At 63.5% G+C, this 55313-nt stretch carries 53 protein-coding genes and 1 pseudogene (1 of these 54 running past the window's edge); 28 read left to right on the top strand and 26 right to left on the bottom strand.

Translation table 11 applies throughout. The features are described from left to right. The 3 genes in view from mltA to NKI69_RS29280 are tightly spaced (at most 25 nt apart) and all read left to right on the top strand, a layout consistent with a single transcriptional unit that may run on beyond the window. On the top strand, positions 1–636 hold the 3' portion of the coding sequence (gene mltA, locus NKI69_RS29290; protein WP_352723038.1) for a murein transglycosylase A. 483 nt of this gene lie to the left of the window's left edge; only the last 636 of its 1119 coding nucleotides appear in the window; its start codon lies beyond the left edge, outside the window; its stop codon occupies positions 634–636. Then, on the top strand, positions 633–1160 hold the full coding sequence (locus tag NKI69_RS29285) for a Smr/MutS family protein (RefSeq protein ID WP_023813424.1): 528 nt from the start codon (positions 633–635) through the stop codon (positions 1158–1160). Before mltA ends, NKI69_RS29285 begins: the two co-directional genes overlap by 4 nt. Before the next feature lie 25 nt (positions 1161–1185). Continuing rightward, positions 1186–1554 carry a helix-turn-helix domain-containing protein gene (locus NKI69_RS29280; protein WP_352612580.1) on the top strand — a complete coding sequence of 123 codons (369 nt, stop codon included), beginning with the start codon at positions 1186–1188 and terminating at the stop codon, positions 1552–1554. An 85-nt stretch (positions 1555–1639) separates the two neighbouring features. Here NKI69_RS29280 and NKI69_RS29275 read toward each other — a convergent pair whose 3' ends face one another. The 4 genes from NKI69_RS29275 to NKI69_RS29260 all read right to left on the bottom strand — a co-directional run bounded on the left by NKI69_RS29275 (position 1640) and on the right by NKI69_RS29260 (position 4969). Continuing rightward, the gene (locus tag NKI69_RS29275) at positions 1640–1879 is read right to left on the bottom strand and encodes a hypothetical protein (RefSeq protein ID WP_352723036.1); all 240 of its coding nucleotides are present in this window, start codon (positions 1877–1879) and stop codon (positions 1640–1642) included. Positions 1880–2246: 367 nt separating this feature from the next. Next, positions 2247–2864, bottom strand: a complete 618-nt coding sequence (locus tag NKI69_RS29270; protein WP_352723034.1) for a transglutaminase-like cysteine peptidase — start codon at positions 2862–2864, stop codon at positions 2247–2249. Between the two features lie 233 nt (positions 2865–3097). After that, positions 3098–4375: a polyhydroxyalkanoate depolymerase gene (locus NKI69_RS29265; protein WP_352723033.1), complete on the bottom strand. Its 1278-nt coding sequence runs from the start codon at positions 4373–4375 to the stop codon at positions 3098–3100. 234 nt (positions 4376–4609) lie between these two features. After that, entirely contained in the window at positions 4610–4969 is a 360-nt protein-coding gene (locus NKI69_RS29260) for a septal ring lytic transglycosylase RlpA family protein (RefSeq protein ID WP_023813428.1), read from the bottom strand. Positions 4970–5278: 309 nt separating this feature from the next. Here NKI69_RS29260 and NKI69_RS29255 point away from each other — a divergent pair, with 309 nt between their 5' ends. Then, positions 5279–5455 carry a hypothetical protein gene (locus NKI69_RS29255; RefSeq protein WP_023813429.1) on the top strand — a complete coding sequence of 59 codons (177 nt, stop codon included), beginning with the start codon at positions 5279–5281 and terminating at the stop codon, positions 5453–5455. Between the two features lie 203 nt (positions 5456–5658). Here the strand turns inward: NKI69_RS29255 and NKI69_RS29250 are convergent, their stop codons facing one another. From NKI69_RS29250 to tauA, 9 genes and pseudogenes are all read right to left on the bottom strand, one after another. After that, positions 5659–6450, bottom strand: a complete 792-nt coding sequence (locus NKI69_RS29250; RefSeq protein ID WP_127268050.1) for an ATP-binding cassette domain-containing protein — start codon at positions 6448–6450, stop codon at positions 5659–5661. 10 nt (positions 6451–6460) lie between these two features. Then, the gene (locus tag NKI69_RS29245) at positions 6461–7237 is read right to left on the bottom strand and encodes an ABC transporter permease subunit (protein ID WP_352723032.1); all 777 of its coding nucleotides are present in this window, start codon (positions 7235–7237) and stop codon (positions 6461–6463) included. Further along, positions 7234–8397 carry an FMNH2-dependent alkanesulfonate monooxygenase gene (gene ssuD / locus NKI69_RS29240; RefSeq protein ID WP_352723058.1) on the bottom strand — a complete coding sequence of 388 codons (1164 nt, stop codon included), beginning with the start codon at positions 8395–8397 and terminating at the stop codon, positions 7234–7236. Before ssuD ends, NKI69_RS29245 begins: the two co-directional genes overlap by 4 nt. Positions 8398–8488: 91 nt before the next feature. Further along, positions 8489–9460, bottom strand: coding sequence for a sulfonate ABC transporter substrate-binding protein (locus NKI69_RS29235; RefSeq protein WP_352723031.1), 972 nt, complete (start codon positions 9458–9460; stop codon positions 8489–8491). 257 nt (positions 9461–9717) lie between these two features. Beyond that, positions 9718–10004, bottom strand: a pseudogene (locus NKI69_RS29230) (GIY-YIG nuclease family protein). Positions 10005–10182: 178 nt separating this feature from the next. Further along, positions 10183–10368: a hypothetical protein gene (locus NKI69_RS29225; RefSeq protein ID WP_352723030.1), complete on the bottom strand. Its 186-nt coding sequence runs from the start codon at positions 10366–10368 to the stop codon at positions 10183–10185. Between the two features lie 29 nt (positions 10369–10397). Next, positions 10398–11258 (bottom strand): ABC transporter permease subunit, encoded by an 861-nt coding sequence (locus tag NKI69_RS29220; protein ID WP_352723029.1) that lies wholly within the window; start codon positions 11256–11258, stop codon positions 10398–10400. Further along, on the bottom strand, positions 11255–12046 hold the full coding sequence (locus NKI69_RS29215; protein ID WP_352723028.1) for a taurine ABC transporter ATP-binding protein: 792 nt from the start codon (positions 12044–12046) through the stop codon (positions 11255–11257). Before NKI69_RS29215 ends, NKI69_RS29220 begins: the two co-directional genes overlap by 4 nt. A 124-nt stretch (positions 12047–12170) precedes the next feature. Further along, positions 12171–13184: a taurine ABC transporter substrate-binding protein gene (gene tauA, locus NKI69_RS29210; RefSeq protein ID WP_352723027.1), complete on the bottom strand. Its 1014-nt coding sequence runs from the start codon at positions 13182–13184 to the stop codon at positions 12171–12173. 910 nt (positions 13185–14094) lie between these two features. On the opposite strand from tauA, the gene NKI69_RS29205 reads away from it, so the two are divergent. The 9 genes from NKI69_RS29205 to NKI69_RS29165 all read left to right on the top strand — a co-directional run bounded on the left by NKI69_RS29205 (position 14095) and on the right by NKI69_RS29165 (position 25852). After that, on the top strand, positions 14095–14598 hold the full coding sequence (locus NKI69_RS29205; protein ID WP_023813440.1) for an RrF2 family transcriptional regulator: 504 nt from the start codon (positions 14095–14097) through the stop codon (positions 14596–14598). 31 nt (positions 14599–14629) lie between these two features. Beyond that, positions 14630–15964: an FAD/NAD(P)-binding protein gene (locus tag NKI69_RS29200; RefSeq protein WP_023813441.1), complete on the top strand. Its 1335-nt coding sequence runs from the start codon at positions 14630–14632 to the stop codon at positions 15962–15964. 360 nt (positions 15965–16324) lie between these two features. Continuing rightward, positions 16325–17746, top strand: coding sequence for a pyridoxal-phosphate dependent enzyme (locus NKI69_RS29195; RefSeq protein ID WP_352723026.1), 1422 nt, complete (start codon positions 16325–16327; stop codon positions 17744–17746). Then, positions 17743–18939 carry a trans-sulfuration enzyme family protein gene (locus tag NKI69_RS29190; RefSeq protein ID WP_352723025.1) on the top strand — a complete coding sequence of 399 codons (1197 nt, stop codon included), beginning with the start codon at positions 17743–17745 and terminating at the stop codon, positions 18937–18939. The genes NKI69_RS29195 and NKI69_RS29190 overlap by 4 nt, the downstream gene beginning before the upstream one ends. Before the next feature lie 296 nt (positions 18940–19235). Further along, complete coding sequence (locus tag NKI69_RS29185) at positions 19236–20207, top strand: GlxA family transcriptional regulator (RefSeq protein WP_128305626.1); 972 nt, start codon at positions 19236–19238, stop codon at positions 20205–20207. A gap of 318 nt (positions 20208–20525) precedes the next feature. Next, positions 20526–21830, top strand: coding sequence for a M24 family metallopeptidase (locus NKI69_RS29180; protein ID WP_352723024.1), 1305 nt, complete (start codon positions 20526–20528; stop codon positions 21828–21830). A gap of 259 nt (positions 21831–22089) precedes the next feature. Continuing rightward, positions 22090–22770 (top strand): isochorismatase family protein, encoded by a 681-nt coding sequence (locus NKI69_RS29175; protein ID WP_352723022.1) that lies wholly within the window; start codon positions 22090–22092, stop codon positions 22768–22770. An 11-nt stretch (positions 22771–22781) separates the two neighbouring features. Beyond that, on the top strand, positions 22782–23729 hold the full coding sequence (locus NKI69_RS29170; RefSeq protein ID WP_352723021.1) for an alpha/beta hydrolase: 948 nt from the start codon (positions 22782–22784) through the stop codon (positions 23727–23729). Between the two features lie 482 nt (positions 23730–24211). Beyond that, positions 24212–25852: an ABC transporter substrate-binding protein gene (locus NKI69_RS29165; protein WP_352723020.1), complete on the top strand. Its 1641-nt coding sequence runs from the start codon at positions 24212–24214 to the stop codon at positions 25850–25852. A gap of 663 nt (positions 25853–26515) precedes the next feature. On the opposite strand, the gene NKI69_RS29160 is transcribed toward NKI69_RS29165, so the two are convergent. The 3 genes from NKI69_RS29160 to lepA all read right to left on the bottom strand — a co-directional run bounded on the left by NKI69_RS29160 (position 26516) and on the right by lepA (position 30191). Then, positions 26516–27082 carry a hypothetical protein gene (locus NKI69_RS29160; RefSeq protein WP_352723019.1) on the bottom strand — a complete coding sequence of 189 codons (567 nt, stop codon included), beginning with the start codon at positions 27080–27082 and terminating at the stop codon, positions 26516–26518. Next, positions 27048–28076 (bottom strand): P-loop NTPase fold protein, encoded by a 1029-nt coding sequence (locus NKI69_RS29155; protein ID WP_352723018.1) that lies wholly within the window; start codon positions 28074–28076, stop codon positions 27048–27050. Before NKI69_RS29155 ends, NKI69_RS29160 begins: the two co-directional genes overlap by 35 nt. Before the next feature lie 309 nt (positions 28077–28385). Next, positions 28386–30191: a translation elongation factor 4 gene (lepA, locus tag NKI69_RS29150; RefSeq protein WP_352723017.1), complete on the bottom strand. Its 1806-nt coding sequence runs from the start codon at positions 30189–30191 to the stop codon at positions 28386–28388. A gap of 259 nt (positions 30192–30450) precedes the next feature. On the opposite strand from lepA, the gene NKI69_RS29145 reads away from it, so the two are divergent. The 5 genes from NKI69_RS29145 to NKI69_RS29125 all read left to right on the top strand — a co-directional run bounded on the left by NKI69_RS29145 (position 30451) and on the right by NKI69_RS29125 (position 34371). Continuing rightward, entirely contained in the window at positions 30451–31620 is a 1170-nt protein-coding gene (locus NKI69_RS29145) for a TadE/TadG family type IV pilus assembly protein (RefSeq protein ID WP_352723015.1), read from the top strand. 345 nt (positions 31621–31965) lie between these two features. Next, the gene (locus NKI69_RS29140) at positions 31966–32658 is read left to right on the top strand and encodes a DUF1223 domain-containing protein (protein WP_128305635.1); all 693 of its coding nucleotides are present in this window, start codon (positions 31966–31968) and stop codon (positions 32656–32658) included. A gap of 102 nt (positions 32659–32760) precedes the next feature. Beyond that, positions 32761–33018 carry a hypothetical protein gene (locus NKI69_RS29135; protein ID WP_352723013.1) on the top strand — a complete coding sequence of 86 codons (258 nt, stop codon included), beginning with the start codon at positions 32761–32763 and terminating at the stop codon, positions 33016–33018. A 142-nt stretch (positions 33019–33160) separates the two neighbouring features. Then, a complete protein-coding gene (gene msrA / locus NKI69_RS29130; RefSeq protein WP_023813457.1) occupies positions 33161–33898 on the top strand; it encodes a peptide-methionine (S)-S-oxide reductase MsrA in 738 nt (245 codons plus the stop codon). Between the two features lie 185 nt (positions 33899–34083). Further along, positions 34084–34371 (top strand): GIY-YIG nuclease family protein, encoded by a 288-nt coding sequence (locus NKI69_RS29125; RefSeq protein WP_031213667.1) that lies wholly within the window; start codon positions 34084–34086, stop codon positions 34369–34371. 146 nt (positions 34372–34517) lie between these two features. Here NKI69_RS29125 and NKI69_RS29120 read toward each other — a convergent pair whose 3' ends face one another. After that, complete coding sequence (locus tag NKI69_RS29120) at positions 34518–35522, bottom strand: cytochrome d ubiquinol oxidase subunit II (RefSeq protein ID WP_023813459.1); 1005 nt, start codon at positions 35520–35522, stop codon at positions 34518–34520. Positions 35523–35531: 9 nt separating this feature from the next. Next, a complete protein-coding gene (locus NKI69_RS29115; protein ID WP_023813460.1) occupies positions 35532–36893 on the bottom strand; it encodes a cytochrome ubiquinol oxidase subunit I in 1362 nt (453 codons plus the stop codon). 260 nt (positions 36894–37153) lie between these two features. Here NKI69_RS29115 and NKI69_RS29110 point away from each other — a divergent pair, with 260 nt between their 5' ends. Both NKI69_RS29110 and NKI69_RS29105 read left to right on the top strand, forming a co-directional pair. After that, on the top strand, positions 37154–38080 hold the full coding sequence (locus NKI69_RS29110) for an ABC transporter ATP-binding protein (protein WP_023813461.1): 927 nt from the start codon (positions 37154–37156) through the stop codon (positions 38078–38080). A gap of 14 nt (positions 38081–38094) precedes the next feature. Continuing rightward, entirely contained in the window at positions 38095–38856 is a 762-nt protein-coding gene (locus NKI69_RS29105; RefSeq protein ID WP_128305642.1) for an ABC transporter permease, read from the top strand. A gap of 153 nt (positions 38857–39009) precedes the next feature. On the opposite strand, the gene NKI69_RS29100 is transcribed toward NKI69_RS29105, so the two are convergent. Next, positions 39010–40047 carry a phosphatidylglycerol lysyltransferase domain-containing protein gene (locus NKI69_RS29100; RefSeq protein WP_023813464.1) on the bottom strand — a complete coding sequence of 346 codons (1038 nt, stop codon included), beginning with the start codon at positions 40045–40047 and terminating at the stop codon, positions 39010–39012. A 351-nt stretch (positions 40048–40398) separates the two neighbouring features. Here NKI69_RS29100 and NKI69_RS29095 point away from each other — a divergent pair, with 351 nt between their 5' ends. Continuing rightward, complete coding sequence (locus NKI69_RS29095; RefSeq protein ID WP_023813465.1) at positions 40399–41589, top strand: flavin-containing monooxygenase; 1191 nt, start codon at positions 40399–40401, stop codon at positions 41587–41589. Here NKI69_RS29095 and NKI69_RS29090 read toward each other — a convergent pair. Together NKI69_RS29090 and NKI69_RS29085 are read right to left on the bottom strand one after the other, a co-directional pair. Next, positions 41581–41805, bottom strand: coding sequence for a hypothetical protein (locus NKI69_RS29090; RefSeq protein ID WP_013528677.1), 225 nt, complete (start codon positions 41803–41805; stop codon positions 41581–41583). The genes NKI69_RS29095 and NKI69_RS29090 overlap by 9 nt on opposite strands. Positions 41806–42030: 225 nt before the next feature. Beyond that, positions 42031–44034, bottom strand: a complete 2004-nt coding sequence (locus tag NKI69_RS29085; protein ID WP_023813466.1) for a PhoX family protein — start codon at positions 44032–44034, stop codon at positions 42031–42033. A 556-nt stretch (positions 44035–44590) separates the two neighbouring features. Here NKI69_RS29085 and NKI69_RS29080 point away from each other — a divergent pair. Beyond that, positions 44591–45076, top strand: coding sequence for a hypothetical protein (locus NKI69_RS29080; RefSeq protein ID WP_023813467.1), 486 nt, complete (start codon positions 44591–44593; stop codon positions 45074–45076). 279 nt (positions 45077–45355) lie between these two features. Here NKI69_RS29080 and NKI69_RS29075 read toward each other — a convergent pair whose 3' ends face one another. Together NKI69_RS29075 and NKI69_RS29070 are read right to left on the bottom strand one after the other, a co-directional pair. Next, on the bottom strand, positions 45356–46015 hold the full coding sequence (locus NKI69_RS29075; RefSeq protein WP_023813468.1) for a response regulator: 660 nt from the start codon (positions 46013–46015) through the stop codon (positions 45356–45358). Then, positions 46012–47406: a sensor histidine kinase gene (locus NKI69_RS29070; RefSeq protein ID WP_023813469.1), complete on the bottom strand. Its 1395-nt coding sequence runs from the start codon at positions 47404–47406 to the stop codon at positions 46012–46014. Before NKI69_RS29070 ends, NKI69_RS29075 begins: the two co-directional genes overlap by 4 nt. Positions 47407–47578: 172 nt before the next feature. Between NKI69_RS29070 and NKI69_RS29065 the strand changes: the two genes are divergently transcribed. The 4 genes from NKI69_RS29065 to NKI69_RS29050 all read left to right on the top strand — a co-directional run bounded on the left by NKI69_RS29065 (position 47579) and on the right by NKI69_RS29050 (position 50869). Then, complete coding sequence (locus NKI69_RS29065) at positions 47579–47920, top strand: hypothetical protein (RefSeq protein WP_013528672.1); 342 nt, start codon at positions 47579–47581, stop codon at positions 47918–47920. A gap of 14 nt (positions 47921–47934) precedes the next feature. Further along, positions 47935–48648 carry a phosphatase PAP2 family protein gene (locus NKI69_RS29060; protein WP_023813471.1) on the top strand — a complete coding sequence of 238 codons (714 nt, stop codon included), beginning with the start codon at positions 47935–47937 and terminating at the stop codon, positions 48646–48648. A gap of 151 nt (positions 48649–48799) precedes the next feature. After that, positions 48800–49078 carry a helix-turn-helix domain-containing protein gene (locus tag NKI69_RS29055; RefSeq protein ID WP_023813472.1) on the top strand — a complete coding sequence of 93 codons (279 nt, stop codon included), beginning with the start codon at positions 48800–48802 and terminating at the stop codon, positions 49076–49078. 69 nt (positions 49079–49147) lie between these two features. After that, a complete protein-coding gene (locus NKI69_RS29050) occupies positions 49148–50869 on the top strand; it encodes a SulP family inorganic anion transporter (RefSeq protein ID WP_023813473.1) in 1722 nt (573 codons plus the stop codon). Positions 50870–51139: 270 nt separating this feature from the next. On the opposite strand, the gene NKI69_RS29045 is transcribed toward NKI69_RS29050, so the two are convergent. Beyond that, positions 51140–51811 carry a TetR/AcrR family transcriptional regulator gene (locus tag NKI69_RS29045; RefSeq protein ID WP_502895366.1) on the bottom strand — a complete coding sequence of 224 codons (672 nt, stop codon included), beginning with the start codon at positions 51809–51811 and terminating at the stop codon, positions 51140–51142. A 106-nt stretch (positions 51812–51917) separates the two neighbouring features. On the opposite strand from NKI69_RS29045, the gene NKI69_RS29040 reads away from it, so the two are divergent. Beyond that, the gene (locus NKI69_RS29040; RefSeq protein ID WP_023813475.1) at positions 51918–52811 is read left to right on the top strand and encodes an NAD(P)/FAD-dependent oxidoreductase; all 894 of its coding nucleotides are present in this window, start codon (positions 51918–51920) and stop codon (positions 52809–52811) included. A gap of 347 nt (positions 52812–53158) precedes the next feature. Here the strand turns inward: NKI69_RS29040 and NKI69_RS29035 are convergent, their stop codons facing one another. After that, positions 53159–54019 (bottom strand): SMP-30/gluconolactonase/LRE family protein, encoded by an 861-nt coding sequence (locus tag NKI69_RS29035; protein ID WP_023813476.1) that lies wholly within the window; start codon positions 54017–54019, stop codon positions 53159–53161. Between the two features lie 113 nt (positions 54020–54132). On the opposite strand from NKI69_RS29035, the gene NKI69_RS29030 reads away from it, so the two are divergent. Further along, positions 54133–54930: a helix-turn-helix domain-containing protein gene (locus tag NKI69_RS29030; protein WP_023813477.1), complete on the top strand. Its 798-nt coding sequence runs from the start codon at positions 54133–54135 to the stop codon at positions 54928–54930. A 13-nt stretch (positions 54931–54943) separates the two neighbouring features. On the opposite strand, the gene NKI69_RS29025 is transcribed toward NKI69_RS29030, so the two are convergent. Then, positions 54944–55111 (bottom strand): hypothetical protein, encoded by a 168-nt coding sequence (locus NKI69_RS29025; protein WP_352723010.1) that lies wholly within the window; start codon positions 55109–55111, stop codon positions 54944–54946. Positions 55112–55313: the final 202 nt, after the last annotated feature.

Genomic DNA, 55313 nt, shown 5'->3' with positions numbered 1-55313 from the left:
GAGATCGAGCGTGGCGCGCTCGACGGCAAGGGTCTGGAAATCGCCTGGCTGGCCGACAAGGTCGATGCCTTCTTCATTCACGTGCAAGGTGCCGCACGCCTCGCCATGACCGACGGCCGGCTTGTCCGCGTCACCTATGCCGCCAAATCCGGCCAGCGCTTCACCGGGCCCGGCAAGATCCTAAGCGAGCTGGGCGAGATCCCGCTGGCGGAGGTGACGATGCAGTCGATCCGCGTCTGGTTCAAGGCGCATCCGGACCGCGTCGACGAGATCCTGCGGCAGAACCGCTCTTACATCTTCTTCCGCGAGGCCGATGTCGAGGACGCGGCCCTTGGCCCGATCGCCGCCGCCAAGGTGCCGCTGACGCCGGGCCGCTCGATCGCCGTCGACCGCCTGCTGCATACATTCGGCACGCCTTTTTACATCGACGCACCGACGCTGACTGCTTTCGACGCAGAACCGTTCCGCCGGCTGATGATCGCGCAGGACACCGGCTCGGCCATCACCGGGTCCGCGCGGGGCGACCTGTTCGCCGGTTCGGGCGATGCCGCGGGCGAGATCGCCGGCGTGGTCCGCAATGCCGCGGATTTTTATGCGCTGATCCCGCGCGCGCTCGTTGCGGGTGCGGTCCGATGACCCGGCGCCCGGACAAGCTCAGCGAGGACGACCGGGTTCTGTGGAACCTGGTGGCGCGCACGGCCAAGCCGCTGAAGGGCAAATTTGCCGTCGACATCCCTGAAATCCCTGCCGAGGTCAGGCCAAGTCAGCCGCAACCGGTTCAGCCCATGGCCAATCCCGGCGCAGCCAAACCGAAGACGCAGCATGTCGCGCATGCGCTCGACGAACCGACCTTGGACAAGCTTTCGAAGGGCCGGCTGCCGATCGAGGGCCGCGTCGATCTGCACGGCCTGACCCAGGACGAGGCCTATTCGCTGCTGTTTTCATTCCTGCACCGGGCGCATGCCGGCGGCGTCCGCTATGTCCTGGTCATCACCGGCAAGGGCTCGTCCTCCGGCGGCGATGGCGTGTTGCGGCGCGCGGTACCGGCCTGGCTGTCGACGCCCGCCTTCCGGCCGCTGGTCTCCAGCCACGACCATGCCGCCCGCAATCATGGCGGTTCGGGTGCGCTCTATATCCGCCTGCGGCGGGCGCGCCTGTGAGGAGCTCTATCATGAGGGTGGGGACATGACCCCGTTCGGAGAGAAGTTGCGCACGCTCAGAAGCGAACGCGGTGTCCGCCAGAAGGACATGGCGGCGGCGATCGGCGTCAGCGCCGCCTATCTGTCGGCGCTCGAACATGGCAGGCGCGGTGCCCCGACCTGGACGCTGATCCAGAAGATCATCGGCTATTTCAACATCATCTGGGACGACGCCGAGGAACTGGCGCGGCTGGCCGAGGCCTCGCACCCGCGTGTAAAACTCGACACGTCGGGTCTTTCCCCCGCCGCCACCGAGCTTGCCAATCTGCTGGCGGAAAACATCGAGAAACTCGACGAAGCCGAGCTTCGCCGCATTACCGCATCGATCCGCGCGGCGTTAAACCAGCGGCCGTAGTCCGACGATCCAAGCGTGATGCAAGTTCGCCTGCTTCAGAAGGAAACTGCCCGCCGGCGGACCGCCAGCGGGCACAGTGGTGAGATCATTTCTTGCCGGCCGTGCCGCCATTTCCGCCCCGGCCGTGATCGCCATTGCCGCCATGGCCATTGTTTCCGCCACCCAGGCAGTCCGACGCCCCGGCATCACCGCAACAGCGGCCGGCCCAGAGGTCGTTGAGGTTGGTTTTGGCACAGCTGGTGGTGGTCTGATCGGCCATGGCGGATCCGGCCATGCTCGACACCGCGATAGCGGCAAGAAGGGTGTTTCGCAGAAAAGCAGTCATCTGAAGTCTCCATGGTTGGTTTCGGTTCACGGCTGTGTGTCGCTGGCCGGAGCGAAATGGTTCACGGAGAAATGCGAAAATTCATTGGGGGGCGGTCGCGGTGGGAAATATTGGCAGACGTCGCGCTGCCCCTCATCCGCCTGCCGGCACCTTCTCCCCGTATAGTGACGGGGAGAAGGGTGTAGCCGCGCGGTTGGCGCTTACGACGTTGATGATTGGCGAAAGCGACGATGAGGGCGTCTTTCTCCCCGTCCCTATACGGAGAGAAATGTCCGGCAGGACAATGAGGGGCGGCGGCGACCTATGATGTGAAAGCAGCTAAAGCGCGCCACAAGAACGCGACGTGCCGGGATGGGCGTACCAAAACCTACTGAACCGCGCCGACCAGAACTTGCTGGCCACCGCGGATCGAGACCCAGCGGCCGGTGTTGTCGATCGCCTGCCGCTTGAGGAAGCGGTAACCGGTCGCGTCCCATGGTTTGACCTTGTCGGTCAGATTGTCGAGCACATAGTCGCCCTCGTCGGTGCGCACCGTCAGCACGGCGTGACCCTCGCCGTCGGGCTTGCGCACGACGGTGATCAGAAGATCGGCAAGCGAGATGCTCATGCGCGAAAGCTGGCGCCGCTTTTCCAGCACATAGTCCTCGCAATCGCCGACGCCCTTGTCGGGATAGGCCCAGACTTCGTCCTTGCCGTAGATATCCATGTCGCTCATCGGCTTGACGGCGGCGTTGACCCTGGCGGTGACATTGAGAAGCTTGCGCATCAGCCCGTCGCTCATCGTGGCCGGCGCCAGATTGGTCGGGCGGATCGAGCATTCGCCCGGATGCAGCTTGCAGAAATCATAGTGGCCGATCGGTTGCGAGGTGAGCCCCCCGGTCGCCATCGCTCCACCTGCCAAAGCCGGTGCCACCCAGCCCGCCGTCATTGCCAGCCCGGCCGCCACATACACGCGCAGCCGTCGCGCCATCGATGAGGAAATCATTGTCCCCGCTCACCCTTTGTTATTAACGAAAGGTTAAGGGGGATTTACAGTCCGTGTCAATTACGACGACGGTCGGATTGTCGGCATGGTTACCCGAGGGGCTGGACAGCGACACTTGTGCAACAGAATCGGCCAGCCAGCCGGCTTTTACGGGTTAATTTCACGGTTTGTCGCCGTTAAGCTTGGTTATGCAAAATCATCGTCCCAAAACCCGCAATTTTGGGCGACTTGCATTATTTCTTGGCGGCGCGGACCAGCTTCGGCTTCACCGCGACACGCTCCTGGCGGCCATAGCTGGTGATGAAGTCGACGATGCGCGGCACGATTTCGGAACGGAAGCGCGAACCGTTGAACACGCCGTAATGGCCAACCGCCGGCTGCATGTAGTGGGCATGCCTGTCTGCCGGGATGTTGGGGCACAGATCATGCGCCGCCTTGGTCTGGCCAAGGCCCGATATGTCGTCGTTTTCGCCTTCGACCGTGAACAGCGCGACGTTGCGGATCGCCGACGGATCGATCCTGGTGCCGCGATGCGTCATCTCGCCCTTGGGCAAGGCCTGGCGAACGAAGATCGTGTCGACGGTCTGTAGATAAAACTCCGCCGTCAGGTCCATGACGGCAAGATACTCGTCGTAGAAATCGCGGTGCTTCTCGGCATTGTCGCCATCATGCTTCACCAGATGCATGAAGAAGTCCTTGTGGGCGATGATGTGGCGGTCGAGGTTCATGCTCATGAAGCCGGACAGCTGCAGGAAGCCTGGATAGACCTCGCGGCCGAAGCCCGGTACCGGCCAGGGCGCCTGCATCACTACATTGTCGCGGAACCAGTCGATGCCCTTTTCCTGCGCCAGCAGATTGACCGCGGTCGGGTTGCTGCGGGTGTCGATCGGGCCGCCCATCAAGGTCATGGTCGAGGGCACGAAGGGATCGCCCTTCGTTTCCATCAGCGCCACGGCGGCCAGCACCGGCACGGAAGGCTGGCACACCGCCATCACATGCGTGTCCGGCCCCAGCGTGTGCAGCATGTCGATGACGTAGTCGATGTAGTCGTCGAGATCGAATTGGCCGTCGGCAAGCGGCACCATGCGGGCATCGACCCAGTCGGTTATGTGCACGTCGGCATAGGGTAGCATGGCTTCGACCGTGCCGCGCAGCAGCGTCGCATAGTGGCCCGACATCGGCGCCACGATCAGAAGCTTCGGATCGGGCTTGCGTCCGGCGGGGACAGTGCGCTCGAAGCGGACGAGATTGCAGAACGGCTTCGACCAGACGGTCTTTTCAGTGACCTCGACGCTCTTCCAGTCGACCACGGTCTTGGTCAGGCCGAAGGCCGGCTTGCCGTAGCGGCGCGTGGTGCGCTCGAACAGTTCGGCCGTCGCCGCGATCGAACGGCCCCATTGCGTGTGGGAAAACGGATTGAGTGGATTGGAGTAGAACATCCGCACCGCGTCGGCATAGAGGCGCGCCGGCTGCAGGGCCGCGTGGTTCATCTCATAGAGCTGGTAGAACATCGAGAACCCCGCTGCTGCCTGCGACCGAAGGGACGACGAGCCGCGCCGAGCCCTAGATGTCTCGCGGGGAAGTTAACAACTAATTGCTGCGATGCAATACGTCACGCGGCGTGACCAATGCTTCTTTGGTTCAAGACCGTGGAAATCGGGGCCGAACGGTGCCAGCCGGCTCAGTGTGCGACTGCGAAATGTGTAGGCAATGTGTCCGGCCTATGTTGCCGGACACAGAAAACTCTAGACGCGCGCCATGCACACGGAAGTATGGCCGGAGCCGATGAAGCCGAGCTGGCCGGCCGCACCCTTCGACAGGTCGAGCACGCGTCCCTTGATGAACGGACCGCGATCGTTGATGCGCACGACGACGCTGCGGCCGTTGTTCTTGTTGGTCACCCTGAGCTTGGTGCCGAAAGGCAAGGTGCGATGCGCGGCGGTCAGCGCTGACGGGTTCATGCGCTCGCCCGATGCGGTCTTGGAGTGCAGGGCGTACCATGAGGCGCGGCCGCACTGGGCGGCGGCGGTCGCCGAAGAAGCGCCGACCATCAGGCCAGCAGCGATCGTTACCGCGACAAGCGCGGTCTGTTTTGGGTTCTTCATATTTGGGGGATGGCTCCGTTTTTGACAGACCCCAGCCGTTAGGTGCCAAATAAGGCGCGAAATGCGGCAGTCATCTGGCGGTTCCGTGGCAATGGCACACGTTTGGAGTCGCTGAGTAACAGTCTGTCAGGGATTTTCCGCCGCGCGATGATCAATCAATGATGATCTTTGTCCTGCTGCCAGGCATCCGTTTGACAAGATCGAACATTAATATCCAAGTAGAGTCCGGCACGGACGGGCCACTTCCTTCGGCTCTTTTATCGCGGCCCCGATGCTGCAGCCAATCGACTTCAAAAGGGAGATCCTGCAATGAGGCTGACGAAAAATCTGCTGGCGTTGATTGTGCTTGCCGTCGGCGCGCTGTGGTCGCTGCAAGGCATCGGCGTGGTCGGCGGCAGCTTCATGACCGGCCAGTCGCAATGGCTCTATATCGGCGTCGTCACCATGCTGGTCGGGCTGGTGGGATTGGTGTGGGCGAACCGGTAGGGGGTGAGCTTCGAAGAAAGGTCGACCCCCACTCCGTCGAGCTTCGCTCGCCACCTCTCCCCCGATCGACGGGGGAGAGGAAAGGCGCGAGCTTGCCGACCCAGGCCCCTTTCCTCTCCCTCCGGAGGGGGGAGAGGTGGCGCTGCGGAGCAGCGACGGAGTGGGGGAAGCCGCTCACCAATTGCGCCGCCGCCCCCGACAGCCTACCCGAACAGCCGGTCCAGTATCTTGCCCTCAAGCCGCGCAAGCTCGACCGAACCACGCCGCCGTGGCCGTTCCACGGGCACATCCAGATCAAGCGCGATCCGGCCTTCGCTGATCACCACGACCCGATCGGCCAGCGCGACGGCTTCGGCGACATCATGCGTGACCAGCACAGCCGTGAACTTCTGCGCGATCCAGATGCGTTCCAGAAGCTGCTGCATCTCGATGCGGGTCAGCGCGTCGAGTGCGCCGAGCGGCTCGTCGAGAGCCAGGATCTGCGGGTGGCCGACCAGCGCGCGGGCCAGCGCCACGCGCTGCTTCTGACCTCCGGACAGCACCGAAGGCCATTCGTCGGCCCGGTCAGCAAGCCCGACCTCGCCGAGAATGTCGAGCGCGCGTTGCCTTGCCTCCGCGCCGGAAGCAATCCCGGTCAGCCCGACCTCGACGTTTTTCACCACGCTGGCCCAGGGCAGGAGCCGTGGCTCCTGGAACATGAAGCGCGTGCGGCTGTGTCCTTCCTCTTCGACGCCGAATGTCAGCGATCCCGATGTCGGCCGGTCGAGCCCGGCCAGAAGCCGCAAAAGCGTGCTCTTGCCGCAGCCGCTCTTGCCGATGACGGCAAGGAACTGCCCGGCCGGCACGTCCAGATCGATGCCGTCGAGCACGGTCTTGTCGCCGAAGCGCTTGCCGGCTTGCCTGAAGGCAAAGGCCCGCTGCCCTTCGACGGAGCCGATCGGCCGCACCGGCGTGGCGACGAAGGAACGGGCTGCGGTCAGGCTGGCGGCGGTCATGGGCAATCTCTCATCCGTTCTGGAAGGCCGGATGCCAGCCGAGCGACAGCCGCTCGAGCAGGCGGGCGAGGCTGTCGGCGAGCTTGCCGAGCAGCGCGTAGATCAGGATCGACAGCACGACGACGTCGATCAGCAGGAATTCTCGCGCCTGCATGGCCATGTAGCCGAGGCCGGAACTGGCCGAGATGGTTTCGGCGACGATCAGCGTCAGCCACATGATGCCCAGGGCATAGCGCAGGCCGACGAAGATCGCCGGCAGCGCACCGGGCAGGATGACGCGGAAGAACAGGGCGCGCCGGTCCATGCCGTAGACGCGGCCCATCTCGACCAGCTGCGGGTCGACGCTCTGGATGCCGAGCAGCGTGTTGACATAGATCGGAAAGAACACGCCGAGCGCCACCAGGAACAGTTTGGCTTCCTCGTCGATGCCGAACCACAGGATGACCAGCGGGATCAGCGCCAGGTGCGGGATGTTGCGGATCATCTGCAGCGTCGTGTCGGTCAGGCCGCGGCTGAGCGTCGACAGCCCGTTGGCAAGGCCAAGCGCAAAGCCGATCGAGCCGCCGATGGCGAAGCCGGCAAGGGCGCGCGCGGTCGAAACGCCGATGTTGCGGGTCAGTTCGCCTGACAGCGTCAGCCGCCAGAAGGCTTCGGCGACCGCGCTTGGCGCCGGCAGCACGTTGGCGGGCATGACGCCGGCGCGGCTGGCAACCTCCCAGCCGGCAATAACCAGCGCCGGGAGCAGCCAGCCTATGGCATTGTTATGCAGGCGTGTGGAAAAGCTCATGACGAAGCCTGCAGGCGGTTGGCGCCATGGAAGCCGACCGAGAATTCGTTGGCGATGTTCTCATGCGCCCGCTGCCGCCTGGTGCCGAGCCCGAGTTTCGGGAACAGAAGCTCGGCGACGCGATAGGCCTCCTCGAGATGCGGATAACCCGAGCCGATGATGGTATCGATGCCGATCGCCTGGTATTCCCGGATGCGCTCGGTGATCTGTTCCGGCGTGCCGACCAGCGCCGTGCCGGCGCCGCCGCGCACCAGCCCGACACCGGCCCACAGATTGGGCGAGACGACCAGCCTGTCACGGCGTCCGCCATGCAATTGCGCCATACGGCGCTGACCGACTGAATCCATCTGGTTGAGGAAGCGCGCCTGCGCATTTTCGATCTGGGCGTCGGTGACATGGCTGATCAGCCGGTCGGCGGCGCGCCAGGCTTCGTCCTCGGTCTCGCGGACGATGAAATGCAGCCTGATGCCGAAACGCAGTTTTCTGCCGCGCAGTGCCGCTTTTGCGCGCGCCGCGGCCAGCTTCTCGGCAACCTGCGCCGGCGGCTCGCCCCAGGTCAGATACATGTCGACGAGGTCGGCGGCGAGGTCCTGGCCCGCGTCCGACGACCCACCGAAATAGAGCGGCGGCCGCTCCTGGTGCGGCAGAAGGTCGAGGCGGCCACTCTCGACGCGGTAATATTTGCCGTCGAAATCGACCCGCTGGCCCGACACCAGGCCGCGCCAGATGGTCAGGAACTCATGCGCCTGGGCATAGCGCTCGTCATGCGGCAGGAAGACGCCGTCGCCGGCGAGCTCGGTCGGGTTGCCGCCGACCACGACATTGAGCAGCAGGCGGCCATTGCTCAAGCGATCGAGGGCGGCGGTCTGGCGCGCGGCGAAAGTCGGCAGCGTGACGCCCGGCCGCAGCGCAACGAGAAACTTCAGCTTTTCGGTCAGCGTCGCGAGACCTGTCGCGGTGATCCAGGAATCCTCGCAGTTCTGACCCGTGGGCAGCAGCACGCCGGGAAAGCCGAGCCGGTCGACCGCTTGCGCGATCTCCTTGAAGTAGCCGAATTCAGGCGGCCGCTGCTGCTCCTCGGAACCGAGATAAGAACCGTCGCCATGCGTCGGGATGAACCAGAAGAAATCGAGCGGTGCGGTGCTGGCAGGCGCGGTCATGTCTGGCACAGTCACGGGCGGATCTCCTGGAGATATGGGTGCAAACGCAAATGGCGCCGGGCGTTCTCACCCGGCGCCGTCAGGGGACAAGTTAGTTGCCGGGTGCTGTCCACACCGCGTCGGAGATGCGGACCGCTTTCGGGATCAGCCCGAGCTTATAGAAGCGGTCGGCGGTGGCCTGCTGGCCGGCGATGATCTCGTCGGTGATCGGAAAGATGCCGAACTTGGTGCGGTTGGCGGCGATGATCTGCGCGTCGAGCGGCACACCCGTCACCTCATGCAGCGCCGCGGCCACCTTGTCGCGGTTCTGGTCGGCCCATTTCGCCGCCTCGCCGAGGGCCGATATCGTCGTCGTGACGGTTTCGGGGTGCGCCTTGGCGAAATCCTTGTTGGCGAGGAAATAAGTGTTGACCTTGAGCACCTCGCTGGAGCGCGCCAGCACACGCGGCTGGTAGCGCGTTTCGGCGATGGCGAAGAACGGATCCCAGACGGTCCAGGCGTCGATCTGGTCGCTGGCGAAGGCGGCGGCCGCATCCGCCGGGCTGAGATAGACCGGCGTGATCTGGTCGAAGGGAATGCCGGCCTTTTCAAGCGCTGCAACGAGCAGATTGTGCGCGCTGGTGCCCTTGCCGACACCGACGCGCTTGCCCTTGAGATCGGCGACTGACTGGATCGGCGACGCCGGCTTGACGAAGATCGCTTCGCCCTCGCCATTCGACGGCAGTGCCGCCGCATAGACGATGTTGGCGCCGGCCGACTGGCCGAAGATCGGCGGTGCGTCGCCGGTCCAGCCGACATCGATGGCGCCGACATTGAGCGCCTCGACCAGCGGCGGCCCGGCGGTGAACTCGACCCATTTGACCGTCACGCCCTTGTCTTCAAGTGCCTTTTCGATCACCTGCTGCTGCCTGGCGATCACCGGCAGGCCGGTCTTCTGATAGCCGATGCTGAGCTGCTTCAGCTCCTGCGCTGTGGCGCCGGATGACAGGACAACCGTAGCCGCCAGCAGGCCGATGCCGAAAACACGTCTCGTCAGATTGAAAGGCTTGGTCAGATTGAACATTGATCCCTCTCCTTCGCTGCGGATCGGCGCCGGGAAATGGCCTCGCCGGTTGGAAGATGGATCAGGCTAGGTAGTTCTATAAATTTAGTAGAGGAATAATTTTGCGAGATGGACTTGAAGAGCGGATTTGTTTTCTGCAGGCAGCCCCAGCTTTCGTCATTCTAGGGCGAAGCAAGGAGCGAAGCGACGCGGCGCAGACCCTAGGATCCATGCCGTGACGGTGATGCTATGCTCCGGCGGTGCAAGGAACCGAGCGCCTACCAGCCGGTTCCACGAAAGAGCTCGAACCACTCCGGATTGCCCTCTCGATCAGTTCGATCTTCCATTGTCGGGGCCGGTGCTTCAGTGATTTCTCACGTTGGATGGCGTCGGTAATGTCGAAATACTCTTCGTACCAGACAAGGCGTTGCACGCCGTAGCGACTGGTAAAACCTGAGCCTTGGCCGGACTTGTGCTCGGGTACGCGGCGGCCGAGGTCGTTGGTGACGCCGATGTAGATCGTACCGCGCTTCTGACTCGCGGTCATGTAAGCATAGCCGGTCATGGTTGAAGGGTAGCCCGCGTGAGTTGGCGTGCAAAGCGACATTTCTGATCCGCCGCATTCTTACGACCACCGTCACGGCATGGATCCTAGGGTCTGCGCCGCGTCGCTTCGCTCCTTGCTTCGCCCTGACGAAGCTTAAGTTAAGCCGTCTTCGTGACACAAGTCGTGCCCACGCCCTTCACTGCGACCAATACTGCCAGGCCCAGTAAAAACTCTCGTCGCGTGGCGGCAGGCGGTCGCGCTCGGCGTCCCGGCGGACCGGCGTTGGCGATTTCGGTTGCTGTTCTAGCGGCTGGCTTTCCCTGGTCCAGGCGAGAAGCCAGCTACCGGCTTGGGCGAACAGCACGGCGGTGGAATGGGTCATCGTCATTCTCCTGCTCCTCTGGGCTTCGATCATTCGCGGCCCGCCCACGGGACGAGCACGCGCTCGATCCTGCGGATGGTGAATTCGAGCACGAAGGCGATGGCCGCGATCACCAATATGCCCATCACCACCACGTCGGTGACGAGGAACTGGGCGGCCGACTGGATCATGAAGCCAAGCCCGCGTGTCGCCGCCACCAGTTCGGCGGCGACCAGCGTCGACCAGCCGGCGCCGAGCGCGATGCGCAGTCCGGTCAGGATCGACGGCAGCGCGCTGGGCAGAATGACGTGGCGGACCACTTGTGCTGGCGTCGCACCCAGTGAGCGCGCCGCATTGATGCGCTCCTGCGAGACGCCGCGAACGCCGGACGCGGTCGACAGCGCCACCGGCGCCAGCATGGCAATGGCGATCACCAGGATCTTCGACGGCTCGCCGATGCCGAACCAGATGATGACCAGCGGCAGGTAGGCGAGCGGCGGGATCGGCCGCAGGAATTCCAGCAGCGGATCGAAGATGCCGCGCCCGATCGTGCTGATGCCGATGGCGAGCCCAACCGGCACGCCGATGAGGATGGCGGCGACCAGCGCGGCGAAAACCCGGCCCAGGCTGGCGACCGCATGCTGCAGCAGCGTCGCATCGACGAAGCCATCACGGGCGACGGTGATGAACTTGTTCCACACGGCGGCAGGCGATGGCAGAAACACTGGCGACACCAGTTGCAGGCGGGCCGACAGCGCCCACAGCGCCAGCACCACCAGGATGGTGACAGCGCTGACCGCGCGGGCCGAAACGCCTTTGCGCTTGGGGCTGGGACGCGACCATGGCACCGACAGGCCGTCGGCCTCGTCGATCTTGTGTCCCGGTCGCTCCGTGTAGGAAGTAACGGTCATGCCGCTTCTCCTTCGAAGATCGCATCGGTCAAGTCCGCGCGGGCTTCGGAAAAAATCGGATCGGCCTTGATCGTGCGAATGGCTTCGCCAGACGCGTAGCGTCGGGAAAAACCGGGCTCGAAGCTCCGCACCACGCGGCCCGGACCGGGCGCCAGCACGACGATGCGGGTGGCCAGCACCAGCGCCTCCTCGATGCCATGCGTCACCATCAGCACGCCGACCTCGCTTGCCGTCCACAGATCGAGCAGCGTCGTCTGCATGCGTTCGCGCGTCAGCGCATCGAGCGCGCCGAGCGGTTCGTCGAGCAGCAGGAATTCGGGTTCGGCGGCGAGCGCCCGGGCCAGGCCGACGCGCTGGCGCATGCCGCCGGAAAGCTCCCAGATGCGCTTGTCGCCGGCGTCGGTGAGCTTCACCAGCGCCAGCAACTCATCGGCGCGCTGGGCCCGCTCGGCTGGCCTGACACCGCGCAGCCTGAGCGCGAAGGCAACGTTTTCGCGCGCCGTCAGCCATGGGAACAAAGCATCGTTCTGGAACACCACCGCCCGGTCCGAGCCCGGCGCGGTGATCGGCTTGCCGTCGATGGAAGCCGTACCTCGCGCCGGCGCGACAAGGCCGGCGGCGACGTTGAGCAGCGAGGTCTTGCCGCAACCGGAACGGCCGACCAGCACGACGAAATCGCCCTTGGCAACATCGATCGACACCCGTTCGACGGCAGGCTCCGCCTGGCCGTCATAGTGGATCGAGACCTTGTCCAGCACGAGATGGGGGTCGAGCACGAGATGCGCCATGGATGCCTCGCAGATTTGAAGGAAAAACGCCTGTCCCGGAACCACTCCTCGTCAGCGGTTCCGGGGCAGGCAGCACGCGGCGTCAGGGAAGGAGATCCGCGCGCGTTCGTTTGGCGTCAGGCGTTCAGTTCGAGGCAAGCGCCTCGGTGACGTATTTCGACGACACGTATTTGGAATAATCGGGAAGCACGGCGTCGATCTTGCCTTGCTCCTTGAGGAAGGCGGATGTCGCTTCCACCGCCTTGACCGTGCCGCCGCCGAGGAACTTGTCCGAAGCCTGCTCTTCGAGCGTCGGGAAGACATAGCCCTTGAGCAGCTGCGGCACCTCTTCCAGCTTGGCGCCGGTGATCTTGGCGATCGCGGCCGCCTGTGGCGACGACACCGACCAGGCGTCGGGCTTGGCGAGGAACTCGGCATAGGCGGTGCCCGTCACCTTGACGAAGTCGCGCACTGCCTCAGGGTTCTTTTCGGCGAAGTCGGTGCGCACGATCCAGGCGTCGAAGGTCGGCGCGCCCCAGGCGGCGACCTGCGAGGAATCCAGCACCACCTTGCCGGTCGTCTTGATCTGGCCGAGCGCCGGATCCCAGACATAGGCCGCGTCGATATCGCCGCGGGAAAAGGCCGCCGCGATCTCGGGTGGCCTGAGATTGAGGATCTCGACCGACTTCGGATCGACGCCCTCATGCTTCAGTGCGGCGAGCAGGCTGTAATGCGTCGTCGAGACGAAGGGCACGGCGACCTTCTTGCCGGCGAGGTCGGCGACCCCAGCGATGCCGGCGCCGTTGCGGGCAACCAGCGCTTCGGATTCGCCGATCAGGCCGACGATGAAGATGGTCTGGATCGGCAGCTCGCGGCTCGCCGCCGCCGCCAGCGGGCTCGAGCCGACATAGCCGATATCGACCGAACCGGAAGCGACCGCGGCGATGACATCGGCGCCGGAATCGAATTTGCGCCAGTCGATGGTGGCCTTCGTCGCCTTTTCATAGGCGCCGTCGGCCTGCGGCACTTTCGAGGGTTCGACCACTGTCTGGTAGCCGATGGTGATCTTGAGGTCGTCGGCAAGGGCAGGGCCGAGGAAGGCGGCGCCGGCTAGTGCGGCGGACGAGAGAAGAACAATGCGTCGCGAAATCGTGGACATGAAGGGCTCCTGAAAAGAGAGAATTGGAATGCCCCATGATAGTCAGCTAATTCTATCACTCTTGTAGAGTTAAATCCTTCCAACCAAGGCGAGCTTGTTAGAAAAAAGCTGTCGATGGTGGGGTGGCGAGGCGGATAGGGCGGCTGCAAGCGATCTCCTGGCTTGATCCAAGCCGTGACGTTGGGGGCTCGGCTACTGTCCGAAGTCTTCCGATGTCGGCGGGACAGCACCGCCTCTGGCCTGCCGGCCATCTCCCCCGCAAGGAGGGAGATCGCTGTCATCCCGGCTTTCGCCAATCGCCATCGTTGCAGGTGTTGAACCTACGGTGGATCTGCCAATCTCCCCCCTTGCGGGGGAGATGCCCGGCAGGGCAGAGGGGGGTGCTGTCCTGCCAGCGTCCGGCAAGGTTCTGCACGCACCAACGCTGGAAGGAATGGCATGACCTCGATCGCGAACGAGAATTCCTAGTCTTGCCCCTGTCAGGCAAATCCATACCCAAAAAAGCCATGGATTCGAAAACACCTTCCACAGTGCTCCAGCATAAGTATAGTATTCTTATCGACATGAGAGAGTTGGAGTCGGCGATGAGCGGCCACCACATCACCATGATCGCTCGCGGCATGGATCGGCTTTCGCCGTCGCGTCAGTCGATGCCGACCACATCCGGCCCTGGAGGACCATTTTGCCATCCCACTGCTCTCAAAGGGCATTTTTGTGCTTTCGAGGGCACAAGGTCGGGCTAAAATGGCCACAGCGGGCTTGAAAACGAAGCAAAATCAACAGTTCTCGGCTTGTACATCATGTCACTAGAATTTATGTGTCATGCGGGCTTGGACGCGGCGGCAACGCACGCCAGGCGTTTTGCAACCGATGGTTCCACGCCGTCGCATGACAGAGAAATTTTGATCTCATGCTCACGAAAAAGGGCAAGTACGGCCTCAAGGCGCTCGTCCATCTCGCGCAATTGCCGGCCGGGCAGCTTGCCTTCGTCAACGACATCGCCACCGGCAACAACATCCCGAAGAAATTTCTCGACGCCATCCTGGGCGAGTTGCGCAATGCCGGCTTCGTCCAGAGCCGCAAGGGCAAGGATGGCGGCTATCGCCTGGCGCGCCCCGCCGACGAGATCAAGGTCGGCCATGTCGTGCGCGTCCTCGACGGTCCGCTGGCGCCGATCCCCTGCGCCAGCCGCACCCAGTACCAGCGCTGTGAAGATTGCAACGAGGCGACATGCCAAGTCCGACATCTGATGCTCGAGGTCCGGCAGGCGATCGCCGAGGTGCTCGATCAGCGCAGCCTCGCGGAAATGCGCGACATCGTCCTCGACGACCTATCGGTCGCGAAGGGCATCGACGATCTGCCGGTTGCGAGGGACATCGGCGATCTGCCGGTCGCGGTGAAGGTCCAGGCCTGACACTGGCGCTGCGCAGAGCGAAGGCATGCCTATGACCGGGCGTGCCAACTCCATGATCATTGTCGGCGGCGGCGCCAGCGGCGTCGTGCTGGCCGCGCATCTCCTGAAGTCGCCCAATCCCGACCTGCGCGTCACGCTGATCGAAAGGCGCCCGCATTTCGGCCAGGGCATCGCCTATTCGACGCTGCTCTCGGCGCATGTCTTGAATGTCAGCGCCGCCGGCATGAGCGCCTATGCCGACGATCCCGGCAATTTCTGGCGCTGGCTGCAGGAGCGCGGCCTGGCAACGGCCGAGCAGGCGCCCTTCTATGCGCCGCGCAGCATCTATGCCCGTTACCTCGGCGAATTGCTCGACGAGCTGCAGGCGCGCGAAAAGCAGACCGGGCGGCTTCGGCTGATCCGCGAGGAAAGCCTCTCGATCACGCCCACCGCATCCGGTGTCGAAGTGGCGCTGGCCAACGGCACCAGCGTCGTTGCGCATCTCGCCGTGCTGGCCACCGGCCACGACGAGGAGCCGGCGCAAGGCCATGCCGTCAGGATGGGGTCGGAAGCCGACACAGCACTTCCCCCCGACGCCGGCGTCATGGTGCTGGGCACCGGCCTCAGCATGGTCGATGCCTTCCTGGCGCTCGAGCAGCGCGGCCATCGCGGCGACATCATAGCTGTGTCGCGGCGCGGCCTGTTGCCCTCGCCGCATCGCAAGGGCAATCCGATCAAGCTCGACGTCGCCGACATTCCGCTCGGCACGCAGCTCTCCTATTTCGTCGGCTGGTTCCGCGACCTGATCAAGGAAAACCAGAAGGCCGGCATCGACTGGCGCGACGTCGTCGACGGCCTGCGGCCGTTCAACCAGAAGATCTGGCAGAACTGGCCGGCTTCCGCCAAGCGCCGCTTCGTCGAGCACACCAAGGCCTGGTGGGACATCCACCGCCATCGCATGGCGCCCGAGGTCTACGCCCGCGTCACCGAAGCCGTGCGGTCCGGCCGCATCCGCCTGGTCGCCGGCCGCGTCGTCGACATCGCGCGCAACGGCGAATTCACCGTCCAGGTCCAGTCGCGCCACACGCAGCGCCTCGAGACCTTCGAGGTCGCCCGCATCTATGATTGCTCTGGTATCGTCAGGGACATCTCGACCTCGTCGAACAGCGTCGTGCGCTCGCTGGTCGACCGCGGCCTGGCACGGCCGGATCCGCTGCGCATCGGCCTCGATGTATCGGCCAAATGCGAGATCATCGCCGGCGACGGAACCGTCTCGGCCAAGATCCTCGCCGTCGGCCCGCTGACGCGCGGCACCTTCTTCGAGATCGACGCCATTCCCGATATCCGCGTGCAGTGTGCGAGGCTGAGCAAGCAGTTGTTGGGGTGAAGCAGAACCTTTGATGCCGGCGGGACAGCACCCCCCTCTGTCCTGCCGGACATCTCCCCCGCAAGGGGGGAGATTGGCAGCTTCACTTTTGGCACGTTCTCTTCAGCGTTGAAGATTGGCGAAACCGGCGGCGACATCCGATCTCCCCCCTTGCGGGGGAGATGGCCGGCAGGCCAGAGGGGGGTGTGACGGAGTGCTGCGGTAGCGTTTTGTTTGAGACCACAGCCACAACCCGGAATTTCATTCCACATCTGGCCGGTTGATTGGCACGATCTATCTTCTTTCCAACTGCAAAGGGCTGGAAAAGAGGATACGCTGCCGCTCGGCCTCGAGGCGGTCGCTTGGTCATGGAGCATCGATATGAACGAGCACGAGATCGCCGCAGCCGACGAATTGTCCCGCCTGCGTCCGCCCTATGCGTCGGTTCTCGACCTGATCGGCCAGACGCCGGTGGTCGAGCTGACCAAATTCGACACCGGCAAGTGCCGGCTGTTCATCAAGCTCGAAAGCCAGAACCCCGGCGGCTCGATCAAGGACCGCATCGCGCTGTCGATGATCGCCGCGGCTGAAAAGCAGGGCAGGCTCAGGCGTGGCGGCACCATTGTCGAGGCGACCGCCGGCAACACCGGCCTCGGCCTCGCCCAGGTCGGCATCCCCAAGGGCTACCGCATCGTGCTGGTTGTGCCCGACAAGATGTCGCGCGAAAAGATCCAGCATCTGCGCGCGCTCGGCGCCGAGGTGCGCATGACACGCTCCGATGTCGGCAAGGGCCATGCCGAATATTACCAGGACATGGCCGAGAAGATCGCGGCGGAAACGCCCGGCGCCTTCTATGCCAACCAGTTCGCCAACCCGGCCAATCCGCTGGCGCATGAAACCACCACCGGCCCGGAGATTTTCTCGCAGCTCGACGGCGATGTCGACGCCGTGGTCGTCGGCGTCGGCTCGGGCGGCACGCTGACCGGGCTCGGCCGCTACTTCGCGAAAGTGTCGCCGAAGACCGAAATGGTGCTGGCCGATCCGGTCGGCTCGGTGCTGGCGCCGCTGATCAAGACCGGCAAGATGGAAGAGGCTGGCAGCTGGACGGTGGAAGGCATCGGCGAGGATTTCGTGCCGCCCAATGCCGATCTGTCGCTGGTCAAGAAGGCCTATTCCATCCCCGACAAGCAGAGCATGCTGGCGGTCCGCGACCTCTTGTCGAAGGAAGGTATCCTCGCCGGCTCGTCCTCAGGCACGCTTTTGTCCGCCGCGCTGCGCTATTGCCGCGAGCAGACGGTGCCGAAACGCGTCGTCACCTTCGTCTGCGACAGCGGCAACAAGTATCTGTCGAAAGTGTTCGACGATTTCTGGCTGGCCGAGCAGGGGCTGGCCGAGCACGAGCAGCATGGCGATCTGCGCGACCTGGTGATGCGCTCGCACCGCACCGGCGACACCGTCTATGTCGGCCCGGACGAAAGCCTGCTCAACGCCTATGGCCGCATGCGCCGTTCCGATGTCTCGCAGCTGCCGGTGCTCGACAATGGCAAGCTCGTCGGCATCGTCGACGAAAGCGATATTCTTGCTCATGTCGACGGCCCCTATGACGGCCGCTGGGAGCGCTTCAACGGCCCGGTGCGCACGGCCATGACCTCCAATCTGCACACGCTGCAGGCCAGCCAGACGCTGGATGCGCTGCTGCCGGTGTTCGACCGCAACGAGGTCGCCATCATCTTCGACGGCGACGAATTCGTCGGCCTGATAACCCGCATCGACCTGATCAACCATCTGAGGCGCGCACGATGACCAGCAATACTCCGCCAGCCAGCCCATCTTCAGCCGGCAAGAACCGTCTGGCCTTTTCGACGCGCACCATCCATGGCGGCCAGAGCCACGACCCGCTGACAGGCGCGGTGATGGTGCCGATCTACGCCACCTCGACCTTTGCCCAGCAGTCGCCCGGCGTTCACAAGGGCTTTGAATATGCCCGCAGCCAGAACCCGACGCGCTTTGCCTTCGAGCGCGCCGTGGCCGATCTCGAAAGCGGCTCGGCCGCCTTTGCCTTCGCCTCCGGCCTGGCGGCGATCGCCACCGTGCTGGAGCTGCTCGATTCCGGCGCCCACATCGTCGCCACCGACGACATCTATGGCGGCTCGTTCCGGCTGATGGAGCGGGTGCGCAAACGCTCGGCCAATCTGCAGGTCTCGTTCGTCGACTTCACCGACCTGGCCGCCGTGGAAGCCGCGATCCGGCCCGAGACGAAAATGCTCTGGGTCGAGACGCCGACCAACCCGCTGCTGCGCATCGTAGACCTCGAAGGCGTCGCCGCCCTAGCCAAGCGCAAGGGCATTTTGTCGGTCGCCGACAATACCTTCTGCAGCCCCTATATCCAGCGGCCGCTGGAGCTCGGCATCGACATCGTGGTGCATTCGACGACCAAATATCTCAACGGCCATTCCGACATGGTCGGCGGCGTCGCCGTGGTCGGCGACAACAAGGATCTGGCCACCCAGCTGAAATTCCTGCAGAACGCCATCGGCGCCATTTCGGGTCCGTTCGACAGCTTTCTGGCGCTGCGCGGGCTGAAGACGCTGGCGCTCAGGATGGAGCGCCACTCCGCCAACGGTCTGAAGATCGCGCAATGGCTGGAAGCGCGCCGCGACATCCGCCGCGTCATCTATCCCGGCCTCGCCAGCCATCCGCAGCACGCCGTCGCCGTCCAGCAGATGCACGCCTTCGGCGGCATGATCACAGCCGTGCTCGACCGTGACCTTGCCGGCACCAAAAAGTTCCTCGAACGCACGCAACTGTTCACGCTCGCCGAAAGCCTCGGCGGGGTGGAAAGCCTGATCGAGCATCCGGCGCTGATGACGCATGGGTCCATTCCGGCCGAGAAGCGGGCCGAGATCGGCATATCGGATTCGCTGGTAAGATTGTCGGCGGGGATCGAGGATGGCGACGATCTGATCGCGGATCTGGATCAGGCGCTGGGGGGATAGGCAGCGATCCTTCACACCCCCCTCTGTCCTGCCGGACATCTCCCCCTCTAGTGGGGAGATCAGATGTCACTTCCGCTTTCGCTAATCTCGAACGTTGCAAGACGAGCGGCGCCATCGAAGCTGCCAATCTCCCTCCTTGCGGGGGAGATGGCCGGCAGGCCAGAGGGGGGTGCTGTCCCGCCGACGTCGGACCGATCTCTTCGCCGCGACAACGGTCAACGGCAAACCGCGCTTCGCGCATCGTTCAGCCAAGCCCCGTTGACCCCGAACCCCATCTGCCCGAAGTGTAGCGCCCCATGGCTACACACGCCCCACCCAAACCCACCGACACCCCGCTCACCTTCGCGGTGCTGGTGTTTCCCGGCTTTCCGATGATGGCGTTCAGCTCGGTCATCGAGCCGCTGCGTGCCGCCAATGTCCTGGCGAAAAGAGAATGCTATCGCTGGATCATCGTCGGCGGCACGAAAGGCGCGGTCGAGGCGTCGAACGGCGTCGTTATCCAGCCGGGTTTTTACGCCGAGGATGCGCCGAAGGTCGATCGCATCGTCGTCTGTTCGGGCGGCGATGCCGATCATCTCGTCGCCGAGGACGCAGCACACTGGATCCGCAAGAGCCTGCGCAACGGCGCCCATATCGGCGCGGTGGCCGATGCCGCGTTCTTCCTCGCCCGCGCTGGCCTGCTCGACGGCCATGCCTGCACCTTGCACTGGACCAGCCAGGCCGCCTTCACCGAAGCCTTCCCCAACATCGAGCTCAGGCGCGACCTCTATGTCATCGACCGCAAGCGCTTCACCTCGGCCGGCGGCGTCGGCAGCCTCGACATGATGCTGGAGATCATCACCCGCGACTACGGCGCCGAGCTTGCCGCCGGCGTCGCCGAATGGTTCGTGCACAGCCAGCTGCGCTCCAGCATCGACCGCAAGATGATGCCGCTGCGGCTGCGCACCGGCGTCCAGAACGAACTGGTGCTGTCGGCCATCGCCATCATGGAGGACGCGGTCGAGGAGCGGCTCGGCATGGCCGAGCTGACCGCGAAGCTCGGCGTCTCCTCCGACAAGCTCGAACGCTCCTTCCGCTCCGAACTCGCCATCTCGCCCAATGGCTATTACCGGCGGCTCCGGCTGAAGCGTGCCGCCGACCTTTTGGCGCATTCGACGCTCGCCGTGCGCGACGTGGCGCTGGCCTGCGGCTTCGCCTCGATGTCGAGCTTTGCCCGGGCGTTTCGCGAGGAGCACGGGCATCCGCCGAGATTGGCGAGGCGGCATTAGGGGACTTGCTAATCGCGCCGCGACGAGTTCCGTCACACCCCCCTCTGTCCTGCCGGACATCTCCCCCGCAAGGGGGGAGATTGACTGCACCTCCGCTTTCGCCAATCTCGAATGTTGCAAGAAAAGCGGCGGGATCGAAGCTGCCAATCTCCCCCCTTGCGGGGGAGATGTCCGGCAGGACAGAGGGGGGTGCTGTCCCTCTAGCGTTCGGCATTAGGCTCCAGCGGTATCCCGCACAACACCTGCGGTTTTCCGCACAATCCATCCGCCCCTCTTGCGCCATGCTCCGGCCTCGCAACCGACCCAAGGCCGTACCCCATGAGCATCGTCGTATTCGACCCTGACAGCACGCAGGACGTGGACTTCAAGGACCGCATGCGCCATCCCGCGGCGGCCGATCCGGCCGGCGGCATGTGGCTGTCGGACACCGAACCGTCCTTCATCGATGCCGATGCGCTGCGCAAGGGCCGGCTGGCGAAACTGCGCGGCTGGATGCGTGAGGCCGGCTATGGCGGCGTCGTGTTGTTCGACCCCTATAACCAGCGCTACGCCACCGGCTCGCGCAACATGTTCGGCTATTTCCTGCGCAACTCGACCCGCTATTTCTTTATCCCGACCGTTGGGCCGATCGTGCTGTTTGAGTACCCGCAGAGCTATCATGTCTCCATGGTGCTCGACACGATCGACGAGGCGCGTCCTTCCAAGCTGGTCTGGTCGTCGGTGTCCGGCCGCGACGACGAGACCGCCGGCCCCTTCGCCGACGAGATCACTGAGCTCTTGAAGCAGCATGGCGGCGGCTCGATGAAGCTCGGCCTCGACCGCTGCAGCCATCTGCAGGCGCTGGCGCTGGAAAAGCGCGGCTGCGATGTCCGCGATTGTCAGGGCGAGGTTTTGGCGGTGCGCGCGGTGAAGACGCCGGAAGAGGTCAAATGCCTGCAGGTGTCGATGGCCGGCGCCGAGGCCGCCGTCTACGCGGTGCGGGAGGCGATCAAGCCCGGCGTCTCCGAAAACGACCTGTTCGCCATCATGTATGGCGAGGTCATCCGCCAGGGCGGCGAGTTCATCGAGACGCGGCTGCTCACCTCCGGCCAGCGCACCAATCCCTGGTTCAACGAGGCCAGCGGCCGCAAGATCCGGCCCGGCGAACTGCTGGCGCTCGATACCGACACGATCGGCTGCTACGGCTATTATTCGGATTTCTCGCGCACCTTCCGCTGCGGGCCGGGCAAGCCGACGCCCTACCAGAAGTCGCTCTACCGCATGGCGCACGACCAGGTTCAGCACAACATCGGGGTCGTCAAACCCGGCATGGCGTTCCGCGAGATCGCGGAGAAGGCGTGGAAAATCCCCGACCGTTTCATCGACCAGCGCTACACCTCGGTCATGCACGGCGTCGGCATGCATGGCGAAACGCCGTTCATTGCGCACGCCATGGATTACGAGACCTATGGCCGCGATGGCCATATCGTGCCAGGCATGGTGGTGAGCGTCGAAAGCTATATCGGCGAGAAAGGCGGCCGCGAGGGCGTCAAGCTGGAGGACGAGATCCTGATCACCGACACCGGCACCGAACTCCTGTCGCGCTTTCCCTATGAGGATGAGTTTCTGGAGAAGCAGGTTTGATACGCGCAACTAACGCTCACAACAAGCGCCTCATTCCGTCGCACCCCCCTCTGTCCTGCCGGACATCTCCCCCGCAAGGGGGGAGATTGGCAGCGTCGCCTGGAGCGCTTTTTCCTGCAACTCTGACGATTGGCGAGGGCATTCGCGACGGCCGATCTCCCCCCTTGCGGGGGAGATGCCCGGCAGGGCAGAGGGGGGTGCTGTCCCACCGGCACAGGCAGGAGTCTTGGACTGCTCCGCCCGTGGATAATGAAGCAGCATGAAAACCCCCATCGCCATCAAGCGCGGCACGGTGGCCGCGATCTTCATTGACTTGCAGGAAGAGCACCGGCAGGACCCGCGCTATCTGGTCGACGGCTACGCAACGGTCCTCACCAAGGTCCAGCGCCTGCAAGCGGCGGCGCGGCAGAACAATGTGCCGCTCTACCATTGGGCCTACATCGTCGATCTCGACAGCCAGGACCGGCCGTTCCACCCGGTCGGTGAGGACGGCAAGTCGGCCTTCTCCGACAAGAGCGATCCGCTGACCGAGATCTGCCATGAGGTGGCGCCGGCCAATGGCGAGGCGCTGCTGGTCAAGGCCGAGGCCAGTGCCTTCCGTTCGGGGCCGGCGGCGCGTGACATCAAGTCTTCGGGCATCGAATGGCTGGTTGTGGCAGGTGTCTGGACCGAGGCCTGCATCGACGCGTCGGTCAAGGATGCGGTGGCCAGAGGATTTCGCGTGCTGCTGGTCAAGGATGCCTGCGGCAGCGGCAGCGCGGCCATGCACCAGACCGGCATCCTCAACCTCGCCAACCGGCTCTATGGCGGCGCCGTAACCGATACCGACGGCGCCTGCCGGCTGCTGGCGGGCGAGACCGTCACAGCCTGGCAGGTCGAGGGCTCGGTGCCGCTGCGCTTCAGTTTTGAGAATGCGGCCGCGCTCTACGCCGATCTATGACTGTCGAAAGCATGACCAGGGGCCCCTACGAAACCCGGCTCGCCCCAGAGCTCTGGGCCTATATCGACGCGGTCAACGCCTGGTATCCGCCCGAAATCATCGGCCTGCCGATCGGCAAGCAGCGCGCAGTATATGACCGGATGAGCCGGGCCTTCCACCAGGGCCGCCCGCCCGGCGTCAAGGCCAGCGATGGCCTGATCGCCGCCGCCGGCCGCGACATCCCCATCCGCCGTTACCGGTTTGCCGGCAAGGCCGCCCAGGCGATGGTGATCTACTACCACGGCGGCGGCTTCATCCTCGGCGGGCTGGAAAGCCATGACGACATCTGCGCCGAGCTCTGCGCCGGCACCGGCTTCGACGTGCTGTCGGTCGACTACCGGCTGGCGCCGGAGCATCTTCATCCCGCCGCCTTCGACGATGCGGTGGCCGCCTTCGAATGGGCGGCAGTGTCATCAGATCTGCCGCTGGTGCTGTGCGGCGAAAGCGCTGGCGGCAACCTCGCCGCCGCGGTGGCGCAGGCGACGCGCCGCCATATCAGAGCTGCGGTCGGGCAAGTGCTGATCTACCCCGAACTCGGCGGCGACGAGAGCGCCGGCTCCTACATCGAGCACGCCGAGGCGCCGCTGCTGTCGGTGGCCGACTTAGCCTTCTACCGCGACGTCCGCTCGGCCAAGCGGCAGTCGCCCGACGACCCGACCTTCTCGCCGCTGCGCGACACCGACTTCTCCGGCCTGCCGCCAACGGTGATCGTCACGGCGCAATGCGACCCGCTGTCGTCGGATGGCGAGACCTACCGCGACCGTATTGTGGCTGCCGGTGGCAAGGCCTGGTGGCACGAGGAGCCGAGGCTGGTGCACAGCTTCCTGCGCGCCCGAACGACTGTGCCGGCAGCGGCGGAGGCGTTTGCGCGGATCGTGGCGGCGGTTGCCGCGCTGGGTAAGGGTGAGTGGCCGTATTGAGTGGCTGAGGAAGGAAGGCGCCGGCGGTGAGGCGCCAATCTCCCCCCTTGCGGGGGAGATGTCCGGCAGGACAGAGGGGGGTGCTGTCCCGCTGACCTTTCAGCTAATCAGCTAAGTCCAGCCGCGCTCTCAGACCGATTTTAAATGATCTGGGGATCGAAGGTTGGCGATCCTTCACACCCCCCTCTGTCCTGCCGGACATCTCCCCCGCAAGGGGGGAGATTGGCTGTCACGTCACCCTTCGCCAATTTTCGAAGGGGAGGCCCTCGCTTGGCCCCTGCGGAACCCCGCACAATCACTGCGGAAAACCGAACACTTCCCGGCGTCACCTCGCTCTATCATTCCCCTCAGGCAATGGCGTCCCGGCGGTCGCGTCCGCCCCCGCGTCTGTCGATCGGCCGGGGCGATTTTTCTGTGCATGCCGTTGTCCCAAAACCGCTGGGCACTTTTGGGCGGCATGCATCAACAACAGGGGAACGACGATGAAATTCATGCTGACCGATCGCAAATTGCACCCGAAAGCCAAGCCCGTCGCCGACGATTTCAGGACCGGCGGCATCAACCGCCGCGAATATCTGGCCCTGATGGCCGGCCTCGGCGTCAGCGCCGCCGGCGCGCTGGCACTGGGCGGGCTCAGCACCACCCCTGCCCGCGCTGCGGAACCGAAGAAGGGCGGCGTCCTGCGCGTCGCCATGAACGTCAAGGGTTTCAAGGATCCGCGCACCTTTGACGGCGTGGAGATGTCGAATGTCGCCCGCCACTGCAACGAATATCTGGTGCGCTGGAACACCGACTTCTCCTTCGAGCCCTGGCTGCTCGAAAGCTGGGAGGCGAGCGACGACGCCAGGACGCTCACACTGCATGTGCGAAAGGGCATATCCTGGTCGAATGGCGATGCCTTCAACGCCGACGATGTCATCCACAACCTCACCCGCTGGTGCGATGCCTCGGTGCCCGGCAACTCGGTCGCCGCGCGCATGGGCGCGCTGGTCAATGCCGACACCAAGAAGGTCGTCGATGGCGGCATCGCCAAGGTCGACGACTTCACCATCAAGCTCAATTTGCCCAAACCCGACATTTCGCTGATCGCCGGCATGGCCGACTATCCCGCACTGATCATGCACCGCTCCTATGAGGGCGACGGCGACCCGCTGAAGGCGCTGGCCATCACCACCGGCCCCTGCGAGCTGGTCAGCTGGGATGCCGAGACCGGTGCCGAGGTGAAGCGCAGGGATAAGCCTTGGTGGAAGGGCGAATTCCATCTCGACGGCATCAAATGGGTCGACTACGGCTCCGACCCCAACGCCATGCTGTCGGCGTTCGAATCCGGCGAGATCGACACCGACCACGAGACCGCCTCCGATGCCGTCTCGCAGACCGAACAGATGGGGCTGATGAATTCCGAGATCGCCACCGGCTCCACCATCGTCGCCCGCTTCAATGTCGGCAATGCGCCCTATGATGACGTCAAGGTGCGCCGCGCCGCCCAGCTCGCCGTCGACAATTCCGCCGTGCTGGCGCTCGGCCTCGGCGGCCGCGGCAAGCCCGCCGACAACCACCATGTCGGTCCCATGCACCCCGAATATGCCGATATCGGCCCGGCCAGGCGCGACGTCGACCAGTCGAAGAAGCTGCTCGCCGAGGCCGGCAAGGCCGACCACGAGTTCGAGCTCATTTCCGTCGATGTCGAATGGCAAAAGAGCACCGGCGACGCCATCGGCGCGCAGATGCGCGAGGCCGGCCTGAAGATCAAGCGCACCGTGCTGCCCGCCGCCACCTTCTGGAACGACTGGAGCAAATACCCCTTCTCCTGCACCGAATGGCTCGGCCGCCCGCTCGGCGTCCAGGTGCTGGCGCTGGCGTATAAATCGGGCGCCGCCTGGAACGAAAGCGCCTACGCCAGCAAGGAGTTCGACGAGCTGCTCGACAAGGCGCTGGCGACCCCGGACGCCAGGGCGCGCAAGGAGATCATGGCCAAGATCGAGGAGAATCTGCGCGACTCCGGCATCATCATCCAACCCTACTGGCGCTCGGTCTACCGGACGTACCGCAAAGGCGTCGAAGGTTGCGAACAGCACCAGGCGCTCGAGCAGCATTTTGAGAAGGTTTGGATTGAGAGTTGAGGCTTTCCATCCTTGGGTTCCTCGCCCCCACGGGAGTGGGGGAGAGGTGGGCCGGCGAAGCCGGGACGGAGCGGGGGACGCCCTTCGCGAAACCAAAACCGTATCAAGAATGAGAGCTGGCTGACACGACAGCAACCCTTGAGAAACTACCTCCCAACGCCGCGCTGGCCCCTCTCCGTCCCGGCTTCGCCGGGCCACCTCTCCCCACTTCGTGGGGCGAGGAACCAAGCCGCGCCATCCCCGGCGCCTCCATTGCAAGGTTGGCGACTAGCGAAATCATCGGCCACCGCGTCCTTCGCCCCGTTTACGGGGAGAAGATGGCGGCAGATGAGGGGCGGCGCCAACGTTGGCCGAATTGCACCTGGGAAATGGCCGGCGCGAATGCCGGTGAGGCAGTTGCCTGAGCCCGCGCCGGCCACTGGCGAACCTGGGTCCGCCGCCCGGATTTTTTACCGTTCCGGCGATGCTCGATCAACTAGGCCGGGCGTTTGGTACGGAAGCGGACAAAGGCTCACCGCGCCGATCATGCAAGCCGAGACCACAAACAGCCCGGCGGCCACGAGCGCGGTGAGCCGCATTCACACGGCGAAGGTCTTTGGCGCACTGACCATGACCAGCGCTGCCGCAAAGCGAGGCTGAAGCCGGCAACGAAGCTTGTCGTCTTCAGGTAAAGACCAGAGAGCTCCTTCTGAGTTGGTTCTCTCCGTCCTTGTGCCAAAACTCAATCATATCAAGGTTCCGCCTTTTCCGCTCGCCAGAGTACTGGCTAATATCAAGCATATAAGCGTCATAAATTTGACCAGCCTTATCCCTAGTAGTAACTCGAGATCTAACATGATGTAAAAACTTCAAATCAACGAGCTCTTTTATCATGCCGGCGCCGCCTGTTTTCGTCTCCTTATTCACAAGAATACAGTTACAGTTGACCTTCTCGATACAGAATTTCTTCACCTCCTCAAACAAGTCATTTAAGCTCTGGGAGTCGTCATCGGAGGTGTCCCTGCGGAAGTCCTCTCGCTTAAATCCATCCAGCTCGCCGGCCGCTTTGTTAACATCTTCCGCCGAAATCCTGTCACCACGAAAACGGTCATTGCCTGCCAGGCGTTGCCTTGTGACATCGATTGAGCGCCGGACAATACTCAGAAAATCTCGCGCGACCCCACCGCTGGCCAGTACAAGCCTGTCTCTGGCTCCGTCAGATAGAATCAGCCACTTTGCTGTCGTGCTCACGGCAAAACTGATCCAAAACTTTTATCAAGAATTCCTTGGTCAGGTCATATTTCTCCAGCGTCACATCCAAATCGATCTCATCGGCGTCGTCACCCAGCTTCATGCCGATAGGTGGCTGACCAAAAAAATACCACTGAGTTCTATGCTTAATAGTCCCAATCTTGAGCCATGTGTTCGTTCCCTTCGTAATTCTATGAAAGTAGTCGACTACCTCGGCTTGATGGTCGGAACGAATATGGTACAAGTCATCAAGAAATAAGTAGCTTTGCTTTCCAGAAACGGAGGAAAGATCGGCGAAAAGTTGTTTGAAATCTATGATGCGACGGTGAAGGGTTTCGATTTTTTTTGAACTATAATTGTCGGAAATCTCCCTTTCAGTGCCTGATGACCTAGAAACTCCGCCTTCGAGGTGGAGCTGGGGCAATTCAATCGACCCCTTACCATTTGCGTTTCGTTCTTTTGTTTGCTTCGACTTTCTGACCCGCGAGACCTCCTCGGGTTCTGTCAGCAGGTGAGCTAGTTCGGCCCGCATTTGCGTCACTCGCTTAAGCAGGCCATCGACCTTGCGGGAGTCGATAGATTTCTCTCTGGGTTTCGCACCAAATAACTTTTTCCAAAACGACTGCTTCGATGCGGGGTAAACCCCAGCAGTGGAAAACCACTCTGAATAGCTATCTAGAGTTTTAATAATAATACTTATTAAAACATCTGGATAACTGTGACCCTTAAACGTCTCGAGATCAATATACGCTACGGGCATCCGATCTAAGGTCAATTCTGCGCGCAATTTATTCAGAAGACTGGATTTTCCAGAGCCTCGTCGGCCAAAGATGAAATGATGTCGCCGGGTCTTTCCCCGAGACAATGTGCCCTTGGCAGGCTCAATAAAGTATTTGACGCCTTCCTCGGTTGAACGCGTAGCCTCTTCCAATGTCGCTGCGAATTGATCAGCTCGCTCGCTCTCAATGAACGACTCTCTTTTGACCTTAGGCATGCTTCAGATCCCCCTGCAGCGTTACGCTAGCACACAGATGCTTCTGAAGTGCAATAGGTTGCGTAATGAAGGATCGAGGTGGCAAGTGAGATTGCTGTGTAACTCCGCGCTTACTCGGGACTTAGCGGCAAAATCACAAGGTTAGCGTTCACAGGGACTAAGCGGCCGGCTAGCGAGCAATACCCCACGCGCAGCCCCAGCGCCACGCTGGCGGGGGCCCCGCTGCCTCCGGTAGCTCCCCCGCTTTCGAAGCCTGCCATCGATCCACCGGATCGATGACTTGGCGCGCTTTGCGCGCCAACCGGCTTCTCAATCCCCCATCTTCAGCGCCTGGATAAACGCCTCCTGCGGAATATCCACCTTGCCGAACTGCCGCATCCGCTTCTTGCCCTCTTTCTGCTTGTCCAGCAGCTTGCGCTTGCGCGAGACGTCGCCGCCGTAGCATTTGGCGGTGACGTCCTTGCGCAGCGCCGAGATGGTTTCCCGCGCAATGACCTTGCCGCCGATGGCGGCCTGGATCGGGATCTTGAACAGATGGTTCGGGATCAGCTCCTTCAGCTTCTCGCACATCTGCCGGCCGCGCTTTTCCGCCGCCGTGCGGTGCACCAGCATGGAAAGCGCATCCACCGGCTCCTCATTGACCAGGATCGACATCTTGACCAGGTCGCCTTCCCGGTAGTCGGTCAGGTGATAGTCGAAGGAGGCGTAGCCCTTGGAGATCGACTTCAGCCGGTCGTAGAAATCGAAGACGACTTCGTTGAGCGGCAGGTCGTAGATCAGCATGGCGCGCTTGCCGACATAGGACAGGTCGGCCTGGATGCCGCGCCGGTCCTGGCAGAGCTTCAATATGCCGCCGAGATAGTCGTCCGGCGTCAGGATGGTGGCGCGAATCCACGGCTCCTCGATGGCCGAGATCTTCACCACGTCGGGCATGTCGGCCGGGTTGTGCAGTTCCTTCATCGAGCCGTCGGTTAGCGCCAGCCGGTAGACGACGCTCGGCGCGGTGGCGATCAGGTCGAGGTTGAACTCGCGCTCCAGCCGCTCCTGGATGATTTCGAGATGCAGCAGGCCAAGGAAGCCGCAGCGGTAGCCGAAGCCGAGCGCTGCGCTGGTTTCCATTTCAAAGGAGAAGCTGGCGTCGTTGAGGCGCAGCTTGCCGACCGCGGCGCGCAAATCCTCGAAATCGGCGGCGTCGACCGGGAACAGGCCGCAGAACACCACCGGCTGCGCCGGCTTGAAGCCGGGCAGCGCCTTGGCGGTGGCGCGCTTGTCCTCGGTGATGGTGTCGCCGACGCGGGTGTCGGCCACTTCCTTGATCGAGCCGGTGAAGAAGCCGAACTCGCCGGGGCCGAGCTCGTCGACATTGATGCGGGCAGGCGTGAACACGCCGGTGCGCTCGACCAGGTGTTTTGCGCCGGTCCCCATCATGCGGATGGTCTGGCCCTTTTTCAGCACGCCGTCGATGACGCGCACCAGCACGATGACGCCGAGATAGGCGTCGTACCAGCTGTCGACCAGCATCGCCTTCAGCGGCGCCGAAGCGTCGCCTTCGCGCGGCGGCGGCAACTGGTGGACGATTGCCTCCAAGACATCCGGAATGCCAAGCCCGGTCTTGGCCGAGATCAGCACGGCGTTGGAAGCGTCGATGCCGATTACCTCCTCGACCTGCTCGCGGATGCGCTCGGGCTCGGCGGCCGGCAGGTCGACCTTGTTCAGCACCACGACGATCTCGTGGTTGTTGTCGATCGCCTGGTAGACATTGGCCAGCGTCTGCGCCTCGACGCCCTGGGAGGCATCGACGACCAGCAGCGAACCCTCGCAGGCGGCGAGCGACCGCGACACTTCATAGGCGAAGTCGACGTGTCCGGGCGTGTCGATCAGGTTGAGGATATAGTCCTCGCCATTGTTGGCGTGGTACTTCAGCCGCACCGTCTGCGCCTTGATGGTGATGCCGCGCTCGCGCTCGATGTCCATCGAGTCCAGCACCTGCTCCTTCATGTCGCGCAGCTCCAGCCCGCCGGTCAGCTGGATCAGCCTGTCGGCAAGCGTGGATTTGCCATGGTCGATATGGGCGACGATGGAGAAATTGCGGATGTGGTCGAGGGGCGTGCTCATGGCGCGCGTTTAGCAGGGGTGGCTTGCCCGAGCAAGCGGCAGGCTGCCGCCGCACATGTGGCGCCGCCCGTTGCCTGGCAAGCCGTACAGGCGCTGCCGGGAAGGCAGAGCAGGCGGCTGCCGGGGCAAGCGGTGCGGGCGCTTGTCGCCTTTTCCCCCGGATTCCTCGAAAAATCGATAAATTTTAACCATGCGCGTTAGAGCATAATTTGTGATCGGCATGTTAGCCGGGGGAAATATCTGATGTAAGGACGAAGGCATGCGGGGGCTTGCAGGCAGTTTTATCGAGTCGCGGAGCGGCTCGTTCGCACCGATACTTGTTCTCGCCATGATTCCGCTGATCACCGCGATCGGCTTTTCCGTCGACTACACCTCCGCCGTCCAGACCAGGTCGACCGAGCAGGCGGCACTCGACGCCGCGATCCTGTCGATCACCACGATGGAAACGGCCTCGACGAAGCCGCAGCGCCAGGTGGTGCTCCAGGATACCTACAGAGAAAACGGCGGACAGGGCACAGCGACGCTGAACAGCTTCGACGTCAGCGCCAACGGCACCGCCACAGCGCGGGCCTCGGCAAGCTACGCCATGCCGACCGTGTTCATGCAGATCGCCCGGATCACCACGGTGCCGGTCGGTGTCTCGTCGGCGGTGAGCAAGACGCCCGCACTGGTGGAGGCCACATTCAACGTCGATCACGTTTCAGGCTACTGGAACAAGACCATGACCTTGTACGGCCTTCCCTACGGTTGGACCTCCACGACCACACCGACGGCCATGATGAAGGCCAACTATAACTACAAAGCGTATAGTTATTCCTATACGAGCGGGGGTAAGACCTATACGGCTACCGAGCCGAAAGGTTACGGGACGACAACTATTACCACGGGACCAACCAATACGCTGGTTCAGACCCAAGTGTGCACGACAGTAGGATCGGCAACCGATTTCACTGCCACTGCGGGAGTTTACAGAAGCACCGCGGTGGCAAAAAGCGGAAAGACGAGCGCCACCATCTATTTCAAGACGACGTGCGCGACCACGAATACCGCCGGAAACAGCAGTGGCGCAACAATCAACGTGAGCACGGTGGACAAGCTCTATCTGCAGATGGATGTGCCGTCCGGACCGGTCAACCCGCTCAAGTCGAACAATACAGACACGTCGAACCGGCTCTACCTCGGCGCCGGGTACAGCACCGCGGCACAAAAGGCACTGGACCCTTCCAAATACCTCCCCGTCGAGGTTGCCAGCAACACGGACGTCGACATCTTCAAAGTGGTGCCTTGCAGCCAGACCAGCGACCAGGCATGGGAAGACGGCGGCAACAATCCTCCACTGCCAGACGTCACGAACGCCGACTTCTTCTACAGCGTGACCGGCAAGTGCGAATTCAACAAGCGGCCCTCCAACACGGTGCTGACGCAGTAGACGCTGCCCCAGGCTAAACGCCCTATGGGCTTGTGAGGCTTGGCGATCCTTCACACCCCCCTCTGTCCTGCCGGACATCTCCCCCGCAAGAGGGGAGATTGGCAGCTTCGTCGGCCGCGCTCCTGTTGCGAAGCTAGTGATAGGCGAAAGCCGTGATGAGGGTCGATCTCCCTCCTTGCGGGGGAGATGGCCGGCAGGCCAGAGGGGGGTGCTGTCCCTCCGGCTTTCCCTGCGATCTCCCGAACCTTCATCACAAACCGGTGAACGCTGTAACGAAGCAGCAAGCAGCGGCGAAGTGGGGGTATCAGCGGTGCTTCCAGGCGCCGCCGCCCACGGAGCAAGCCGATGTCCCGCAAGTTCGTCACAGTGTCCAGCCTCTCAGCGCTCGCGCTGGCGGCGTCGCTCGGTGCGGCGGCGGCCCAGCCGCTCACCGTGGTCGAGCTGTTCACCAGCCAGGGCTGCTCGTCCTGCCCGCCGGCCAACGCCAATCTGATCAAGGTCAAGGACCAGCCCGGCGTGCTGGCGCTGTCGTTCAACGTCACCTACTGGGACTATCTCGGCTGGAAGGATATTTTCGGAAAACAGGAATTCACCCGGCGCCAAGTCAGTTACGAGCCGGCGCTCGGCCATGACGGGCCGTTCACGCCGCAAGTGGTGGTCAACGGCCATGCCGATGTCGTCGGCGCCGCACCCGGCGAGATCGAAAAGCTGATCTCGGCGAGCGGCCGGATAAGAGGCCCGGCACTGTCGCTCGATGGCGGCAAGATCAGCATCGGCGCCGGCGCCGCACCTGGCGGCCACGCCGATGTCTGGCTGGTGCGCTATGCCAAGGGCGTCGTCGAGGTGCCGGTGGCGCGCGGCGAAAACACCGGCCGCACCTTGCCGCACGCCAATGTCGTGCATGCGCTCAAAAACCTCGGCAGCTGGACCGGCGCGGCCACGACGTATCCGCTGCCCGCCGCATCCGGCGGCCTGAGCACCGCCGTGCTCGTGCAGTCGCCCGGTGGCGGACCGATCCTGGCTGCCGCGACCGACTAGATCGCGCTTCGGCAAGAGATTGCGCACCGCCGCATGGAGCGGCGCCGCATAGCACGGCCGCCAAGAGGGCGCGCCTTCACGACCAACCCCAAGGAGACCATTATGACCACTTCCCGCCTGACGCTGCCGGCGCTCGCTCTCGCTTTGTGCTCGACGGCGCTGTTTGCCGGCGGCATCGCCCGTGCCGACGACGCGACCAACGCGATGAAGCCGGCTGCAAATGCCATGAAACCGGCCGCGGATGCGATGAAGCCTGCAACCGATGCGATGAAGCCAGGCGATCCGATGGCCACCAATTCCATGAAGCCGGCCGCCGACGCCATGAAGCCGGCAACGGATGCGATGGCGCCGGCCAAGTAAAGGTGGTGCTGTTTCCGGCTTCGGTCCCGCGGGTCCGTATCCGGATGCACGTGAAAGTGAGGCTTCGGCCGCAACTCGCCCGTCGCATGATCGTATCTTATCCAATAGACTCCACATGATGGACGTCACAGGAGCTCAAGCCATGACCGACATTCAAAAACCAGTCACCAGACAATCGTCGAACGTCTTCCGCAGCGCGCTCGCCGCCCTGGCACTTGCCGCAGCGGGCGCCGCCTTCTGGCTGACGCCGGCGGTTTCGGCCGAGGACGCGGTGAAGATCCCGCCGCCGGCAATCGACGAGAAGGCGGCCACCGGCACTGAAAAGGCAATCTTCGCCGGCGGCTGCTTCTGGGGCGTGCAGGGCGTCTTCCAGCACGTCAAGGGCGTCACCAAGGCCGTCTCCGGCTACACCGGCGGCGACAGGGACACCGCCGTCTACGAGACGGTCGGCTCAGGCCGCACCGGGCATGCCGAATCCGTCGAGATCACCTACGATCCGTCTGAGATCACCTATGGCCAGTTGCTGCAGGTGTATTTTTCGGTCGCCCACAACCCGACCCAGCTGAATTTCCAGGGTCCGGACTCCGGCACGCAATACCGCTCGACGATTTTCACCGAAAACGATGCACAGAGGAAGATCGCGCAAAGCTACATCGCCCAGCTCGACCAGGCCAAGGTGTTCCCGGAGCCGATCGTCACCACGCTGGAAACCGGCAAGACCTTCTATCCGGCCGAGAATTACCATCAGGATTTCCTGACGCTGAACCCGACCTATCCCTACATCGTCTACAACGACCTGCCCAAGGTGGCGAACTTGAAGGCACTGTTCCCGACGCTCTACAGCGAAAAGCCCGTGCTGGTGCTGTCGGCGAGCAATTGAGTCGAGCGCGAGAAGCGGGGGCGGGTGTGCGAAGGGCGGCGACGCCCTCCTTTCCGTCGTCATCCTAGGGCGGAGCAAGGAGCGAAGCGACGCAGCGCAGACCCTAGGATCCATGCCGCGACGTTGGGCGTAGAATGCAACGGGGCGGGATGGCTGCCCGGCAGATCGCCAGCTATCTTCGCGCGATGACAGGCTACGTTTACATGACCGCTAGCCAAAAGCGTGGCACGATCTACATCGGTGTCACCAATGACCTCGGCCGCCGCATGCCGGAACACAAATCCGGCCAAGGCGCAGGGTTCACCAGCCGCTACGGCGTGCAGCGGCTGGTCTGGTATGAGGAATTTTTCGACATCACTGATGCCATCCAGCGCGAGAAATCACTGAAGCGCTGGCCTCGCCAATGGAAGATCGACCTGATCGAAAAAGCGAATCCGGAGTGGTTCAAGCTTTTTCGCGGGACGGGGTGGTAGGCGCACCGTTTCTTGCACCGTCGGATCACTGCACCACCGTTACGGCATGGATCCTAGGGTCTGCGCTGCGTCGCTTCGCTCCTTGCTCCGCCCTAGGATGACAAAGGCACGGTAGCCGCTGCCACCTTCACCCCCACTGACCCACCTCAATCATAAGTCAAATCCGTCGCCTTGCCGCCGAACACCCGGTAGGCATAGAACGAATAGAAGATGATGACCGGCAGCACGACCACGGTGCCGGCCAGAATGATGGCCAGGCTCTCCGGCGCGGAAGCCGCCTGCCAGATGGTCAGGCGATCCGGCACCACGAACGGGTAGAACGACCAGGCGAGGCCGGCAAAGCCGAGCGCGAAGATGGCGGCCAGCGTCAGGAACGGCATCAACGAATGGCGGTCGTCGGGCTTCGGCAGATGGAAGGTCTGCCGCCACAGCCACAGGAACAAAAGCGCCGACAGGATCGGCAGCGGCGACAGATAAAGCATTTCCGGCCAGACGAACCATTTGTCGAAGATACGCGGGCTGGCGAAGGGCGTCGCCAGCGACACCGCCGCCATGCCGAGCGCGGTTAGCACCAGCGCGGTGCGCAGCCAGCGCACGGCCTTCCTCTGCAACTCGCCTTCAGTCTTGTAGATCACCCAGGCGGCGCCCATCGCCGCATAGGCCGCGGCAAGGCAGAACGCCACCAGCACGCCGAACGCCACGCCGCCGAGGCCGACATCGAGGCCCAGCACATAGACGCCCAGCATATAGCCCTGCGCCAGCGATGCGATGATGGAGCCGAGGAAGAAAATACGGTTCCAGCGGTGCTTGCGCTCGGTCGGCACCTTGGCGCGGAAATCGAAGGCGACGCCGCGCAGGATCAGCCCGAGCAAAAGCACGAAGACCGGAATGTAGAGCGCCGTCAGGATGACGCCATGCGCCAGCGGGAAGGCGACCAGCAGCAGGCCGACGGCCAGCACCAGCCAGGTTTCGTTGGCGTCCCAGAACGGGCCGATCGCGGCAATCATCGTATCCTGTTCGGTGTCTTCAGCGGCGGCGAACAGAATGCCGATGCCGAGATCGAAACCGTCGAGAATGACGTAGATCAGGATGGCGAGGCCCATCAGGCCGGCGAAGATCAAGGGGAGCGCGGTTGGCCAGTCGAAGCTCATTTTCTTCTCCTACTCGCCAGCCGCCGGCTGCGACATGGCGGCGTTCATGACGCCCGGCAGCGGCGATGAATCGCCGTCCTTCGCCGCCTTCAGCGCCAGGTGCACCAGCACGCCGAGATAGGCGATCAGCAACAGCACATAGAGAACGAGGTATATGGCGAGCGTCAGCGCGACATGGCTGCCGGCCACCGGGCCGACCGCGTCGGCGGTTTTCAGCACGCCGGTCACCAGCCAGGGCTGGCGGCCGATTTCGGTGGTGTACCAGCCGGCCAGCGTCGCCAGCCAGCCCGACAGCGCCATCGGCACCATCAGCATGGCCAGCGGCTTGGGCAGGCTGTGCCGGCGCTTGAGGAAGAAGGCCGCCGACCATGAGACGAGCAGCATCAATATGCCCGTGCCGACCATGATGCGGAAACCCCAGAACACCGGAAAGACCGGCGGATGATTGCCGGCATAGTCGTTCAACCCCGGCACCACGCCGCTGGTCGAGTGCCGCAGCACCAGGCTGGCGCCATCGGGAATGGCGATCTCGAATTTGTTCTCCCTGGCTGCCTCGTCGGGCAGCGCGAAGAGCACCAGCGGCACGTTGGGGCCGGTGTTCCAGTTGGCCTCCATGGCGGCGATCTTCTGCGGCTGATGCTCCAGCGTGTTCAGCCCATGCTGGTCGCCGGCGAAGATCTGGATCGGGATCAGGGTCGCCGCCGTGAAGACGCCGGTGCGCAGCGCCTTCCACATCGATTCCGAGCGGTCGCCGGTGAGATAGCGCAGCGCCGACAGGCCAGCGATCAGGAACGACACCGTCAGCCCCGACGCCAGCAGCATGTGGGTCAGCCTGTAAGGCATTGACGGGTTGAAGATGATTGCCCACCAGTCGACCGCATGCGCCACGCCGTCGCGCATCTCGAAGCCGGCCGGCGTCTGCATCCAGGAATTGAGCGCGATGATCCAGAATGCCGAGACGGTGGTGCCGCCGGCGACCAGCACCGTCGCCAGCGTGTGGATGCGGTTGGAGACGCGGCGGAAGCCGAACAGCATGATGCCGAGGAAGGCCGCTTCGAGGAAGAAGGCGGTGAGGATTTCGTAGGCCAGCAGCGGCCCGGCGATGTTGCCGACCTTTTCCATGTAGCCCGGCCAGTTGGTGCCGAACTGGAAGCTCATGGTGACGCCCGAAACCACGCCCATGGCAAAGGACAGCGCGAAAACCTTCACCCAGGTGAAATAGGCGCGCATCCAAGCGGAATCGTTGGTCGCGTTGTAGCGCAGCTTGAAGAACAGCAGCACCCAACCCAGCGCAATGGTGATCGTCGGAAATAGAATATGGAATGAAATATTCGTGCCGAACTGGATACGCGAAAGTATGAGCGGGTCCATGATGGGCTCCGGCTGCTGCAAATACTCGCGAAGGATAGGCCCGAAGCGAGTTCACGTCAAAGCGGCGTCCTGCCGCGAGGCTGAACGCCACAGGACAATTTTGCCGGTTGCGTGCCGCGCAACTCCGGGCCTGTGCGCCGCACCTGCAACGGCCGGCCGGCACGATTGTCGAGAACTGTCAGCAGGGCATTGACTTGCGGTTGCAAGCACCGACATTCGTCCTATATCAGGGGACCTCTTTCAAGCAGCCGTTTTCATCCATGCCTTCCATCCTGTCCATTTCCGGGGTCTCCAAGACCTACGCAACCGGTTTCACCGCGCTCAAGGAAGTCAATCTCGACATTCAGCGCGGCGAAATCTTCGCGCTGCTTGGACCCAATGGCGCCGGCAAGACGACGCTGATCTCGATCGTCTGCGGCATCGTCAACCGTTCGTCGGGCACGGTCACCGTCGACGGCCACGACATCAACAAGGATTATCGCGCCGCGCGCGGTCTGATCGGGCTGGTGCCGCAGGAACTGACCATCGACGCCTTCGAGAGCGTCTGGGCGACGGTCAATTACAGCCGTGGCCTGTTCGGCAAGCCGGCCAACCCCGGCTTTGTCGAGAAGGTGCTGCGCGACCTGTCGCTGTGGGACAAGAAGGACGCCAAGGCGATCACCTTGTCGGGCGGCATGAAGCGCCGGCTGATGATCGCCAAGGCGCTGTCGCATGAGCCGCGCATCCTATTCCTCGACGAGCCGACCGCCGGCGTCGACGTCGAGCTGCGCCAGGACATGTGGGCGATGGTGCGCCGGCTGCGCGAGGACGGCGTCACCATCATCCTCACCACGCACTATATCGAGGAAGCCGAGGCGATGGCCGACCGCGTCGGCGTCATCAATCGCGGCGAGATCATCCTGGTCGAGAACAAGGCCGAACTGATGCGCAAGCTCGGCCGCAAGCGGCTGGTGCTGGAACTGCGCAATCCGCTGACGGCCGTTCCCGAGGCGCTCTCGCGCTATGCGCTGGAATTGTCGCCGGATGGCGGGCAGCTGACCTACACCTATGACAATCAGGCCGAGAGGCCCGGCGTCGCCTCGTTGATGCGCGATCTCGAGGCCGGCGGCATCCAGTTCCGCGATATCGACACGCAAAACTCTTCGCTCGAGGAGATCTTCGTCAATCTGGTGAGGAGGGAGCCATGAACCTGCGCGCCGCCATGAACCTTCGCGCAGTATGGGCGATCTACCGGATGGAAATGGCCCGTGCTTTCCGCACCGTGCTGCAGAGCATCGTCTCGCCGGTCATCTCGACGTCGCTGTATTTCGTCGTCTTCGGCTCGGCCATCGGCTCGCGCATCACCGAGATCGACGGCATCAGCTACGGTGCCTTCATCGTGCCGGGTCTGATCATGCTGTCGCTGTTGACGCAGTCGATCTCCAACGCCTCCTTTGCCATCTATTTCCCGAAATTCGTCGGCTCGATCTACGAGCTTCTGTCGGCGCCGGTCTCCTATCTGGAGATCGTCATCGCCTATGTCGGCGGCGCCGCGACCAAATCGATCATCCTCGGCCTGATCATCCTGGCCACCGCCTCGCTGTTCGTACCGCTCACCATCCTGCATCCGTTCTGGATGCTCGCTTTCCTGGTGCTGACGGCGGTGACCTTCAGCCTGTTCGGCTTCATCATCGGCATCTGGGCGAAGAGTTTCGAGCAGCTGCAGCTGGTGCCGCTGTTGATCATCACGCCGCTGACCTTCCTCGGCGGCAGCTTCTATTCGATCAACATGCTGCCCGAGATCTGGCGCACGGTGACGCTGTTCAACCCGGTCGTCTATTTGATCAGCGGCTTCCGCTGGAGCTTCTACGGCAAGTCCGACGTTTCGGTCGGCGTCAGCCTCGGCATGACGGTCGTCTTCCTGCTGGTCTGCATAAGCATCGTCGCCTGGATCTTCAGGACCGGTTATCGGCTGAGGAATTGAGCGGCGAAAGTACAGGTCTGTTGAGATTCAGGTCAGGCCGAGACGAAAATGGTGGATTCCGAGAACCGGAGCGGAGCGTACTTTTCGTACGTGAGCACCGGAAGCGCAGGAAGCCGCCATTTGCAGGCCGGCATCACCTGAATATCAGCAGACCTAGATCGCCTTGACCAGCCGCAGCAGCCCCAGCATCTCGACATACGTTCCCTTGCGGAAGGCGATATAGACCGGCTCTTCGACGCCGTGGAAGCGGCGCTTGAAGGCCGCCTGGCCCTGCAGGTTGAACCTGCGGCGGTTGACCCAGGGCGAAGAATAGGCGCGCTGGAAGGCATTGCGCCAGAAATCGCTTTCGGCAAATCCGCTCGGACCCACATCGACGAGCGGCGACAGGCCGAGCGTGACCACCGAGATGCCCTCTTCGCGAAAACGGTCGACGGCGAATTTGGTCAGGCCGACCTCGGCATGCGGTGAGGCGTCGAGATGCTTGCGCTTGAAGGCGGTGGTGTAGCCGATGACCTTGCCGTCGGCAAACAACGGGTCGAAGTCGAGCAAAGCGACCAGTTCGCCATCGGGACCGTGCAGGACGAAACGGCGCATGTCGGTGCCGAGATGGTCGGCGAAATGGCGGTTGAGAAAGCCCATCTCCCAGCGCTTGACGATGCGGTCGCCGCGCCAGTTTTCCGAAAGCCGGGCGATCTCGTCGAGGTAGATGGTGCGCTTGTCCTCTTCGAACGAAAAGCCTTTCTTCAGCAGCCAGCGCTCGGAGTAGCGCACGGTCTCGTTGCGCTTCCCGGAAAAATCATGCTCGGGCAGGGCGAGGCGGGTGTCGATGCCGAGGCGATTGACCTTGTAGCCAAGGCCGGCCAGCACGCATGCGGTGTCCTCGCCGACCTGCACGAACCATGGGCTGCCGGCGGTCTCGACGAAGCGCTTGATGTAATCGGCCCGACGCGCCGGAGCCGCCACCGGGTCGCCGAGCGCGAAATGGTGCTTCATCTTGGTACCGAAGGCGATGTAGCCATCGGCGTCGCCGAAATAGGAAAGCTTGCCTTGCACGGCGGTGGAATAGGCGAGCGAGAAGTCGCCATAGCGGCGCACCAGTGCCAGGCGTTCGACATGGGTCAGCGCCTGCCGCTCGACCTCGGGCGCGGCAGCCTCAAGGATCTTGTCGAAATGGAACCGCAAGGAGGGCATGGTCGAGATTCCGCGTGCCGCCTACAGCGCCGGCCGTCCAGGACGCGCCAAGGTGCTGTAACACTTTGATTCTGCGCATGACTCGAAAATCGGACTCGATTTCGGACATGCGCGTGGGGGATAACCGAGACCCGCCAGCCACCCAAGGCCTCGAATCAATCACATTGCCGCGACCTGATTACCGTTGATATCGCGCATATGCCATATAGAGCGCAACCGCGGCCCGGCGTGTGGCTCTAAATCGCATCGCTCGAAATTCGGCCGCGGTTTGCTGCAGGGATCCTGCGCGCGATCAAACGGTTACAGCGTCCTGCGAGCCTTGCGGCGGGACGTCCAATGGGATTCGAGTGAATGACGGATACGACAATCAGATCGGTTGCGGATCTGCCGGCCATGGTCGAGCCGGCAATCGTCGTCGGCGCCGGTGCTGCTGGGCTGGCCGCCGCGCATGCCTTGATGAACGCCGGCGTGCCGACGGCGATCCTGGAAAAGGAAAGCCGGCTGGCCGAGCCCTGGCACCGGCGCCACCAGCAATTGCATCTCAACACCCATCGCGATCTTTCTTCGCTGCCTGGTCTCGCCTTTCCCCCTGGCACGCCCGCCTTTCCGCAAAGGATGGTCGTCATCCGCCACATGAACGATTTCCAGAAGGAGAACCGGCTGCCGGTGCAGTTTGGCGTCGCGGTCGAAGAGATCACCTTCAAGGGCGATCACTGGGCATTGCGCACCAGCGCCGGACTGCGCTTCGCCCGCAATGTCGTCATCGCCACCGGCCGCGACAGGCAGCCATTCACCCCCGAATGGAAAGGCATGAAGGATTTCGTCGGGCGCATCATCCATTCGGCGGATTTCGGTGACGCGCAAGCCTATGCGGGCCAAAGAGTGCTGGTCGTCGGCGCCGGCAATTCGGGTTTCGACGCGCTCAATCATCTGGCCGGCATAGACACGGCCGCCATCTGGCTGTCGGCCCGCAGCGGCCCCGCTTTGCTGCCCAAGCGGATTGCCAAGATCGCCGTGCATAGGCTTTCGCCGCTCATGGCGCGCCTGCCTTTGCGGATCGCCGATGCCGTGATGGCGGCAACGCAGCGGCTGGTTTTCGGCGACCTGACCAAATTCGGCCTGCCGCCCGCGCCTGCGGGCGGCGCCAGCCGCCTGACCTCGGACTATACCGCGATCGCCGCCGATGACGGCGCCGTCGGCGCCATCAAGGCCGGCAAGATCACCGTCGTGCCGGGCATACGGGAATTCACCCGCGATGGCGTGATCCTGGCCAATGGCAGCCTGATCTATCCCGACATCGTCATTGCCGCGACAGGCTACCGCACCGGGCTGGAGCCCATGGTCGGCAAGCTCGGCGTGCTCGACGCCAAGGGCGTTCCGCTCTTCAACGGTGGCCAAGCCGATCCAAAATTGCCCGGTCTGTGGTTCACCGGCATGCGGCCAAGCATTCGCGGCTGCTTCGCCAATGCCGGCATCCTGGCCAAGGCGATCGCCAAACGAATTGCAAGGTCGGCCCCGCACCAATCCAGCGCATCACGCTGATTTCGGTTCCAGCCGCCGGAAACCGACGGCTTCCATCAGCATGTCTTCTTCCACCATGCCGGCATTGTGCAGGGCGAGCAGGTTAAGCGCGATTTCCCGCGCGTCGGCGGAATCGGGATGTGCCTCGCGCCGCCGGCAGGCCTCGTCGAACACGCGCTGCAGCTTGGCGATATCGGCTGGCTTGAGCAAGCCACGGTCATAGACAGACTTCGACATGGCGATCTCCTGATAAAGACCTAGAGCGCCACGTTTAAATTGCCAATCTTTCCCGAGGCTTGACCGACTTCCCCCGTCGCCTCGTCATCCTGGGGCGGAGCAAGGAGCGAAGCGACGCGGCGCAGACCTCTGGAGCTGCTCCGCAGCCCAAGGGATACATGCCGCGGCTTCAAGGCGCAGCAGCGGCGCAAATTCTGCTCCGCTGCTGCCCATGCGAGTGGGCAATCAGACCGCGATCTTGCCGCCGCCTTGTCTGGTGATGGCGACCACCGACGGCCGCACCGGCATGTCGGGCTTGAAGTCGGGCCAGCGCGTCGACAGGTCCTCATAGTAAGAGGGGCGCCCGAACGCTTCCCAGTCCTCTCCGCCGTCGCCCGGATGCTGGACGGCGACGAAGGCGGTCTGGTCGTCGGGCGCAAACAGCGGACCGCACATCTCGGCGCCGATCGGCACGCGGAAGAACAGTTTCGAGGTCGCCCGCGCCGCCCCCTCGGTGTCCACTGCCCACAGGCCATCGGTGCGGCCGGTGGCTTTCGGCCCCTGTCCGTCGGTCGCGACCCAGAGACGCCCGGCCGAATCGACCGCGCAATTGTCGGGCATGCCGAACCAGCCATTGGCCGTCGTTGCTGTCGAGAAGGTGGCGCCGACATCGGCGACCGCCGGATCGCCGCATTTCAGCAGCACTTCCCACTTGCCCTTGGCGGCGGTGAAATCGCCGCCGTCCTCGGCGATTTCGATGATGTGGCCGAAGGCGTTTTCGGCGCGCGGGTTGGCAGCATCGACCTGGTCGGCCTTGCGCTTCGAATTGTTGGTCAGCATGACATAGACCTTGCCGTTGACGCCATTGGGCTGGACATCTTCCGGGCGGTCCATCTTGGTGGCGCCGAGCAGGTCGGCGGCGCGGCGCGTCTCGATCAGCACGTCGGCCTGGCTGGCAAAACCGTTTTCAGCCGTCAGCGGCCCCTGGCCGAAGACGATCGGCAGCCATTCGACCGTGCCGTCTTCGGCGAACTTGGCGACATGCAGCGTGCCATCGTCGAGCAGGTCCTTGTTGGCGGCACGATCGTTCGGATTGAACGCGGCCCTGGTCACGAACTTGTAGACATAGTCGAAGCGCTCGTCGTCACCGAGATAGAAGACGACGCGGCCGTCCTTGGCGACGATCGATTCGGCGCCCTCATGCTTGAAGCGGCCCATGGCGGTGCGCTTCCTCGGCGTCGAGGTCGGGTCGTTGACATCGACCTCGACGATCCAGCCGAAGCGGTTGGCTTCGTTGGGTTCCTTGGCGAGGTCGAAACGCTCGTAATGCGCCGCCCATTCATAGGCGCCTTCGGGAATGCCGAGACGCTTGTAGTTCGCGGCTTCCTTGTGGCCTTCCGGCAGCTCGCCGGAAAAATAGCCATGGATGTTCTCCTCGGCCATCACATAGGTGCCCCAGGGCGTGACGCCGCCGGCGCAATTGTTGAACGTGCCGAACACCTTGGTGCCGGACGGATCGGCATTGGTCTTGACGCGGTCATGGCCGGCAACCGGGCCGGACAGCGCCATTTCGGTGTTGGAGGTGATGCGGCGGTTGAGCTTGCCGTCGCGCACCACCTGCCATTTGCCACCATCCTTGCGGATCTCGACGATGGTGCCGCCATGGGCGGCCATCTCGACATCGACCTGCTCCTTCGAGAGGGGTGCGACTTCTGCCGACTTCTTGCCGTCCTTTTCGACGATCTTCACGATGCCCGGGAACATCAGATGCGGATTGGTGTATTCGTGGTTGACCACCAGCAGGCCATGTTCGGCCGAGCCGTCGATCGGGATGTAGCCGACATAGTCATTGTTGTAGCCGAACTGTTTCGCCTGGGCCTCGGCCGACTGTTTCGTCGGGTCGAAGTCGGGCGAATCGGCAAACAACGGATCGCCCCAGCGCAGCAGGACATCGGCATCGTAACCCGACGCGACATGGTGCTTGTCGTCGATGCCGGCCTCGAGTTCGTCGAACGCGAAGGCCGAGCCTCCCGCTGCCCTGGCCTCGTCGGCGCTGATCAGCGCCAGCGGGCTGACGGTGGCGGCGATGGCCGAGACGGCCAGCGAGCCCTTGAGGAAGCCGCGGCGCGAGAACCGCGCGGCGATGATCTCGCCCATGGTGCGGTTGTCGGAGGCGTTGATCGCCGGGCCGTCGTTTTCCTCGAGCAGGCTGGTGCGGAATCGGGTGTCGGGGGAGCGAAGGTCAGTCATCGTGGCTTGCCTCTGGCTGTCGGGTGGCTGGAGCGTGGGGTACCTGTTGACCCCCTTATAATCGCCGGGTCACATTTTCGTGACATCGGGAGACGTTTCAGACGCGACAGGCATTGCGCGCAGCGCTGGCTCAGCATTCCCGAAGGCCGTGAGCTGCTCCGGAATCGTCTTTCGAGAGGAAGGAGACCTTCGGCGGCATGTTTCGCGCGCATCTTACAACGGCGCATGACGTCAGTCGTTGCCAACGGATCAACGGACAAAGCCGGCTCGACAAGTCACCTCCGCCGCCCCCGGCGGAGGTGACTTGATGTTCGGCGTCTGCCGTCGTCAGGCGTCGGGAAAGCGAGTCTCCCGTTTAGCGATGGCGGTCGCGGCGCCGTTCATGCAAAGCTAATGTAGCATAGGCTTGGGACTTTAGTCCAATCTTGCGCTTGCAAAGGTCCTAGTTGACAACCGCAACGGTCGGAGGTCGCTTCCGGGCGCCGCGTCTTTCGGCAATGTTGTTGCACTGCAACGTTGGGGTGGGGCGCGCCGGGCTCAGTCGTCGGAGATCAAAATGCACAGATCGGTCACGACCCGTTGTTGCCGGCTGGCGCTCAAATCGGCAGCGGCGCTGGCGTTGACGATTGCTCCCTACCAAATTGTCCTGGACGGCTCCGTTTCCGGCATCCAGACCGCCAGCGCATACGCCGGCAAAGGTGGCGGCGGCAACGGTGGTGGTGGGGGCGGAGGCAACAGTGGGGGCGGCAACGGCGGCAATTCCGGCGGAGGCAATAGCGGGAACAGCGGCAATAGCGGCAACGGCAATGGGAATGGCAACAGCGGCAAATCAGGATCCAATCAGGGTAAGAGCGGGAGCCATGTCAATGCAAAGACCGGTGACAAGGTCGACGTGACCGGCAACAAGATCACGGTCCGGCACCCCGACGGCATAACGGAAAAGCTCGAGAACGGTCGTTTCAGCATGAAGGACGCGCTCGGTCGCACGATCATCGACCGCCAGGCTACCCCGGCCGATGCCAATCGTCTCAAGGCCTTGTGAAGCTGGCCAACAGGCAACGGTCAGCTTTGCACGTCACCTCCGCCGCCCCCCGGCGGAGGTGACCTCGTTTTTGGCCAGCGTCCCGGTTTTCGGCACCGCAATGGCTGCAGTCCCGAGGCGCGACGTGCTTTTGCGCAATCCGGGACGGGAAACCGTTGCGCATTTCCCCGTACCTGGCCTGGAGCAATTCTAGGAAAAGTGTGAAGCGGTTTTCCGTCTAGAATCGCGTCAAAACAAAGAATTAGAGCAGCTCGCCGTTCCGTGAAACGGTGAAATGCTCTAAGAAGGCCTGTCGCGGTCGCGCAACTCACGCATCATCAAGGCCGCTTCGGTGCGGTTTCGCACATTGAGCTTCGACAGCACCCCGGTCATGTGGTGCTTGACGGTCTTCTCCTGCAGTTCAAGCCGCAAGGCGACTTCCTTGTTGCTCAGCCCCTCCGCCACCAGCCGCAGGATTTCCGTCTGCCGATCGGTGAGCTGCCGCAGCCGTTCCGCAATGCCGTCGGTCGGCTGCTGGGACTGGAGATCCGAAAGCAGCCGGGCCGACAGCGTCGGCGACAGATAGCTTTCGCCGGCTGCAACATTGCGCAGGATGTCGGCGAGCCCGCGCGACCCGACGCCTTTGAGGACATAGCCATTCACCCCTGCGTTCAGCGCCTTTGTCACATCGGCATTGGCCTCCGAAACGGTCAGCATGACGATCTTCTGGGCGGGATGGCTGGCGAGGATGCTTGCGACCGCGGTCAGCCCGCCGCCCGGCATGGAGATATCGAGCAGCAAGATGTCGGGCCGCACCGTCGTGGCGAGGCGTTCGGCATCCTGCGCCGTGGCGCCCTCGCCAACCATCTCGAAGCCCCCGATCTCCGACAGGCTGCGCGTCACACCTTCGCGAAAGAGGGGATGATCGTCGACAATGGCGATGCGGATGGTACCAGTCATGCTTGCTCCTCGACCGACAGACGGATCACCAAACGCGTACCTTGCGGCCCGGTCAAGGTTTCGAACTGTCCGCCAATGCTTTCGACCCGCTCCCTGAGGCCGGCGAGGCCGAGACCCTCGACCCGTGCCGCCGGATCGAAACCCGGCCCGCCGTCCGACACTTCGACAAAAAGCCTGCCACCTTTCATCCCGGCGCTCACTGCCTGATCCTTGCCTAGCCCGTGGCGATAGGCGTTGTTCAGCCCTTCCTGAACGAAACGATAGATGCTGATCTTCTCGGAAGCGCCGGGTTCCGGCAACTGTCCGGCCAGCGTCAGCGTCACCGACGTTCCCGTCCTCTGCTCGTGTTCCTTGACGGCCAGCCGCAGAATGTCGTTTGCGGCAGCCGTCTCGATCTGCGGAAGGACAAGGCCGGTGCAGATGCCGCGTATTTCACGCATCGCATCCTCCAGTGTCTTGCGGATCATCGCGACCTCGGTCGAACGGCTTACGCCCGAATGGCCATCGCTGGAAAATATCGGACTATCCATGCGCAGCGCCGCCAGGGCCACGAGTTGGGCCGGGCCGTCATGGAGGTCGGCGCCGATACGGCGCAGATATCTTTCGTTGAGCGCGGTGGCGCGGCGAGAGGCCCGTTGCACGCGCAGTCGCAAGGCACTGTTTTGCGCCACCAGACCCTGCAGCTCCGACACTTGGCGGCGCAGCGCCCCACGCTGATCGTCGATGGTGCGGCTGCCGCGCAGGACGATGCCCGACAGGAGCAGGAATGCCGCCAGGGTCGCGCCGGCCACGATCAGCCAGCTCGACCACAGGGCGGACGCCAGGGTGGCCTGGAAATCGTCGGCGATCTCATAGAACTCGGTGACCGCCACCACCTCGCCCGACCAGGGCTCGCGCACGGGATTGTAGATCTCCAGCAAGGGCAAGCGGGTAGCCTTCTCCTCGCGTTCATCATCATCGAATGTATTGAATTCAGCGACGACGTTGCCTTCGAAGGCGGAACGCAGATTGTCGCTCGGACCGAAGCGGCGGCCGATCAGGGCCGTCTCCTTGGCGTAGAGAACCGTCCCGTCGCGGCGCCAGAGTACGAACGATTCGAGGCGCTTACCAAGCGCGCCCTGGCCAAGCGTCTCGTCCAGCGCCTGCTTGACGGACTCGCTGAGCTCCTGCTCCTTGCGCAAGTCGGGAAGCAGCGGCGCAATCACGCTGTCGACATAGAGCGCCGTCGTGGCGGCCGAATTGCGGATGACGCCGTCCCGGATCTGCGCCGTCACCCAGGTGCCCACCACCAACATGACAGCCAGCAGGCCAAAGCCGCCGGCAATGACGAATTGCAGGGCAAGGGAAAGCTCGCTCCAGCGCCGCACCAGGTTTTGAAAACTGCGAATCATGAGCCCCTGACCGCCCTTCGAACCGACAGATTGGGCGATGGTAGTACTTTGAGCTTCCGGCTTGCCATTGCCAAGAGCTTCGTTTGGTCGAGGTCGCTTGACGTCCCGGCGCGCTTGGGAAACAACGTCCGCGACACACGCGGCGGGAGCCGCTTCGAGAGGGGACGGAGCGTTGAGTTTTTCAGGATTGCTGCAGCTCGGCTTTTCGACGGTCATTTTCCTGCTGGCGGCGACAGCCGCCAAGCAATGGGGCCTGGCGCCGAGCCTTGGCAAGATCGCGCTGACGCTGGCACTCTATTCGCTGGGCAATCTGATCATGCTGCGGCTGATCCGCGAATTCGGCATGTCGGTGTCGTTCAGCCTTTCCGCCGTCATCCAGCTGGTCTCGGTGAACGTCGTGGCACTGGTCTTCTTCGGCGAGCGCGTCAATGCGCTGCAGGCGACCGGGATCATGCTGGCGATCGCAGCGGTGGCGCTGATCACGCTCGGACCCTATCTGCAAGGCCGGCTGTAACGGGCGAATTGCCGATGAAGAACGCCGCGAACGCTTTGCTCAACCGGGTTGAATTCCCGGTGCTGCTGGCCGGCCTGGTCATCGCCGCCGGCCTGTGGGGATTCGAGGAGCTGATGGAGATGGCGCGCGCCACCACGCCGCACGCCTTCGATACCGAAATCCTGCTCGCCTTCCGCCAGGCGGGCCGCCCTGACAGCCCGGTCGGCCCGCTGTGGCTGCAAGGGGCGATGCGCGACATCACCAGCCTCGGCAGCGGCAGCGTGCTGGTGCTGATCGTGACGGCGGTCATCGTGTATCTCCTGCTTATCCGCAGGCCGGCGACCGCCCTTTTCATCTTCGTGGCGGTGGCCGGGGGGCAGGTATTGTCGAGCCTGCTGAAAGCCGGCATCGACCGGCCGCGCCCCGAACTCGTCTCGCATCTCGTCAACGAAACGACGCTGTCTTTTCCGAGCGGCCACGCCATGCTGTCGGCGGTGACCTATCTGACGCTCGGCGCGCTGGCGGCACGCTTCCTGCCCGGTCGAACGACGAAGATCTATGTGCTGTCGCTGGCGGTGCTGACGACGCTGCTGGTTGGCGTCAGCCGCATCTATCTTGGCGTCCACTGGCCATCGGACGTGCTTGCCGGCTGGTGCGCGGGCTTCGTCTGGGCGATGCTTTGCTGGCTCGCTGCCCGGGCGTGGCAGCGATGGCGTGGGCAGCACCCGGACGGCGAGACTGGAGACTAGATCAGCCGGTTGATCAGCCCGTGAAAGTATCTGAAAAAATGGTCAGTCAATGCGCCGCGCCTTACGTCCCAAACGTTCATACTAATGCTTGAAACATCACAATAATGGTATTATACCTCATTTCTGCAGACTCAGACGGGGATTCCGGCCGATGATCACTGCCGCGCAGATGCGTGCCGCAAGGGCGCTGGCCGGCATCGATCAGAAGACGCTCGCCGAGCGCGCCGGCGTTTCGCTTCCGACCATCCAGCGCATGGAGGCGAGCGATGGCGTGGTCAGGGGCGTGGTCGACACGCTGATGAAGGTCATCCAGGCTCTCGACGAGGCCGGGGTGGAGCTGATCGGCGAGAACCAGACCAGCGAGCGCGGCGGCCGGGGCGTGCGCCTCAAGCCTGCCGTGCCGCGGGGTCCCAAGGCTGAGCCGGCATAAAGTCGCGACGGCGACCGCCGACAGCCCTGCCGACGATCCCGCCGCCTTTCAGGGTGCGAAAGGCAGTCCATGGATCAGACGCAGCGGGCAGTGCATGAACCGGCCCACAGGTCGGTAAAGCCGACATTTTCCGAATTGTTCACACCGAAGCTGGTGACGGTCTGGCGCGAGGGCTACACCTTCGCCGACTTCAAGGCGGACGCCATTGCCGGGCTGACGGTCGCCATCGTCGCGCTGCCCTTGTCGATGGCGATCGCGATCGCTTCGGGGGTCGCTCCCGAGCGCGGCCTCTACACCTCGATCGTCGGCGGCTTCATCATTTCTGCGCTCGGCGGCAGCCGCTTCCAGATCGGCGGTCCGGCCGGCGCCTTCATTGTGCTGGTGGCAGCGACGGTTGCCCGCGTCGGCATCGATGGGCTGCTTTTGGCAACGATGATGGCAGGGGTCTTCCTGCTCGCCATCGGCTATCTTCGTCTCGGCACCTACATCAAATTCATTCCCTATCCGGTGACGGTCGGCTTCACCGCCGGCATCGCCGTCATCATCTTTTCAGGACAGATCGTCGAACTGTTCGGGCTGAAGCTTGCCGGCAAGGAGCCGGGACCGCTGGTGCCGAAGCTGATCGCGGTCGCCGAGGCGGCCGGCACCATCAACCCGGCGGCGACCTTGGTGGCGGTGTTGACCATCGTCACCATCGCCGGCCTGAAACGCTGGCGGCCGACATCGCCCGCAATGCTCATCGCCATCGGGCTGGCATCGCTGGTCGTGGCGCTTCTCTCGCTGCCCGCCGAGACGATCGGCACCCGCTTTGGCGGCATCCAGCGCAGCCTGCAAATGCCCGCTCTGCCACCGGTCAGCCTGGACAGGATGATTGACGTGCTGCCGGATGCCATCGCCTTCGCCTTGCTGGGCGCCATCGAATCGCTGCTGTCGGCGGTGGTCGCCGATGGAATGACGGGCCGACGGCATCGTTCCAACTGCGAACTGGTGGCGCAAGGCTTCGCCAACATCGCGTCCGCCCTGTTCGGCGGCATCTGCGCCACAGGCACCATCGCCCGCACGGCGACCAATGTGCGGGCCGGCGCCCACGGACCGGTTTCGGGCATCGTCCACTCAGCCATCCTGCTCGCTTTGATGCTGGTGGCGGCGCCGCTCGCCAGCTACATCCCGCTCGCCGCCCTTGCCGGCGTGCTGGCGGTCGTGTGCTGGAACATGTTCGAGAAACAGGCCTTCGCCACCTTGCTGCGTGCCTCACGCGGCGACGCGCTGGTGCTGATGGCGACCTTCCTGCTCGTCATCTTCCGCGATCTCACTGAAGGCATCGTCGTCGGCTTCGTGCTGGGGTCGATCCTGTTCATCGACCGCATGGCCAAATCGATTGCGGTCGAGGCCGATCAGCCGCTGGTGCAGGAGGATGTCGCCGACAGCACCAACGCCTACGATGCCAGCGAGGCGACCGACGCCGACACCGTGGTCTACCGCATCTCCGGCGCTTTCTTCTTCGGCGCCGCGTCGACCGTCGGCACCGTGCTCGACCGCATCGCCGACCAGCGCAAAAACTTCATCCTCGATTGCTCGGCCGTACCGTTCTTCGATTCGACGGCGGCCAACGTCATCGAGGGCGCCGCCCACAAGGCGAAACGCGCCGGCGTCCGCTTCATCATATCAGGTGCCGCGCCGCAGATCCGGCGTATGCTGATCAACCACGGCGTCAAGCGCCCGCTGGTGACCTATGCCGCCTCGATCAAGGATGCGCGGGCGCAGCTGAAAGGGAAGCTGGAGGCAGAGTAGAAATCGGGATTTGCCGGTCGGCGGGCCACACAGGTGTCCGCCGGTTGAACGCAAACGTTTTGGCCCTGGGTTGACTCACGCACGGCGCGACGTGAACGGCCGCTTTGCGCCCTCGTTTCCGCCATTCAGACTATCGTTGCAGCTTCCCGAAAGCTGACGGTCTGCTAAGCCAGCACTAAGGCCTCGAATGGGGTGGTAGCAGGTTACGCCGCCGGTCAGCCCGCTGCCCAACGATAATGGTCGCGTTGATGTCAATGCGAGCCCCAAATATCATGCAAGTACTCCTGGGCTATCCGCCCGGGTGGTCGTGCCACCGTGCGCGGCGATGAACATGGCGACGGCCGACCGGCAATAGGATTCGATTTCGTTGTCGTCCTCTGCTCTCGCCTCATCGAAGCGTGCGATAATCAGGAGATCGGATCCTTTGATAAGCGCGGCAAACAGGCGGGCGGACCGGAGAGGATCGGTCACGTTCAGAACCGCCTTCGCGTGCAACTGACGCAACAGGGCCTCGATTTGGGCGATGACATGGGCGGGGCCGGCTTCGTAATGGAGCTTGCTTAACGACTTTTGATTCGTCTTGTCGGCCATGATCATGGCTTCGACACTGCGGACGTCCGGGTTCAACAGCGTGCGAAGCAGGGATGATCCCACCACCATGAGCTGATCTTCGGCCGAACCGTCGACGCCTTCAAAAAGGGCCTGTGGTGCAAACTGATGGCAGCGGGCCGCGATGGCCGCGCTGAACAGCGCCTCCTTGTTCTCGAAGTGCCGATAGATGCTGAGCTTGGATATCTTCGCTCTCTGGGCGACCTTGTCCAATGTCGTCGCATGAAAACCCAATTCCTCAAAGAGTTCGCACGCGGCGTCGACTATCGTTTGGCCAAGCGCCTCATTGGCGGGCCGGCCGCGCCGGCCCTGGCTGTTTTCGGTCACGACAATTCCAGTCCTTGACAGTATCATAATTCTTGAATTACGATACCACGCAGTGTCAAAAATGTGCAAGCCAGGCCAAGCCATCCCTCATCCACACACGGAGCCCATCACCATGGATGACGTCATCATCATCGGCGGCAGCTTTGCCGGTCTCGCCGCCGCCCTGCAGCTCGGACGTGCCCGCCGCAAGGTCACCGTTCTCGATACCGGCCTGCCGCGCAACCGCTTCGCCGGCCACTCGCATGGTCTGCTCGGCCACGATCACAAGCCACCGCTGGACATCCTGGCCGAAGCGCGGAAGCAACTGGCGCGTTATCCCACGATCAGGCTGGTCAATGGCCGGGCCGACAGCATCTCCGGCACCATCGACGATTTCTCGGTCCTCACTGGCGATGGCGAACACCTTGGGGCGCGCCGCCTGATCCTGAGTTATGGCGTCGCCGACCAGATGCCGGATGTTCCGGGCTTTGCCGAAAGCTGGGGCACATCCATTGTGCCCTGCCCCTATTGCGATGGCTTTGAAGTCGCCGACCAGCATTGGGGCCTCGTCTGGTCCGGCCCGCCGTCGCACAATTATGTCAGGCTGTACCACGACTGGACCGAAACATTGACGGTCTTCGCCGATGGTCACGACATTTCACCCGATGTTCGGGCCGATCTGGCGCGCCGCAACATACCTGTCGTTGATGGCCGGATCGCCGAAATCGCCCATCATCGGGGCCATATCACCACCGTTAATCTCGAGAGCGGCCGCAATGCCGCGGTCGACATCCTGTTCGCGCATCCGCGCAACAAGCCGTCCGCAAGCCTGCATGAATTAGTGGGCCTCGCCACGGTCAATACGCCCCTCGGCATCGCCATCAAGGTCGATGAGCGCCGCGAAACCAGCACGCCCGGCATCTATGCTGCCGGCGATCTTGCGAACCCGGCCATGGCCTCGGTCACCACGGCAATATCGCAAGGCGCGACGGCGGGTATCTCCGCCCAGCAGTCGATGCTGGTTTGAGAACACAGATTCCCCTCTCCGCACCGGCCTCCCTACGTCGTCGCCACCGTCGGCTGCCCGACAATACCAGCCAGTCTGCTGCCGGCCCCAATTGAGCCGTCGGTACGCCCGCAACCCGATGTCCGCTTTCGATGCCTCTCCACTAGAAGCTGACGGACTGCTACCGGCCCAAAGGCGACATCAAAATATCTGCTTGGCAATGTACGCTATTGGCGCTTGGCGGGCCGATCCGGGCGACGTCGTTTACTAGCCACAATAAGAGTTCGAGTTGGCGATCCTCGCCGATGAACGACAGGGGCTGTTGGCGAACGTCTCAGAGATCGGCCCTGAGGCACCGATCATGGCTCTCAGTCGAGCTTCAGCGCAGCCACTTCGCCCTCGTTCATCAACGGCACATAGAGGATCGACTTGCCGTCGGTGCCGATGTCGGCGCTGCCCGGTTTGAAATGCGCCAACGCTTCCGGCGCGCCGCCGGCTTGATAGCGGTAGAGCGTGCCGGTCATGTAGGCGGTGGCGAAGATGGTGTCGCCGATGGCGATGACGCCATCGAGATCGGCGAATTTCTGCGCGCCCGGCAAGGGCGAAACCACCTTGCTGGCGATGTCGACCGACAGCAGCCCACCCGGCTCCGCCGTGCTGAAGTCGGACTTGATGTCCTTGCCCCAGGAGGCGACGATCAGCCTGTTGCCATCGGCGAAGACGCCGTTGGGCGAAGCCAGCATCGCATCCCTGGCGAACAGTTCCGGTTGTTCGCCGTCGATACGATAGATCGTGTCGGCCAGCATGTCGGTGACATAGATCTTGCCTGATTGGTCCGATGTCATGTCGTTCAGGAAAACAGCGTTCGGTACCGTGATGCTGGCGACGAGCTTGCCGCTGGCGAGGTCGACGACGCGAACCTTGGTGATGTCGGCGACATAGAGCTTGCCGCCCGCTATCGCCATTCCCTTGGGCGCGTCCATGCCGTCGGTCCAGTGCCGGGTGACCGTCCTGCCGTCCACGGACAGCACGCTGAGATAGCCGTTGCCGTCGGCGTCGCCGGGATTGCCGACGATATTGGAAACGATAAGGCGATTGTTGGCTGCGTCGAACAGTGCCGATTCCGGTTGTTCGAGGCCGGTGGCGCGCCAGAGTTCTCCAGCCTCGGCGGCAGGCGCGCCTGCGATGCCGATGACGGCGAGAAAGGCTGATGTGACGAGGGTGTTCATGGCTGCTCTCCTGTGATGACGGCGGAGAGCTATGATTTTCGATATTTTCAGGAAAGGTCGATAACCTCTAGTATCGAAAGTCGATACGAAACCCACGGCAAGAGGTGCATTCCATGAACGGCCTTATCTTCGGCGCGTTGAAGCGGACGCTGAAGGCGAAGGGCGTCACCTATCGCGAGCTTGCCGAACGCATGGGGGTTTCCGAGCCGACGGTGAAGCGCATCTTCCACGAGCGCAACTGCAAGCTCGACCGGCTGGTGGAGATCTGCGCTGCCGCCGGTGTCGAGCTGGAGAACGTGCTCGGCTCGATGAACCGGGGGCCAGGGCCGGTCAACCGCATCGCGCCGGAGATCGAACGCAGGCTCGCCGGCCGGCCGGCACTGCTGTTCATCTTCGTCATGCTGTCGGAAAAATTCACGCCCGAGGGCATCATGCGCTCGCAAGGCCTGAGCGAAGCCTCGATGTTCCTCTATCTGCGCGATCTCGAGGAGCTCGGCCTGATCGCGCTCGGCCGCGGGCTCACGGCGAGATTGCTTGTCGAGACGCCGATCCAGTGGAATTTCGAAGGGCCGCTGCGGCCGCTGTTCGAGATGACCAACAAGAACTTCATCGGCTGGGCGATCACCCATATCGACAGGGAAGCGACCTTCGTCAGCTTTAGCAGGCGGATGCGGCCGGAGACGGCGGAGATGGTGCGACGCGAGGCGCAGGACCTCGCCGATCGCGCCAAACTGCTGGCCCATCACGATCAGCACACGACGCCGGAAGACGGGCTGGTCGGCTACAAATGGACGTTTGCCTTTGGCGCGACGCCATTCCCGGCGATCATGCCGATCGGGCCGCACGCGCGAGATGCCGGTGCGAGAGCAACGGACCCGGCCGCCAAGACACGGCGGCCGCTGCCGGCCTGATCGGCCAATCGTCTCAGCATGATTGCATCTGGCGGCTGAGCTTGCCGCGCACGGCCCTGGCGGTGCCGATGGCCACCATTTTCGCCGCTGTCTTGCCGCCTGGGCCTGCCATGCGGCCGGCGATGCCGACCGCGCCATTGACCGCGCCCATCATCTTCATCTGCCCGGCCGTCTCGTTCATGCTGGCCCTGCAGTCCTGCATTTTCCTGGTCGCCTCGACTGCAGCCAGGGCCTCGCCAAGGCCCTCCGGCGAGTCCGGGCCGGGGGGCGCCGGCCCCCCGGGGGCGGGGGGGGGGGGGGCGGGGCGGGGGGGGCGGGGGGGGGGGGGGGCGCGGGGGGGGCGGGGGGGGGGGGGGGGGCGGCCGGGCCGGGAGGGGGGGGGG

This window comes from Mesorhizobium sp. M0491, assembly GCF_040321265.1.
In the GTDB taxonomy this organism is placed as follows: Bacteria; Pseudomonadota; Alphaproteobacteria; order Rhizobiales; family Rhizobiaceae; genus Mesorhizobium.
Note: the sequence above shows the minus strand (reverse complement) of the source record. Positions and strands in the feature narration are given on the sequence as shown.

What these genes read in the sequence shown, in the direction of transcription:
- NKI69_RS29035 (WP_023813476.1), bottom strand. Translation starts at nt 54,019, where the DNA reads ATGAACACCCTCGTCACATCAGCCTTTCTCGCCGTCATCGGCATCGCA.
- NKI69_RS29250 (WP_127268050.1), bottom strand. Translation starts at nt 6,450, where the DNA reads ATGACCGCCGCCAGCCTGACCGCAGCCCGTTCCTTCGTCGCCACGCCG.
- NKI69_RS29180 (WP_352723024.1), top strand. Translation starts at nt 20,526, where the DNA reads ATGAGCATCGTCGTATTCGACCCTGACAGCACGCAGGACGTGGACTTC.
- NKI69_RS29205 (WP_023813440.1), top strand. Translation starts at nt 14,095, where the DNA reads ATGCTCACGAAAAAGGGCAAGTACGGCCTCAAGGCGCTCGTCCATCTC.
- NKI69_RS29235 (WP_352723031.1), bottom strand. Translation starts at nt 9,460, where the DNA reads ATGTTCAATCTGACCAAGCCTTTCAATCTGACGAGACGTGTTTTCGGC.
- NKI69_RS29140 (WP_128305635.1), top strand. Translation starts at nt 31,966, where the DNA reads ATGTCCCGCAAGTTCGTCACAGTGTCCAGCCTCTCAGCGCTCGCGCTG.
- NKI69_RS29225 (WP_352723030.1), bottom strand. Translation starts at nt 10,368, where the DNA reads ATGACCCATTCCACCGCCGTGCTGTTCGCCCAAGCCGGTAGCTGGCTT.
- NKI69_RS29110 (WP_023813461.1), top strand. Translation starts at nt 37,154, where the DNA reads ATGCCTTCCATCCTGTCCATTTCCGGGGTCTCCAAGACCTACGCAACC.
- NKI69_RS29120 (WP_023813459.1), bottom strand. Translation starts at nt 35,522, where the DNA reads ATGAGCTTCGACTGGCCAACCGCGCTCCCCTTGATCTTCGCCGGCCTG.
- NKI69_RS29030 (WP_023813477.1), top strand. Translation starts at nt 54,133, where the DNA reads ATGAACGGCCTTATCTTCGGCGCGTTGAAGCGGACGCTGAAGGCGAAG.
- NKI69_RS29075 (WP_023813468.1), bottom strand. Translation starts at nt 46,015, where the DNA reads ATGACTGGTACCATCCGCATCGCCATTGTCGACGATCATCCCCTCTTT.
- NKI69_RS29095 (WP_023813465.1), top strand. Translation starts at nt 40,399, where the DNA reads ATGACGGATACGACAATCAGATCGGTTGCGGATCTGCCGGCCATGGTC.
- NKI69_RS29260 (WP_023813428.1), bottom strand. Translation starts at nt 4,969, where the DNA reads ATGAAGAACCCAAAACAGACCGCGCTTGTCGCGGTAACGATCGCTGCT.
- NKI69_RS29195 (WP_352723026.1), top strand. Translation starts at nt 16,325, where the DNA reads ATGAACGAGCACGAGATCGCCGCAGCCGACGAATTGTCCCGCCTGCGT.
- NKI69_RS29265 (WP_352723033.1), bottom strand. Translation starts at nt 4,375, where the DNA reads ATGTTCTACCAGCTCTATGAGATGAACCACGCGGCCCTGCAGCCGGCG.
- NKI69_RS29050 (WP_023813473.1), top strand. Translation starts at nt 49,148, where the DNA reads ATGGATCAGACGCAGCGGGCAGTGCATGAACCGGCCCACAGGTCGGTA.
- NKI69_RS29115 (WP_023813460.1), bottom strand. Translation starts at nt 36,893, where the DNA reads ATGGACCCGCTCATACTTTCGCGTATCCAGTTCGGCACGAATATTTCA.
- NKI69_RS29100 (WP_023813464.1), bottom strand. Translation starts at nt 40,047, where the DNA reads ATGCCCTCCTTGCGGTTCCATTTCGACAAGATCCTTGAGGCTGCCGCG.
- NKI69_RS29280 (WP_352612580.1), top strand. Translation starts at nt 1,186, where the DNA reads ATGACCCCGTTCGGAGAGAAGTTGCGCACGCTCAGAAGCGAACGCGGT.
- NKI69_RS29190 (WP_352723025.1), top strand. Translation starts at nt 17,743, where the DNA reads ATGACCAGCAATACTCCGCCAGCCAGCCCATCTTCAGCCGGCAAGAAC.
- NKI69_RS29220 (WP_352723029.1), bottom strand. Translation starts at nt 11,258, where the DNA reads ATGACCGTTACTTCCTACACGGAGCGACCGGGACACAAGATCGACGAG.
- NKI69_RS29125 (WP_031213667.1), top strand. Translation starts at nt 34,084, where the DNA reads ATGACAGGCTACGTTTACATGACCGCTAGCCAAAAGCGTGGCACGATC.
- NKI69_RS29080 (WP_023813467.1), top strand. Translation starts at nt 44,591, where the DNA reads ATGCACAGATCGGTCACGACCCGTTGTTGCCGGCTGGCGCTCAAATCG.
- NKI69_RS29145 (WP_352723015.1), top strand. Translation starts at nt 30,451, where the DNA reads ATGCGGGGGCTTGCAGGCAGTTTTATCGAGTCGCGGAGCGGCTCGTTC.
- tauA (WP_352723027.1), bottom strand. Translation starts at nt 13,184, where the DNA reads ATGTCCACGATTTCGCGACGCATTGTTCTTCTCTCGTCCGCCGCACTA.
- NKI69_RS29070 (WP_023813469.1), bottom strand. Translation starts at nt 47,406, where the DNA reads ATGATTCGCAGTTTTCAAAACCTGGTGCGGCGCTGGAGCGAGCTTTCC.
- ssuD (WP_352723058.1), bottom strand. Translation starts at nt 8,397, where the DNA reads ATGACCGCGCCTGCCAGCACCGCACCGCTCGATTTCTTCTGGTTCATC.
- NKI69_RS29155 (WP_352723018.1), bottom strand. Translation starts at nt 28,076, where the DNA reads ATGCCTAAGGTCAAAAGAGAGTCGTTCATTGAGAGCGAGCGAGCTGAT.
- NKI69_RS29090 (WP_013528677.1), bottom strand. Translation starts at nt 41,805, where the DNA reads ATGTCGAAGTCTGTCTATGACCGTGGCTTGCTCAAGCCAGCCGATATC.
- NKI69_RS29200 (WP_023813441.1), top strand. Translation starts at nt 14,630, where the DNA reads ATGACCGGGCGTGCCAACTCCATGATCATTGTCGGCGGCGGCGCCAGC.
- NKI69_RS29285 (WP_023813424.1), top strand. Translation starts at nt 633, where the DNA reads ATGACCCGGCGCCCGGACAAGCTCAGCGAGGACGACCGGGTTCTGTGG.
- NKI69_RS29060 (WP_023813471.1), top strand. Translation starts at nt 47,935, where the DNA reads ATGAAGAACGCCGCGAACGCTTTGCTCAACCGGGTTGAATTCCCGGTG.
- NKI69_RS29270 (WP_352723034.1), bottom strand. Translation starts at nt 2,864, where the DNA reads ATGATTTCCTCATCGATGGCGCGACGGCTGCGCGTGTATGTGGCGGCC.
- NKI69_RS29170 (WP_352723021.1), top strand. Translation starts at nt 22,782, where the DNA reads ATGACCAGGGGCCCCTACGAAACCCGGCTCGCCCCAGAGCTCTGGGCC.
- NKI69_RS29085 (WP_023813466.1), bottom strand. Translation starts at nt 44,034, where the DNA reads ATGACTGACCTTCGCTCCCCCGACACCCGATTCCGCACCAGCCTGCTC.
- NKI69_RS29185 (WP_128305626.1), top strand. Translation starts at nt 19,236, where the DNA reads ATGGCTACACACGCCCCACCCAAACCCACCGACACCCCGCTCACCTTC.
- NKI69_RS29175 (WP_352723022.1), top strand. Translation starts at nt 22,090, where the DNA reads ATGAAAACCCCCATCGCCATCAAGCGCGGCACGGTGGCCGCGATCTTC.
- NKI69_RS29245 (WP_352723032.1), bottom strand. Translation starts at nt 7,237, where the DNA reads ATGAGCTTTTCCACACGCCTGCATAACAATGCCATAGGCTGGCTGCTC.
- NKI69_RS29040 (WP_023813475.1), top strand. Translation starts at nt 51,918, where the DNA reads ATGGATGACGTCATCATCATCGGCGGCAGCTTTGCCGGTCTCGCCGCC.
- NKI69_RS29165 (WP_352723020.1), top strand. Translation starts at nt 24,212, where the DNA reads ATGAAATTCATGCTGACCGATCGCAAATTGCACCCGAAAGCCAAGCCC.
- NKI69_RS29275 (WP_352723036.1), bottom strand. Translation starts at nt 1,879, where the DNA reads ATGACTGCTTTTCTGCGAAACACCCTTCTTGCCGCTATCGCGGTGTCG.
- NKI69_RS29255 (WP_023813429.1), top strand. Translation starts at nt 5,279, where the DNA reads ATGAGGCTGACGAAAAATCTGCTGGCGTTGATTGTGCTTGCCGTCGGC.
- msrA (WP_023813457.1), top strand. Translation starts at nt 33,161, where the DNA reads ATGACCGACATTCAAAAACCAGTCACCAGACAATCGTCGAACGTCTTC.
- NKI69_RS29105 (WP_128305642.1), top strand. Translation starts at nt 38,095, where the DNA reads ATGAACCTTCGCGCAGTATGGGCGATCTACCGGATGGAAATGGCCCGT.
- NKI69_RS29135 (WP_352723013.1), top strand. Translation starts at nt 32,761, where the DNA reads ATGACCACTTCCCGCCTGACGCTGCCGGCGCTCGCTCTCGCTTTGTGC.
- NKI69_RS29025 (WP_352723010.1), bottom strand. Translation starts at nt 55,111, where the DNA reads ATGAACGAGACGGCCGGGCAGATGAAGATGATGGGCGCGGTCAATGGC.
- lepA (WP_352723017.1), bottom strand. Translation starts at nt 30,191, where the DNA reads ATGAGCACGCCCCTCGACCACATCCGCAATTTCTCCATCGTCGCCCAT.
- NKI69_RS29215 (WP_352723028.1), bottom strand. Translation starts at nt 12,046, where the DNA reads ATGGCGCATCTCGTGCTCGACCCCCATCTCGTGCTGGACAAGGTCTCG.
- NKI69_RS29055 (WP_023813472.1), top strand. Translation starts at nt 48,800, where the DNA reads ATGATCACTGCCGCGCAGATGCGTGCCGCAAGGGCGCTGGCCGGCATC.